Raw genomic sequence first — 55,975 nt, 5'->3', positions numbered from 1 at the left:
CAGCATCGCCGTGAGCCGCGTACGGGAGTCGACGCCCAGCTTGGGGAAGATCCGGCCGAGGTGGTACTCGACGGTCTTGACGCTGATGACGAGTTCGCGTGCCACCTGCCGGTTGGTGAGCCCGGACGTGACGAGGCGGGCGACCGCCAGTTCCTGGGGCGTGAGCAGCGCCGCTCCGCGTGTCCGTGGCTCCCGCTCGGCGGCGGACCCGGCGGGACCGAGTCCGCAGGCCGCCAACTCCCGTTCGCAGCGCCCGAGATCGGGCGGTGCGTCGAGGCGTACGAGGAGGTCGCGGGCGGTGCGCAGCTGCTCGCCCGCGCGGGTGCGGCGGCCCGCTCGGCGCAGGAAGCCGCCGTACGCGAGGTGCAGCAGCGCGCGGTCGAAGGGTGCCTCGACGTGTGCGGCGTGCTTGAGGCCGGAGCGGAAGGCGCGCTCGGCGGCCACGGTGTCGCCGCGAGCGGCTTCCAGGGTGCCGCGGGCCCGGGCCGCGACGAGCAGCGCCCCGTGGTGGCCGCGCTGGGTGGCGAGGACCTCGTACGGGGCGAGGGCCTGGACGGCGCGCTTCTCGTCGCCGAGGGCGGCCCAGGCCTCGGCGAGCAGGTCCGCCCAGGCGACCGTGCCGGGCTCCTCCAGGTCGCCGCGCGGGGCGAGCGCGAGCAGGGGTCCCAGGGCCGCGAGGACCTCCTCGGGCCGGCCCTGGGCGCGGGCGAGGTGGGCCTCTGCGAGAGCGGCCCACAGGGTGGGGTTCACATGGCCGCCGGCCGCGTAGACGCGGGCCACGCGCGCGTGTGCCTGTGCCTTGGCGAACGCGCCCCGCACCGCGTGCACCTGGGCGGCGAGCATCCTGCAGTACAGGGCGATGTGCGGCTGGTCGGTGTCGGCGGCCAGGGACAGCGCGAGGTCGGTGTGGACGATCGCGTCGTCCCAGCGGCCCGCGCGGTACTCGGCGGAGGCGAGCGCGGTCGCGGCGACCACCCGGAAGGAGGCGGCGCGCCCGTGGCAGGCTCCGAAGACCCCGCCCAGGTCCCGTACGGCGCCGGTGAGGTCGCCGGTCCACTCGCGCAGGGTGCCGCGGCCGAGGAGTTCCTCCAGCTGGGCGGGGGTGGCGAGCGCCGGGTCGGGCAGCGGGGCGAGTGCGGCGAGCGTCTGCGGAGCCCGGCCGCTCATGGCGAGGCCGTTGAGGCGCAGGACCCGGATCATGTCGGTGGCCGTGTCGTCGGGTGCGAGGCGGATCGCGAGGTCGGCCCACTCGGCCATCTCGGCACCGTGCGACATGCTGCCGTGCAGCGCGGCGAACTGGCCCGCGATACGTGCCCCGAGGACGGGTTCGGCCGCCGGGTCGCACCGGTGCCACGCGTCCGTGAGCAACGCCTCGGCCCGGTCCAGGTCGTACAGGCTGAGCCTGCCCAGGAGATAGCTGCGCCAGCCGCCGGGGGTGAACTGCGCGATCCGCTGGGCGACTTCACCCATGTCCGGTACGTCTCCGGCGAGCAGCGAGCACTCGACGGCTTCGAGGGTGTACTGCTCGTACACCGCCGGGTCCGGGCAGAGCCGCGCGGCGGCCGTCAGCTGTCCGGCCGCGTTCGCCCAGGCGCCTTCGGCGGCGAACTTCCGTCCCAGGGCGGCGAGTTCGGCGGCCAGTTCCGGATCCGGGCCGACCGCGGCGAGCGCCCGGTGGCGCAGCCGGTGCGCCTGGTCCCGGACGGTGCGGGCGGCGCTCAGGTGCAGGGCGGCGCGGCGGGAGGGGCCGAGCTGGTGGTAGACGGCGGCGTGTACGAGGGGGTGCGGGAAGCGGATCAGCGGATCGCCCGGGGCCTCGGTCAACAGGCCCGTGTGGACGGCCTCTTCGAGTGCGGTGAGGACGTCGGTGGCCCGGCGTTCCTCGTCGAGCAGGTCCGCGCCCGCGACCTCCCAGGCGTCGGCCGGCGCGCAGTGTGCGCCGAGTACCGCGGCCGCGCAGACCAGGGCGTCGGCGGCCGGCGAGCAGGCGGCGAGCTTCGCCAGCACGAGGGCGGTGAACGACTTGGGGGCGGGCGGTGTCACATCGGGCTCGCCGAGCGCCTCCAGGAGTCCGGTTCCTTCCTGTTCCAGGAGGGCCTTCGCATGGAGGGGGTTGCCCGCGGTGTGCGCGTGCAGCCGTGCGGCGACCCGCGCGGTGAGTCCCTGCACGCCCAGTCCTCCGCCGAGTTCGGCCAGTTCGGCGGGCCCGAGGCCGTCGAGCCGTACGCGCACGGCGTCGTCCGCCGTGAACAGCCTCCGCAGCCCCTCTGCCAGCCGCGTGTCCTCGGCGTCCCGCACGACGACGAGAACGAGCACGCGATCGGCCCGCAGTCGGCGCACGGCGAAGGCGAGGGCCTGGAGGGAGAGATGATCCACCCATTGGGCGTCGTCGAGGACGAGGGCGATGGGAGTGTCCGGGGTGTTGGGGACGGGAGTGCCGGGGGTGGGGGTGCCCGAGGCAGGGGCGCTCGGGGCGTCGGGGCCACGCGCGGGCCGGTCGTCGGAACCCGGGCCGGCGCCCGCTCCCTGTGCCTCGTCCAGTGCCTCCAGCAGAGCCGCCCCGGCCGCGTGCGCGTCCGCCCAGCGCCCGCCGCCGGCCGCACCACCGGCCCCGCCTCCGGCCCCGTCTCCGCCCCCGGGGCCACTGCCGTCACCGGTGCCGTCCCGGCCCAGCAGTTGATCCAGTACTCCGAAGGCCAGCTCCGACTCGGCCTCCTCCCCCGCCCCGTACAGCACATGTGTGCCGCCGCGCAGGAAGCGGCGTACGAGGGCGGTCTTGCCGATGCCGGCCGGGCCCTCGACGAGTACGCGTTGAGGGTGCCCCGCGCGGGCGCGCTCGCGGGCCGCCTCGAGGAGCGCGAGGCTGTCCGCTCGCCCGACGAACTCCACCTGAGCCACCTCCGCCCGCCGCGCCCTGCTGGGCATCCTCGCGAGCACGGGGTGCGGGGTCAAAGGGTTCCCCGCGCGTCGTCCTCCTAGGTGTCGTACGCCGATCGCACTACTGCGCTCCGTAGACCGGTTGCGGTGCCTGCGCCTCCGCGAGCAGTTCGAGCGCCGTGTCCCCGGCCTCGGCGGGGGTCCACCGCGCCCCCTTGTCGATGCTCGGGCCGGGCCGCCAGCCCTCCATGACCGTGATGCGGCCACCCTCGGTCTCGAAGACCCGGCCGGTGACACCGGCGCTCGCCGCGGAGCCGAGCCAGACGACGAGCGGCGACACGTTCCCGGGCGCCATCGCGTCGAAGCCGCTGTCGGGTGCCGCCATCGTCTCGGCGAAGGTGCCTTCGGTCATCCGGGTCCGCGCGGCGGGCGCGACGGCGTTGACCTGCACCCCGTAGCGCCCCATCTCGGCGGCGGCCACCAGCGTGAGCCCCACGATCCCGGCCTTGGCGGCGCTGTAGTTCCCCTGCCCGACGGACCCCAACAGCCCGGCTCCGGAACTGGTGTTGACGATCCGCGCCTGCGGCAGGCGCCCCGCCTTCGCCTCCGCCCGCCAGTGCGCGGCGGCGTGCTTCAGCGGCAGGAAGTGGCCCTTCAGGTGGACGCGCATGACGGCGTCCCAGTCGTCCTCGTCGAGGTTCACGAGCATCCGGTCGCGCAGGAACCCGGCGTTGTTGACGAGCGTGTCGAGCCGCCCGAAGGCGTCCACGGCCGTGCGTACGAGGGATGCGGCGCCCTCGGTCGTGGCGATGTCCCCGCCGTGCGCCACCGCCTCGCCGCCCGCCGCCGTGATCTCCTCGACGACCTGACGGGCCGGGCTGTCGGGGCCGGGCGCGCCGTCGAGCCCGACGCCCAGGTCGTTGACGACGACGCGCGCGCCCTCCGCCGCGAAGGCGAGTGCGTGTGCCCGCCCGAGCCCGCGACCCGCGCCCGTGACGATCACGACCCGCCCGTCGCAGATTCCGGTGCCTGCAGTCATCCCGCTTCTCCTCTCACTCGTCCTTGAAGGCGGTTCTCACTTCTCCTTGTTGGCGGTCGCCGCGTCCAGGAAGGCGGGCCGCTCGCCCCCGCCGTGCACGAGGAGGCCGGCCCCGGTGATGTACGCGGCGGCGTCCGACGCGAGGAAGACGGCGGCCCTGCCGACGTCCAGGGGCTCGGCGAGCCGCCCCATGGGGACGGTGCGGGAGACGGCCGCGATGCCGTCCTCGTCCCCGTAGTGGAGGTGGGACAGCTCGGTGCGGACCATCCCTACGACGAGGGTGTTCACCCGTACGTCCGGCGCCCACTCCACGGCCATCGAGCGCGCGAGGTTCTCCAGGCCCGCCTTGGCCGCCCCGTAGGCCGCCGTGCCGGGCGAGGGCCGGGTCCCGCTGACGCTGCCGATCATCACGACGGAGCCACGCGCGCGCCTGAGCTGCTCGTACGCCGCCAGGGACGCCGTCAGCGGGGCGGTGAGGTTGAGTTCGATCACGCGCGCGTGCCGCTCGGCGTCCGTCTCCGCGAGCAGCCGGTGGGGGGCGCCGCCCGCGTTGTTGACCAGGACGTCGACGCGGGGCAGCCCGTCGAAGAAGACGCGCACGGCCGGTGGGTCCCGCAGATCGAGGGGGACGAACTCGACGCCGTCGACCGGCACTTCGGGCGGTCTGCGCGCACAGACCACGACGTCGTCACCCGCCTCGACGAACGCGCGGGCGATGCCGGCGCCCACGCCCCGGGTGCCGCCCGTGACCACCACGAGCCGTTTGTCCACAGGGCCTCCCACTCGTCGGTGTTCGCTGTTACCTTCACAACTGGCGCACCTAACAAATGTTTGGTCGAAAGGTAGCTGATGAGCTGATGGGTGTCTCCACCTCGTCCCCGGAAAAGGGGATTTCCGTCGTCACGGTCGACTTCCCGCCCGTGAACGCGCTGCCGGTGCGCGGCTGGTTCGAGCTGGCCGACGCCCTGCGCGCGGCGGGCCGCGACGCCGAGGTCCGCTGTGTGGTGCTGGCCGCCGAGGGGCGGGGGTTCAACGCGGGCGTGGACATCAAGGAGATACAGGCGCAGGGCGGTGGCGGGCTGCTCGGTGCCAACCGCGGCTGCGCCGACGCCTTCGCCGCGGTGTACGAGTGCGAGGTGCCCGTGGTGGCGGAGGTGCACGGCTTCTGTCTGGGCGGCGGCATAGGCCTGGTGGGCAACGCGGACGCGATCGTGGCGAGCGAGGACGCGACCTTCGGCCTGCCCGAGCTGGACCGGGGCGCCCTGGGCGCGGCCACCCACCTCGCCCGGCTGGTGCCGCAGCATCTGATGCGTGCGCTGTACTACACCTCGCGCACGGCGACCGCGGCCGAGCTGCACCGGCACGGGTCGGTGTGGCGGGTCGTGCCGCGCGGCGAACTGCGTGCCGCCGTCCTGGAGTTGGCCCGTTCGATCGCGAGCAAGGACGGGCAGCTGATCCGGCTCGCCAAGGCCGCGATCAACGGCATCGATCCCGTGGACGTCCGCCGCAGCTACCGCTTCGAGCAGGGCTTCACGTTCGAGGCGAACCTCGCGGGGGTGGGCGACCGGGTCAGGGACACGTTCGGGAAGGACCGGGAAGGAGGGGGTACGGAATGAGCGACAAGACGATGACGGCCGACGAGGCCGTCTCCCGGCTCCGCAGCGGGATGACCCTCGGCATCGGCGGCTGGGGCTCGCGCCGCAAACCGATGGCCCTGGTGAGAGCACTGCTCCGCTCCCAGGTCACCGACCTCACGATCGTGTCGTACGGCGGCCCGGACGTCGGGATGCTCGCTGCGGCGGGCAGGATCCGCAAGCTCGTCGCGGCCTTCGTGACGCTCGACTCGATCCCCCTGGAGCCGCACTACCGCGCCGCCCGGCAGAGCGGGGCCTTCGAGTTGACGGAGGTCGACGAGGCGATGTTCATGTGGGGGCTGCACGCGGCCGCGAACCGGCTGCCGTTCATGCCCGTCCGGGCGGGCATCGGCTCGGACGTCATGCGGGTCAACCCCGGCCTGCGGACGGTCACTTCGCCGTACGAGGACCCGTCGACCGGGATCCGGGAGACCTTCGTCGCCATGCCGGCCCTGCGCATGGACGCGGCCCTCGTCCACGTCAACCGCGCGGACCGCTCGGGCAACGGCCAGTATCTGGGCCCGGACCCGTACTTCGACGACCTGTTCTGCGAGGCCGCGGACGACGCGTACGTCTCCTGCGAGCGGCTCGTGGACCGCTTCGACGACGCGGTGCCGCAGACCCTCCTCGTCAACCGGAACTCGGTCACGGGAGTCGTCGAGACGCCCGGTGGCGCCCACCCCACCTCCTGCGTCCCCGACCACGACCGCGACGAGCCCTTCCAGAAGCTGTACTCGACGACGCCGTGGCCCGAGTTCACCGAGCGGTTCCTGTACGGGGACGAGAAGGCCTACCAGTCGGCCGCACAGGCCTGGCACGAGGAGCGGCGATGACGGACGCGACCCGGCCCTCTCCTGTCCCGCCCACCGGGGCCCCGCTCCCGGACACCCGCACGTCTCCTCTTCTCCCGCCCACCCGCGCCGAGTACTGCGTGATCGCCTGCGCCGAGGCGTGGCGGGACAACGGCGAGGTGCTCGCGAGCCCGATGGGGGCCGTCCCCTCCGTCGGTGCCCGGCTCGCCCGGCGGACCTTCGCCCCGGAGCTCCTGCTCACCGACGGCGAGGCGATGCTCGTCGGCCCGGACGGCACCCCCGAAGGGTGGCTGCCCTACCGCAGGCATCTCACGATGGTCACCGGCGGGCGTCGGCACGTGATGATGGGCGCGAGTCAGATCGACCGCTTCGGCAACCAGAACATCTCCTGCATCGGCGACTGGGAGCGGCCCGCCCGGCAGTTGCTCGGGGTGCGGGGCGCGCCCGTCAACACCCTCAACAACCCGGTCAGTTACTGGGTGCCCAAGCACTCGACGCGGGTCTTCGTGGAGAAGGTCGACATGATCAGCGGGGTGGGGTACGACAGCGCGGCGGCGGCCGGCCCCACGGCGACCCGCTTCCACCGCATCCCCAGGGTCGTGTCGAACCTGGGAGTGTTCGACTTCGCGACCCCGGACCACTCGATGCGGCTCGCCTCGCTGCATCCGGGGGTGACGGTCGAGGAGGTCCTGGCGGCGACCGGGTTCGAGCCGACGGTTCCCGACGAGGTCCCGTACACCCGCGAACCGACCCCGGCGGAGCTGGAGTTGATCCGCGGGGTCATCGACCCGCGGGGGCTGCGCGACCGTGAGGTCCCGGGCTGATGGAGACCGCGCTCACGAAACTGGTCGGCGTCCGGCACCCGATCGTGCAGACCGGGATGGGCTGGGTGGCGGGCCCGCGGCTGGTCTCCGCCTCGGCGAACGCGGGAGCACTGGGCATCCTGGCCTCCGCGACCATGACCCTCGACCACCTGCGGGCAGCGGTCCGGGAGGTCAAGTCCCGTACGGACGCGCCGTTCGGTGTGAACCTGCGCGCGGACGCGGGGGACGCCCGCGACCGCGTCCGGCTGATCGTCGAGGAGGAGGTGAAGGTCGCCTCCTTCGCGCTCGCGCCCTCCCGTGAGCTGATCGCCGAGCTCAAGGACGCGGGCGTCGTCGTCATCCCGTCGATCGGGGCCCGCCGTCACGCCGAGAAGGTCGCGGCCTGGGGTGCGGACGCGGTGATCGTGCAGGGCGGCGAGGGCGGCGGCCACACCGGCGAGGTGGCGACCACCGTCCTCCTCCCCCAGGTCGTGGACGCCGTCGACATACCGGTGATCGCGGCGGGCGGCTTCTTCGACGGCCGGGGCCTGGTCGCGGCGCTGGCGTACGGCGCGGCGGGCATCGCCATGGGCACCCGCTTCCTGCTCACCTCCGACTCCACGGTCCCGGACGCGGTGAAGGCCCAGTACCTCGCGGCCACGGTGAAGGACGTGACGGTGACGACAGCCGTGGACGGCCTCCCCCACCGCATGCTCCGCACGGACCTGGTCAACTCCCTTGAGGAGGCGGGCCGTATGAGAACGCTGACCCGGGCGATAGGCCGGGCCGCCCGCTTCCGAAAGCTCTCGGGCCTCACCTGGCCCCAGCTGATCCGCGACGGCCTCGCGATGAAGCACGGCAAGGCCCTGACCTGGAGCCAGGTCCTCCTCGCCGCCAACACCCCGATGCTGCTGCGCGCCTCGATGGTCGAGGGCCGCACGGATCTGGGGGTGATGGCCTCGGGCCAGGTGGCGGGCCTGATCGAGGATCTGCCGTCGTGCGCGGAGCTGGTGGAACGGGTGATGGCGGAGGCGGGGGCGATTCTGCGCGGGCTCCCGGCACAGGCATCGTGTACACAGGAGCGTGTACACTCGCGATATGTCCGAGACGCTGAGCATTCGTGAGGCCCGTGCACGGCTGGCCGAGATCCTGAGCAATGCCGAGGCCGGCGAGGTCACGGTGATCACCCGCAAAGGCGAGCGCGTCGGGGCCGTCGTCCCGATAGAGATTCTGGATGCGGTCGAGGAAGCGGCCGACGAAATGCTCGCCCGGGAAGCAGCCGCGCATCTCGATGAGCCCACGGTCTCCATGGCAGAGCTGCTCGCCGACCTGTTCAGCGATGACATGGGCGCCGCATGAAGTATGCATTCAGGTTCACCGCCACCGCCCAGCGACAGCTCCGCACGATCGACCGGACCAGCGCCATGCGCATCCTCACCGCCCTGACGCGGCTGGGCGACGATCCGTACCGTGAGGACGCGGACGTCAAAAAGCTCGCAGGGCAGGAAGGTCTGTACCGACTGCGCGTCGGGGATTTCCGCATCGCCTACCAGATCGACAACGGCCAGCTGATCATCCTTGTCGTCAAGATGGGCAATCGTCGAGACGTGTACCGCACCCTGTAGAGTGGAGCGCCCTGTCAGGAGGCGCCCCTTCTTTTAGGTCTTTCAAGAGCGCGGGGAACTGCGCGACAAGCCATGACGGACCCGCACCCGACCGAACAACCTAAAGCCGCTCAACAATCGTCACGTTCGCCTGACCCCCGCCCTCGCACATCGTCTGCAACCCGAAGCGCCCACCCGTCCGCTCCAGTTCATGCAGCAACGTGGTCATCAGCTTCACACCGGTCGCTCCCAACGGATGCCCCAGGGCAATGGCGCCCCCATTGACATTGACCTTGTCGGGATCCGCCCCGGTCTCCTTCAGCCAGGCAAGCACCACGGGCGCGAACGCCTCATTGATCTCGACGAGGTCGATGTCACCGATGGCCATCCCGGCCTTCTTCAGGGCGTACGCGGTGGCCGGAATCGGCGCCGACAGCATCCGTATCGGATCCTCCCCCCGCACCGACAGATGGTGAACCCGCGCCCGGGGCGTGAGCCCGTGTTCTCGCACGGCCCGTTCGGAGGCGAGCAGCATCGCGGCCGCGCCGTCGGACACCTGGGAGGAGCAGGCGGCGGTGATGGTGCCGCCCTCGACCACCGGCTTCAGCCCGGCCATCTTCTCCAGCGAGGTGTCCCGGCGCGGCCCCTCGTCCACGGCGACGTCCCCGAACGGCACGACCTCCCGCTCGAAACGCCCCTCGTCGATCGCCCGGACCGCCCGCTGATGCGACCGCAGGGCGAACTCCTCCTGGTCCCGCCGGCTGATCCCCCACTTCTCGGCGATCAGCTCCGCGCCGTAGAACTGGTTGACGGGCCGGTCGCCGTACCGCGCCCGCCACCCCTCGCTCCCCGCGAACGGCCCCTCCGTGAGCCCCAGCGGCTCCGCGGCCAGGCGGGAGGCGAAGGCGATGGGGATCTGCGTCATGTTCTGGACGCCGCCCGCGACCACCAGGTCCTGGGTGCCGGACAGGACACCCTGCGCGGCGAAGTGCACGGCCTGCTGCGAGGACCCGCACTGCCGGTCGATCGTCACCCCGGGCACCTCCTCGGGCAGCCCGGCGGCCAGCCAGGCCGTCCGCGCGATGTCCCCGGCCTGCGGCCCGACGGTGTCCAGGCACCCGAAGACGACGTCCTCGACGGCGAGCGGATCGACACCGGACCGCTCGACCAGGGCCTTCAGCACATGCGCGCCCAGATCGGCGGGATGGACCCCGCCGAGGCCACCCTTCCGGCGCCCCACGGGCGTACGGACCGCTTCGACTATGTAGGCCTCGGCCATGACAACTCCTCGGGCTCCTCAGTGGGTCCAATGGGTTCAGTGGGTCCAGTGGTTGAGCAGGTTCAGTGGGTTGAGCAGGTTCAGTGGGTTACGTCCGTACGGCGATCCCGTCGAGGACCATCGACAGGTACTGCCGGGCGATCTCCTCCGGGCTGTGCTGTCCGCCGGGCCGGTACCAGGACGCGGCGACCCACACCGTGTCGCGCACGAACCGGTAGGTGAGCCGGATGTCGAGGTCGTCCCGGAAGACCTCTCCGGCCACGCCCCGCTCCAGCGTGGCCAGCCACGTCTTCTCGAACTTGCGCTGCGACTCGGCGAGGAACGCGAACCGCTCCTGCGCGACGAGATGCTTGGACTCCCGCTGGTAGATCGCGACGGCCGCGCGGTGCCGGTCGATCTCCCGGAAGGACTCGGTGACCAGGGCCTCCAGCGTCTCGCGCGGGCCGAGCTCGGCCTCCAGGACGGTGTCGTACCCGTCCCACAGCTCGTCCATGAAGGTCCGCAGAATCTCCTCCAGCATCGATTCCTTGGAGTCGAAGTGGTAGTAGAGGCTGCCCGCGAGCATGCCCGCGTGGTCCGCGATCTTGCGGACGGTGGTGGCGTTGTAACCCTGCTCGGCGAAGACCTCGGCGGCGGTGTCGAGAAGTTCGCGGCGGCGGGCGGGCGCGGCGGTCACCTGGGGCTTCTTCTTGGTAGGCACGGTTCCATTGTGGTCCTGGTCCCGGTCCCGGGAGCGCCGGCCACCGACCGCCTACGCATGCTGGCTGCTCACGGAGACGATCTCGCCGGTCATGTACGAGGAGTAGCCGGACGCCAGGAACACGATCACGTTGGCGACCTCCCACGGCTCGGCGTACCGCCCGAAGGCCTCGCGGGCCGTCAGCTCCTCCAGCAGCTCGGGGGTCGTCACCTTCACCAGATGCGGGTGCATGGCGAGGCTCGGCGAGACCGCGTTGACGCGCACGCCGTGCTCCGCCGCCTCGATCGCCGCACACCGGGTGAGCGCCATGACCCCGGCCTTCGCCGCCGCGTAGTGCGCCTGCCCGGCCTGCGCACGCCAGCCGACGACCGAGGCGTTGTTGACGATCACGCCGCCGTGTCTGCCCTCGTGTCCGCCGCCCTGCCCGCCCTCCCGGAAGGCGCGCAGGGCCGCGCGCGTGCACCGGAAGGTGCCGTTCAGCGTCACGTCGAGCACCTTCGACCACTGCTCGTCGCTCATGTCGGCGAGGGCCGAAGTCCCGCCGAGACCGGCGTTGTTGACGACGATGTCGAGCCGCCCGTGCTGCCGCACGGCCGTATCGAAGAGCGCCTGCACCTGGGCCTCGTCGGTGACGTCGCACGCGAGCGCCGAGACGCCCTCGAACTCCCCGGCCAGCTCGGCCTCGTACTCCTTGAGTCGTCGTGCGTGCGCGTCGCTGATCAGCACGCGCGCGCCCTCCTCCAGGAAGCGGCGCGCGGTGGCCCCGCCGATGCCCGCGCCCGCGGCGGCGGTCACCACCGCGGTGCGTCCCTTCAGCAGCCCGTGCCCGGGCACGTATGCCGGACTCTCGACGCCTGTCATGACGCCACGCTAACCTACCAAACACTTGTTAGGGAAGGATCGCCGCTGATGGACCTCGACTTCACGGCCGACCAGGACGCCTTCCGCGCCGAGGCGCGCGCCTGGCTGCACGCGCACGTCCCGTCGCCGCCGCTGCCCTCCCTGGAGACAGAGGAGGGCTTCGCCGCACACCGCGCGTGGGAGGCCGAGCTCGCCGCGGACCGCTGGTCGGTGGTGTCCTGGCCGGCCGCGTACGGCGGACGGGACGCGGGGCTCGTACGGTGGCTGATCTTCGAGGAGGAGTACTACGCGGCGGGCGCACCGGGCCGGGTCGGCCAGAACGGCATCAACCTCCTCGCGCCGACCCTCTTCGACCACGGCACGGAGGAACAGCGGGCCCGGATCCTGCCGCCGATGGCCTCCGGCGAGGTCGTCTGGGCGCAGGCCTGGTCCGAGCCCGAGGCCGGGTCCGACCTGGCCTCCCTCCGGTCCAGGGCGGTGCGCACGGACGGCGGCTGGCGCTTGAGCGGACAGAAGACGTGGTCGTCGCGGGCCGCGTTCGCCGACCGCGCGTTCGGCCTGTTCCGCAGCGAGCCCGACACCCCGAAGCCCCACCAGGGCCTCACCTACCTGATGTTCGACCTGCGCGCGCCGGGCGTGACCGTCCGCCCGATCGGCCGCCTGGACGGCAAGCCGGCCTTCGCCGAACTCTTCCTGGACGACGTGTTCGTGCCGGACGAGGACGTGATCGGCGAGCCCGGCCGGGGCTGGCGGGTCGCCATGTCGACGGCGGGCAACGAGCGCGGCCTGACGCTCCGCTCCCCCGGCCGCTTCCTGGCCTCGGCCGACCGCCTGGCCGCGCTCTGGCGGGCGCACGGCCGGGACCCGTTCACCCGCGACCGGGTGGCCGACGCGGTGATCGGCGCCCGCGCCTACCAGCTCTTCACGTACGCGGGCGCCTCCCGTTTCCTCGACGGAGAGCCCATCGGCCCGGAGTCCAGCCTGAACAAGGTCTTCTGGTCCGAGTACGACATAGCGCTCCACGAGACGGCCCTCGATCTCCTGGGCGGGGAGGGGGAGTTGACGGACGGCACCGACGACGAGGGCGGCGGCTGGACCGAGGGGTACGTCTTCTCCCTCGCAGGCCCCATCTACGCGGGCACGAACGAGATCCAGCGCGACATCATCGCCGAACGCCTCCTGGGCCTGCCGAAGGGACGCCGCTGATGCGTTTCCTCCTGGACGACGAACAACGCGCCTTCGCCCACTCGCTGGACGCCCTGCTGACGGCGGCGGACACCCCGTCGGTCGTACGGTCGTGGGGCGCCGGTGACCACACGGCCGGGCGGGCCCTGTGGTCCCGTATCGCCGACGCGGGAGTGTTCGCGCTGGCGGTCCCCGAGGCGTACGAGGGTGTCGGGCCGCTCCCCGTCGAACTGGCCGTCGCCTTCGTGGAGTTGGGGCGGCACGCGGTACCGGGCCCGCTGGTGGAGACGGTGGCGGCGGCCGCGCTGCTGACGGAACCGGGCCTGGCGAAGAGGTTCCTGCCGGGGCTGGCCTCCGGGGAGACGATCACGACGGTGGCCGCCACGGACGGCTTGTACGCGCTGGACGACTCGTACGCGCTGTACGACTCGTACGCGTTGTACGACTCGTACGCGTTGGACGGGGACGCGGCGACGACCCTGCTCGCTCTCGACGGCGGCGGACTCCGGCTGGCCCCTGGGCACGGCCCGGTCCGTACGTCCATCGACCCGGCCCGGCGCCTCACCCGCCCGGAGCCGGGCGGCGAACTCCTCGCCACCGGCCCCCAGGTCGCCGCGGCCGCCGCCCACGCCCTGACCTGGGCCCGGCTCGCGACCGCCGCGCAGGCGCTCGGTGTGGGACTGACCCTGCTCGACAGGACCGTGGCGTACGTCAAGCAGCGCAGCCAGTTCGGTGTCCCCATCGGCTCGTTCCAGGCGGTGAAGCACCGACTGGCGGACGCCAAGGTCGCGTTGGAGTTCGCGCGCCCGCTCCTCTTCGGCGCGGCGCTGACCATGGACCCGGCCGACGTGGCCGCCGCCAAGGTCACGGCCTGCGAGGCGGCGTACACGACCGCCCGTACCGCCCTGCAACTGCACGGCGCGATCGGCTACACCGCGGAGTACGACCTGTCCCTGTGGCTGACCAAGGCCCGCGTGCTGCGCACGGCTTGGGGTACCCCCGGTGAATGCCGCGAGCTGGTCCTCAAGTAGCTGAGCCCTTCAGCAGCTCAGCCCCTCAGCATCTGCGGGCTCAGTGGTGGTGGTCGTCGCTGCTCGTGAGCTCGCGGTACTCCTCGACGGTCGGCTTGGGGATCTGCGCGTTCTGTCCGTACATGGCCCGGGCGAGCCGCGTCCGCAGCCGCTGGGAGGGCTTGACCTTCCGCTCGACGCCGTTCGCGTCGACGAGCGGACCCACGTCGTAGGGCACGTCCTGCTCGTGCTGGGTGAGAGTGAACCGCTGGGCCGGGGTGAGGGGTTCGTGCACCTCGACGAACTCTCCGTGCGGCAGCCGCCTGATGACGCCGGACTCCCTGCCGTGCAACACCTTGTCGCGGTCGCTGCGCTGGAGCCCCATGCAGACGCGTCTGGTGATGATGAAGGCGATCACCGGGACAACGAAGAAGGCGATCCGTACGAACCAGGTGATCGAATTGATGGACAGATGCAGATGCATGGCCACGATGTCGTTGCCGCCGCCGATCAGCAGGACGCCGTACAGACTCAGCCAGGCGACGCCGAGCCCGGTGCGCGTGGGGACGTTGCGGGGCCGGTCCAGGATGTGGTGCTCGCGTTTGTCCCCGGTGATCCACGCCTCGATGAACGGGTAGACACCGATCGCCACCATGATCAGCGGGAAGAGGGAGAAGGGGATGAAGACGCCCAGCTGCAGGGTGTGGCCCCAGGCGTTGATCTCCCATCCCGGCATCACCCGGATCAGTCCCTCGGAGAAGCCGAGATACCAGTCGGGCTGGGCTCCTGTGGTGACCAGATCGGCTCGGTAGGGCCCGAAGGCCCACACGGGATTGATCGTCGCGATCGCGCCCATCATCGACAGCACGCCGAAGACCAGGAAGAAGAAGCCGCCGGCCTTGGCCATGTAGACCGGCATGAACGGCATGCCCACGACGGACTTCTGCTCGTGGCCGGGCCCGGGGTACTGGGTGTGCTTGTGGTAGAAGACCAGGATCAGGTGGGCGACGACCAGGCCGAGCATGATCCCGGGCAGCAGGAGGACATGGATCGGGTACAGCCTGGAGATGATGTCGTGTCCCGGGAACTCCCCTCCGAAGAGGAAGAACGCGAGATACGTGCCCACGATCGGCACGGACAGGATCGCGCCCTGTGCGAAGCGGAGGCCGGTGCCGGAGAGCAGGTCGTCGGGGAGCGAGTAGCCGGTCAGGCCGGTGATGATCCCGAGGAACAGCAGGGTCCAGCCGAACAGCCAGTTCAGCTCGCGCGGCTTGCGGAAGGCGCCCGTGAAGAACACGCGCATCATGTGCACGAGCATTCCGGCGACGAAGACGATTGCCGCCCAGTGGTGGATCTGCCGGATCAGCAGTCCACCGCGCACGTCGAAGCTGATGTCGAGGGTGGACTCGTACGCCCTGGTCATGATGATGCCGTTGAGGCGTTCGTACGAGCCGTTGTAGACGACCTCGGCGGCGCTGGGCTCGAAGAAGAGGGTGAGGTAGACGCCGCTGAGGATCAGGATGAGGAAGCTGTAGAGGCAGACCTCGCCCAGCATGAAGGACCAGTGGTCCGGGAACACCTTGCGCATCTGGGTCTTGGCCAGGGAGTAGATCCCGAGCCGTCCGTCGGCCCAGTCCGCCACCTTCTCGCCCTTGCCCGTCTGTGCCGCTCGCCCGTTGCTCCGCGCGTCCATTCGTGGCCCTCCCCATAGGCTCAGTTCAGAGTGTCACGGGGTTCTGCGAAGCCAAAGGGGTTGTGCGGGTCCACGATTCGGCTGCGGGCCGGTGGGGGTTGTTCGCGCAGATCCCCGCGCCCCCAGGAAGGACGTGGCTGAGGCCGTATGTCAACCGCGCCCCGTCAGGGGCGCGGGGAACTGCGCGAGCAACCCCCACCGGTCCGCAGCGAATCCACCGGCTCAGGCACTCCGTGTCACTCGACGATCCCCGCGGCCCGCGCCGCGGACAGCCATCGTGGGAATTCGCCCAGCAACCGGTCGTACAGCTCCCCGTCGGAGACACCCCGGCGGGGATCCGAACCCGCGTGGAAGAACCCGGCGTTGTCCACGACCCGCTTCCCCGGAACGGCCAGGTCGTCAAGCCGGCGCAGGAAGTCGAACTGCTTGCTGGACGGGTCCCCGAAGCCGATGAACTGCCAGAACAACGGCAGCTTCGCAGCCTTGCACAGGTACCGCTCCGCGGCGAGCTTGTTGATCGGGCCGCCGTCGGTCTGGAAGACGACCAGGGCGGGGTCCTTGGAGCCACTGTCGAGGTAGTGGTCGATGACGGCGTCCATCGCGAGGTGGTAGCTCGTCTTGCCCATGTGCCCCAGCCCGGCCACGATCCGCTCCACACGCCCCGCGTGACTGTCGAGCGCGATGTCGGTCACGGCGTCGACGTCCGTGGAGAAGAAGACGACCGGCACGGTCCCGTCGTCGTCGAAGTGCGCGCTCAGACCGAGCACACGGTCGGCGAGCGCCTGCACGCTGCCGTCGGAGTAGTACGGCTTCATCGATCCCGAGTAGTCGACGACGAGATAGACGGCGGCCCGCTGCCCGCTCAGTCCGTGCTTGGTGAGGGAGACCCCCGCGCTCTTGTAGAGGCTGACCAGCGCGGGCGCGGTCTCCTCGACCTTGGTGAGGCTGATCCCGGCCATGCGGGCTCCTTCCGGCCATGATCCGACCGGGTGAGCCTAACCGGCCGCCCGCTCCCGGAACGCCGGCAGCTCGAAGAGCCGCCGCCGGGCCCCGTCACCCATCAACTCGACCAGCGGGAAAACCAGTTCCCACAGATCCTCCTTCTCCACGCCCACGGCCAGCGCGTCGAGGTCGGAATCGGACAGCGCCCCCGCGGCCTTCGCGACGATCCGCCGGGCGGTCGGCGGCAGCGCCGCGACCATCGGGAGGAACTCCGCCCACAGCCCGGTCGCCACGACCCCGCGGACGAGCCCGTCGAGCACCGCGCGGTCCCGCAGCGCGGGCAGCGCGGCGACGGCCCGCAGCTCGTCCTCGTCGAGCGCGGCCACGATCGGCAGGAGCGACTCCCACAGGTTCTGCTCGGCGGTGGTGCGGACGAGGGAGTCGAGCCGGGCCTCGGGCTGGGCGGCGGTGAGGGAGGCGATGCGGGCCCGCTGTTCGCCGGAGGCCATGCTCGCGACGGCCATGGCCTCCGGCCACAGCCCGCCGTCGGCGGCGGACGCGATGACCGACGACACCCGCTCCTCGCCCAGCAGCTCGACGATGCGGCCGAGCCGTTCGGGATGGTCGATGACGAAGCCGGTGAGCAGCAGGGTCGCGTCGTCGAGCCGCGGCAGGATCCGCAGCAGCGCGGAGTCCCGCAGATGCCCGACGAACCGGCCCATCGTGAGGTGGTCGCGGCGGTCGGCGAGGACGAGGGCGATCCGTACGACGATGTCGTCGTCCAGTCTGCCCATGATCCCGGCGATCCGGCGCGGGTCGACGTGGTGGCAGCAGCGGGCCGTGAACTCGGGAGGGAGCCGCTCGATGATGTCGGCGGCGCGGCCCGGTTCGAGGCGTCCGGCGAGGGCGGCGGCGAGCTGGGGCCCGAGTGCCTTCTGCGAGATGCCGACGGCGATACCCGCGGGCAGCAGCCTGGTCTTCGCGGCGATGCGGTCGAGGATCCGGGGGGGGCATCGTCGAAGAGCGCGGCGACGGATCTCTCGCGGAAGGCGCGCACGTCCTCGACGGGCAGCTCTTCGAGGAACGCCAGCTGCCGGGGTTCGACGTCCAGCAGGCGGGCGAGTTTGAGGATCTCGGCCCTGCTGCGCAGTGTGTCCATGCGGGAGGGGTCTCCTGGCTAACGGAAGAGCATCCGGCGGAGGGGTTCCCTGGTCAGGGCCGGTACGAGGGTCAGGGCGTCCTCGACGGCCTCGTTCAGCCCGGATGCCCGGCGCTCCCGTGCCCGGCGCAGTGCCAGCGTGAGGGTCTGGGCCTGTGTGTCGTCCAGTGATCCGAAGCTCTCCGGTGGTGGGGCGCCCAACTCGGCCCGCAGCAGCGCCAGTTCTTCCGCGCTCACAGGTCCTCCCCCGATGCTCACTGGTTTCTCCACCCGATGCGGCACGGCACTCCGGGCCGATCGTACTCTTTGCCCATGAAACGCGCTGGCCGTCTGATGTTCGTCGCCGTCCCTCTCGTCGCGGTGACGGTGTACGTCGCCGTGCCCGGCGAGAAGGGTGACGACGGCCCCTCCGACACCCGGAGCTCCTCCCCGTCGACCTCCTCCGGGTCGGCCGCGGACCTGGACTCCCCGAAGATGAAGGAGCTGGCCCAGCGGATCGTGTCGAGTGCCGAGAACTCCAGCCTCGACTGGCGCGCCCAGTACGACTACGTCGAGGACATAGGCGACGGCCGTGGCTACACCGCCGGGATCATCGGCTTCACGACCGGCACGCACGATCTGCTCAAACTGGTCGAGCTGTACACCGAGTCCCATCCGGACAACGCCCTGGCCCGCTACCTGCCCGCTCTGCGCGCGGTGGACGGCTCCGACTCCCACGAGGGCCTGGACCCGGGCTTCACCGAGGCCTGGAAGGAGGAGGCGCAGAAGGACGCCTTCCAGCGCGTCCAGGACTCCCAACGCGACCGCGTCTACTTCGGCCCGGCGGTCCGCCTCGCCAAGAGTGACGGCCTGGGCGCCCTCGGCCAGTTCATCTACTACGACGCCATGGTCATGCACGGCCCCGGCGACCCCGGCTTCCACGGCATCCGCGAGCGCGCCATGGCCGAGGCCGACACCCCGGCGGAGGGCGGCGACGAGCAGAGCTACCTCGACATCTTCCTGGACACCCGCCGCGAGACCATGAAGTCCGAAAAACGCGACACGACCCGCGTGGACACGGCTCAGCGAAGGTTCCTGTACGACGGCAACCTGGACCTCCGCACCCCGCTGGAGTGGAAGGTGTACGGCGTGACGTACCGCGTGCGCTGACCGACATCAACCCAACGCGGAAACGGGCCACTTCTGGAATCATGTCGCTGTTCGGCGCCGGTCGGCGAGGGGGTACCGAGTGAGGTCCGGGGGACACGATGCACGGTGAGTTCCAAGGACGGCGCCGAGCGCTGCTGATCGGCGTGACGGCGACTCCGTTCCTGGCCGACGATCCGTTGCTCGGCGAGGAGTTCGACACGCTGGACTGTGCGGAGCGCGATGTCGCGCTCGTATCGGAGGCTCTGGATCTGTCCGGCTACACGGTCACCGAGCACCACGCGGGCCGCGTCTCCGAACTCAAACTGGGCAAGAACGGACTCAAAGGCGAACTGCACCGTTTCTTCGTCTCGTGCGAACCGGGCGACACGGCGTTCGTCTATATCTCCTGCCACGGGGTGACGCTGGGCGGCCGTGATTTCCTGCTGGCGGCGGACGCACAACCGGGTGATCCACGCGCCGACGGGACCCCCATGCTTCTCATGGACTCGCTGCTCGGGGCCGACCCGGTGGGACTGCAACTGAGCGGTCTGAAGAAGGGGGTCACCGCAGTCATCTGCCTGGACACGTGCCGGACGGCGGACCTCCTGCCGGACGAGGAGGTCTCGACAGGAGTGCGGGCACCCGCTCAGGACGTGGTGTGGTTCTACAGTTGTGGTCCCGGACAGCGTGCGTACGCCGACCGGGAGAACGGCAGCTGGTTCGCCCAGGGGCTGGCGCAGGCGCTGTCGCCCGACAGTCCGCCGACGACGTTCGGTGACGTCATGCGGCACACCGAGCAGGAGATGCGCCGGCTGGCCGGTGACGAACCGGTCGATCCGCCCACCGTCAAGCATCTCGCCCCGCACGGGCGGATCGTGGACACCCTCGAACTGTGCAAGGGGTTCAAGGAGCCGCTCCCCTGGGCCGAGATGGTCACGAAGTCCGCGCTGTGGGAGCACACTTCGGGCGGCGAGGCGGTGCACGCCCGCGTCAAGGCCGGTCTCACGGAACTGGTGGAACGCGTCGGGCGGAACCTGCGAGGTGCGGGCGCGCACAAGAACGATCCGTGGCGGGATCCGACGTATCCGGCCCGCTTCGAGCGCAGGCTCGTCGGTCTCGTCGAGCGTGCCCGGCTCAAGGAACTGCGGGCACCCCTGTCTCCGGCCGAGACGGCGGTGCTGCTCGCCGCACCCCTGGTGTACGAGGACATCACCGCCGTCGCTCTGGAGGATCTGCGGCAGGTCCTGGACCGGCGCCGACCGGACGGAGCCGAGCCCGACGAGCACCTAGACGCACACGCACAGCTGGTCGCCGCCGCCGTCGAAGACGTGCGCCGGGCCCACAAACAGGTGCAGGGCACCCTGGAGACCCTGCGGGGACGCGGTCTCGTCGCACAGGCCGATGCCGCCGAGCACTGGCTGCGCCATCGCTTCATCGCGGACTGGGACCCCCTGTGGGAGCGCACCGGGGGGTACGAGTCCGTCAACACCCTCCTGTCCGGGCTGGCCGGCGTGATCGCCGACTCCGCCGAACCGCTGCCGCCCGGGCGGGCGTCGGAGCAGTCGCTGCGACTCATCGACCGCCAGATCCGCCAGGTGTTGGGCCACTTGACCGTGGAACCGGCCGACCGCCCCCGTATCAACGACTCCGACAGCGACAGCTGGAGCAGATACGACCCGGTTCCGGGCGGGAAGTGGCGCGGCCAGGAACTCGCTCAGCTGCTGTGGACGGCGGGGCTGCTGTCGGCCGATCCGCGCCGGATGTCCAGCGTGCTCGTCAACCACCTCGGAGCGCACGAACGGCTCGATCCGCAGACGGTGGTCGAGGCGCTGTCCGAGGAGTTCGACTTCGCGGTCGTCGGTGACCTCAGCGCTGACGCGTACGGCCTGGATGTCCGCTTCCACTGCCCGCATCCCGCGCTGCACGCGGCCGTCGAGGAACTCGCGGGCAGGGCCAACGCGGCGGTGGCCGCGATCCGCAGCCGCTGGCGGGAGCAGCGTTCCAGTCCGCCGTCGCTGCTGCGCGGTCTGCCCGAGCGCGTCACCGCCGGCCAGCTGGTGCCCGAGTCGGGGCAGTACACGGTCCCGCTGGAACGCTTCCGGCTCGCCGAGGACGAGATCCGCCCCCTGCTGATGGGCGCGCAGTTGTACGGCGACAAGATGCTCGCCGTCCGCGAGCTGTACCAGAACGCGCTGGACGCCTGTCGGCTGAGGGACATGCGCGACCAGTACGGCCGGTCCCAGGGCGAGGCTGCCACGGAACGCTGGGAGGGTGAGATCGCCTTCACGCAGGGCTGGGACGAGAAGGGGCGGCTCTACATCCAGTGCGAGGACAACGGCACGGGGATGAGCCGCACCAAGCTCACCTCGATGTTCGCCCGTGCGGGAAAACGCTATGAGCAGGACCCCGAGTTCATGCAGGAACGACGCGAGTGGCGGCGCGCGGGCCTCAAGCCGATCGCGCTCAACTCCCGTTTCGGCATCGGCGTGTTCAGCTACTTCATGCTCGCCGAGGAGGTCGTGGTCCTCACCGCCCCGGTCAACCGCTACGGTCTGCGGGAGTCCCTCGACCAGGCCTCGCGTGCCGACATCCAGTCCGGCTCGGGCCTGTTGAGCATCACCCCGGGCAAGGGCGCACCCGCCCACGGCGGCACCCGGGTCCGGCTCTACCTCGCCCTGGCCAAGGATGAGCAGCCACCGTCCCTCGTGGAGACCCTCCAGTCACAGTTGTGGGTGAGCGACTACGCGGTGACAGCGGTGGAGTACGCGCAGGACGACTCGGCACGGGAGGTCCGGAGCCGGTCCTGGAAACCTGGCAGGCTGAAGGCCGCAGCCGACTGGCGCGGCCCGGCGGTCCAGGCGGACGGCACCGACGTATGGCTCGTCCAGGGCGAAGGTCAGCTGCTCCTCGACGGAGTGGTGATCGAGGACGCTCCCCGCGCATACGGATGCGTCGTCAATCTCCGGGAACGACACCGGCCGGTACCGAGTGTGGACCGCAACGACCTCCTGTCGTTCGACGAAGACGCCGTGCAGGAGGAGGTGCTCGCCGCGGCGCCCAAGGCCGCGGCCCAGTGGAAAGAAGTGTCGCTGCGGCGGCTGTGGCGGCTCGCCGAAGAGGCGCCGCCCCTGGCGGTGGCGGTGCTCGACGCCCTCCCCCAGGAAGTGATGGCGACCCTGGAACCGGCCGGCAACGACGTCCGTCTTCTGCGCGGGCGACTGCGGTTGACGACGACGGGCTGTCTGCCGGTGGACCACCGGCTTGTGTCCTCGACACACGATCTGGAGTTGCTGGGAACGGACCGTCCGTACGAGAACGACCTGCTCCGTCAGTGGCGGATGACGAGGCTGGAACATGCCCCACTCGCTGATCACGAGTTCTCACCGCCCGGGTATCCCGTCGCCACGGGGCTTGACGCCCTGCTCTTCGTGGGCATCCCGTCCCCGGACTGGGGATGGGCTCCGGCGGTGAAAGCCGCGGCTCTGGCGAGGATGCCCCTGCGAGCCGCGGTCAAGGCACTGCGCCGGTATGCCATCACGGGTGTGTACGTCCCCGCGGCCACCGACATCCGGTCCCAGCTCGCTGTCGAACTCACGCCCGCCACAGCCGATCTCTACATCGCATATCGCGATGTTCTGGGGTCTCCTCACGAGAGTGCCGCGGTGCATGCACCACTGTTGATCATCTCCGAAAAGTACGACCTCCCTTTGGGTGACTGCCTGCCTCTGCTGGGCCGGCTCCAAGGGCTCGACCCCGGCCTTCCTCCGCTCCCGGAGCTGGAGGGATCCCTCGCCGCGGAGCGCTTCACCTTCGACGAAACGCGAGTGCTGGCCGGCGATGCGGCTTCCGACTGGCTTCCGTCGAGGAGATGGAGTCCCGGCGCGGTTTCCATCACCCATCTCAAGGACCGCGTAGAAACACTCTTCGCCAACTCTTCGCCGGACGCCGCGGCGCTCCTGGCCCGCGTTCGTCGTCTGGCCCCCCTTGGCTTCTCCATATGGGGAGAACATGAGGAGTCATCAAGTGACGACGGCTCTCTGACAGCGGCCGAACATATGCTCCTGGCGGTCAGGACCTCGACGGGGAATCCGTGGGTGGACGGGTGCCTGACCCTCCCGCAGGTGCTGCTCGCCTCCTCACGACTCAGGATTTCGCTGGGCGAGGCGGCAAGACTTCTCGCCGAGTCATCCGCCACCGCCGCCATGCGCGTTCCCACCGTTCCCGCGGAAGCCGCCGCCTGGACCCCGCCGTACTGGGTCATCTGAGGGGCCACGAAGTTTCCGGACAGGTACCCAATAGGGTTGTCCTGAACAAGGAAACGAGGAAGAAGTGGCGCCACCCAGTAAGTACTCGCCGGAGTTCCGCGAGGAAGCCGTCCAGATCGCGTTGAGGTCGAGCAAGACGATCTCTGAAGTCGCCCGGGAGCTTGAGCTGAACTCGGAGACGCTACGCGGCTGGGTGAAGAAGCACCAGAAGCAGCAGGAACCGGCCCCCGATGCGGAACTGACGGTGAACGAGCGGGCGCGCCTGAAGGAACTCGAACGACGCAACCGCGAGCTGGAGATGGAAGTTACCTTCCTGAAAAAAGCCGCAGCGTACTTCGCGAAGGATCCCCGGTAGCAAGCAAGTACGAGTTCATCGACGAGATGCGGCTCGACACCGAGGAGTACGCCTACAGCGTCGAGTTCATGTGCGGCCGACTCGGCGTGTCCAGGTCCGGCTACTACGACTGGCGATCCCGCCCGGAATCCGCAACGGCCCAGCGGCGCGAAGAATTGAAACTGCTCATCAAGAAAGCCTTCGACATATCCGACAGCACCTACGGGCACCGGCGCATCCAGGCTCAACTGGATCGCTGGGGCGTCGCCGCGGGCATGGAGCTGGTCCGCTGCCTCATGCGTGAACTGGGCCTGGTGCCCTGCCAGCCAAGGCCGAAGAGGTTCGGCCTCACCCAGGCCGCAGCCGGCCAGGTACCGGATCTGGTGGGCCGTGACTTCACCGCAGATGCGCCTGGCGAAAAGCTCGTCGGTGACATCACCTACATCACGACCGGGGAAGGCTGGCTGTACCTCGCGACGGTCATCGACTGCTGCACGAAGGAAGTTATCGGTTACGCGATGGACGACCACTACCAAACCTCGCTGATATCCAGGGCGATCCGCAACGCGGCACGGAACAGAAGCCTCTCGGCGGGAGCGATATTTCACTCGGACCGCGGAAGCAACTACATGTCAGCCGAGTTCGGGAAGACGCTCAACCGGTTCGGACTGCGCAGGTCTTCCGGCCGTACCGGGATCTGTTTCGACAATGCCATGGCCGAATCGTTCTTCGGCGTGTTGAAGAACGAGCGCGTATCTCGGGTCACTTACCTGACCCGAGAGGCTGCCCGGCAGGACATCACTCGGTACATTGAATTCTGGTACAATCGCAAACGCCTCCACTCGGCGGTGGGTTACCGCCCTCCACGTGAAGTCCACGCCGAGTACGAAAAGTTGCGAATCGCCGCGTGAAATAGACAGTCAGACGCCTGTCCGGAAAGCACGTGGCCCCTCACATCCGTGTCATGGAGGAATGGCCAGAACCGCACCAGGCATTCGGGCCCTGGGAACTGATCGACGCCTATCTCCACGAACACCGGAACCAGACACCCCGGGGTACCGCGGAATTCAGGGAAGCCGTGACAGCGCTTGACGCCTGCGGTCTCCTCACAGCCTCCCCGTCCTGGAATCACGACGCACTGATACGGCAAGCGACGGCGCCACCTCTCGACGGCCTCCCCCCGTACGGATACACGGGTTCCGCGCTGGATGCGGCTCCTGTGTCCCTCGCCTACTGCCTGTCGCTCGTCAACAACAGGACCGGCAGAGTGGGCGAGGCCCTGGACCGGTTGAAGGCCGCGAGAAAACATCTGCCCCTCCACCTTCCCGACATGACGGCAGAGGCCCGTTCGCTGCAATGCAGCGCCTACGACCGGCATACGCTTCTCGACCGATCATCCGGCATCATGGGAATCCCCGCATTCCGCAGCCTGACGATCCGGGACCTCCTCGAACACGCCCACTCCGACGGCGGCACGCTCTCCCAATCGGTCCACCACCTCTCCCGCTTCACCGCCATCGGCGCCCCGCCCCTGCCCGGCGACTTCACAGGCCCCGACGCCGAGACCCTCGCCGACTTCGAGCCCGACCGCTTCGACCTCGCTGCCTTCGATCCCGGGCTGCTGGGCCCCGGCACACTCGGCCCTCTCGAACTGGTCCTGGTGGCAGGCCGTTTCGGGTGGACGCTGAAGCGGACGTACGACCGATACGCCCCCTTCCGCTGTCTCGGCCTGAACGTCGAGGTCGGCGAACCCACGCGGCACGAAGCCGAGATGACTCCCACGTGGTATGACGTGGTCATCCTCAGCGAGCAGTTGACCGGGCGCACTCCAGCCCTGTCCGGAGCCGTCACGGCGGACCACATCGCCCTCTGCTCGGAGGAGACGGACCTGTCGGAGGCCGAGGTACGCGAGCGCCTGCGACGGTATGCCACTCTCTTCCAGCTCCAGCCCGAGGAAGGCCAGAAAGCCAGTTGAGCCCACTCAACCCGTACAACACGGGCCCGCATCACACCGCTCCGGCCGCCTTCCAGTGGACGCACGGTGTCTCGAACGGCAAGGAGCTGCACGAAGCGACCGGTGCCTGCCCGGAATGCGGCTGTGTGATGACCAAGCGCTACACGACCGGCCAATACACCCAGCCCAAAGGTGGTTTCCTCGGCCGTCGCAAGGGTCCCGGCCCTCAGCCCTTCAGCACCCTGTGCCAGTGCACCTCCCTGCATACGGACCGTCCTGAAGGCGTTCAGGTCGGCTGCGGCGCTCGTATCACCATCGCCTCCTGGCTGGACGGTGCCTCGCAATGACGTACACACGTGCTCAGCTGGACGATGCCGACCGCCGCATCGAGGAGATGTTCGGCTCCGGACAACAACTGGCAGCCGCACTCCACCAGGCCGAGGGTTACCGCAACTTCGTGGCCTCGCTCACCGGGCTGCTCACAGCCGTGTTCGTGCTCAAGGGGCAGGAGGATCTGAACAAGCTGGATGCCGGCCCGCGCTGGGCGGTCGTATCGCTCCTCATCACCGGATTCCTGGCGCTCATCGTCGCTTCGTGGCTCGGTGTGGTCGCCGTGCACGGGCGCCCTGGCGAGGAGTTCTACGGCGAGCCGAACCGTCTCCTGGACTACGAAGCCGGGCGCACCCGGCGCATCTGGGTGCTCGTCGAGTGGTCGCGGTGGCTCGCCCTCATCGGTGTCCTCGCGGTGGCGGCCGCCGTGATCGTCACCTGGGCAGCGCCCGGCAAGTAGCCAAGGCAAGTGGGCCCGCGGAACCCCGGACGCACCACGGCGCCCGCCATCGTCCGGTCGGGGACAAAGAGCAGGCGCCGCGTTCAGTTCCGTACGCCTTTGTACGGGACGTCTTTGGGGTGGAGCGTCAGACCATGAGGGAGCGGTCCGTGGGGCGGATCGGGGCCGGCAGTTCGCTCTCCCCGGTCAGGAAGCGGTCGACCCCGCGGGCGGCCGAGCGGCCCTCCGCGATGGCCCAGACAATGAGGGACTGACCGCGGCCGGCGTCACCGGCGACGTACACGCCGGGGACGTTGGTCGCGAAGTCGGCGTCGCGGGCGATGTTGCCGCGCTCGTCCAGGTCGAGGCCGAACTGGGAGACGAGGCCGTTCTCCTGATCGGTGCCCGTGAAGCCCATCGCGAGGGTGACGAGCTGGGCCGGGATCTTGCGCTCCGTGCCCGCCTTCTGCGTCAGCTTGCCGTCCACGAACTCGACCTCGACGAGGTGCAGCCACTGCACGTTGCCGTCCTCGTCGCCCTCGAAGTGGGTGGTGGAGACGGAGTAGACCCGCTCGCCGCCCTCCTCGTGCGCGGAGGTGACCTTGTAGAGCATGGGGAACGTCGGCCAGGGCTGGTGCGGAGCACGGTCCTCGCCCGGCTGGGGCATGATCTCCAGCTGCGTGACGGAGGCCGCGCCCTGACGGTGGGCGGTGCCCACGCAGTCCGCGCCCGTGTCGCCGCCGCCGATGACGACGACGTGCTTGCCCTCGGCGGTGATCGGGGGCGCCACGTAGTCGCCCTCCTGCACCTTGTTGGCGAGCGGCAGGTACTCCATCGCGAAGTGGATGCCGTTGAGCTCGCGCCCGGGGGCGGGCAGGTCGCGGGAGACGGTCGCGCCGGCCGCGATGACCACGGCGTCGTACCGCTTGCGCAGGTCCGTCGCCTTGAGGTCGCGGCCGATCTCGATGCCCGTACGGAAGCGGGTGCCCTCCGCGCGCATCTGCTCGATGCGGCGGTTGATGTGCCGCTTCTCCATCTTGAACTCGGGGATGCCGTAGCGCAGGAGGCCGCCGACGCGGTCCGCGCGCTCGTAGACCGCCACGGTGTGGCCCGCCCGGGTGAGCTGCTGCGCGGCGGCCAGACCGGCCGGGCCGGAGCCGATGACCGCGACCGTCTTGCCGGAGAGGCGCTCGGGGGCCTGGGGCGCGACGTCGCCGCTGTCCCACGCCTTGTCGATGATCGAGACCTCGACGTTCTTGATGGTCACGGCGGGCTGGTTGATGCCGAGGACGCACGCCGACTCGCACGGGGCGGGGCACAGCCGGCCCGTGAACTCCGGGAAGTTGTTCGTGGCGTGCAGGCGCTCGGAGGCGGCGGACCAGTCCTCGCGGTACGCGTAGTCGTTCCACTCGGGGATGAGGTTCCCGAGCGGACAGCCGTTGTGGCAGAACGGGATGCCGCAGTCCATGCAGCGCGAGGCCTGCGTGGGGATGATGGGGAGCAGCGAGCCCGGAACGTAGACCTCGTTCCAGTCCTTGAGACGCACGTCCACCGGACGGGTCCTGGCGACCTCGCGGCCGTGGTTGAGAAAGCCCTTGGGATCAGCCATTGGTCGCCGCCTCCATCATCTTCTCGGTGATCTCGGTCTCGGTGAGACCGGCTCGCTCGGCGGCGTCCTTGGCGGCGAGCACTGCCTTGTACGTGCTGGGGATGATCCTGCTGAAGCGCTCCACCGACACGGCCCACTCGGCGAGGAGCTTCTCGGCGACCGTGGAGCCGGTCTCCTCGGCGTGGCGGCGCACGACGTCGTGCAGCCACTGCTTGTCGGTGTCGTCGAGCTCCTCGACCGCGCCGAGGTTGCCGACGTTGACGTTGTCGCGGTTCAGGTCGATGACGTACGCGATACCGCCCGACATACCGGCCGCGAAGTTGCGGCCCGTCTCGCCGAGCACGACCGCGTGACCGCCGGTCATGTACTCGCAGCCGTGGTCGCCCACGCCCTCGGAGACCACCGTCGCGCCGGAGTTGCGGACGCAGAAGCGCTCGCCGGTACGGCCCCGGAGGAACAGCTCGCCGCCGGTCGCGCCGTACGCGATGGTGTTGCCCGCGATCGTCGAGAACTCGGCGAGGTGGTCGGCGCCCCGGTCGGGACGGACGATCACCCGGCCGCCGGAGAGGCCCTTGCCGACGTAGTCGTTGGCGTCGCCCTCCAGGCGCAGCGTCACACCGCGCGGCAGGAAGGCGCCGAAGGACTGGCCGGCCGACCCGGTGAAGGTGATGTCGATGGTGTCGTCGGGCAGGCCCGCGCCGCCGAACTTCTTCGTCACCTCGTGGCCGAGCATGGTGCCGACCGTGCGGTTGATGTTGCGGATCGCGACCTGGGCGCGCACCGGCTGGGCACCGGTCGCGGAGTCCGCGGCCAGCGCGTCGGCGGCGAGCTTGATCAGCTCGTTGTCGAGCGCCTTCTCCAGACCGTGGTCCTGCTCGATGACCTGGTGGAGCGGGGTGCCCTCGGGCAGCTCCGGCACGTAGAAGAGCGGGGAGAGGTCCAGCCCCTGTGCCTTCCAGTGGGTGACCGCCCGCTCCACGTCGAGGAGCTCGGCGTGGCCGACGGCCTCCTCGATCGTGCGGAAGCCCAGCTCGGCGAGGATCTCGCGGACCTCCTCGGCGATGAACTCGAAGAAGTTCACCACGTACTCGGCCTTGCCGGCGTACCGGTCGCGCAGCACCGGGTTCTGCGTGGCGATGCCGACCGGGCAGGTGTCCAGGTGGCAGACGCGCATCATGACGCAGCCGGAGACGACGAGCGGCGCGGTCGCGAAACCGAACTCCTCGGCGCCGAGCATCGCGGCGATGACGACGTCACGGCCGGTCTTCAGCTGGCCGTCGGTCTGTACGACGATGCGGTCGCGCAGGCCGTTGAGCAGGAGCGTCTGCTGGGTCTCGGCGAGGCCGAGCTCCCAGGGGCCGCCCGCGTGCTTCAGCGAGGTGAGCGGGGAGGCGCCCGTACCGCCGTCGTGGCCGGAGATGAGGACGACGTCCGCGTGCGCCTTGGACACACCTGCGGCGACCGTGCCGACGCCGACCTCGGAGACCAGCTTCACGTGGATCCGCGCCTGCGGGTTCGCGTTCTTCAGGTCGTGGATCAGCTGGGCGAGGTCTTCGATGGAGTAGATGTCGTGGTGCGGCGGCGGGGATATCAGACCGACGCCCGGGGTGGAGTGCCGGGTCTTGGCGACCCACGGGTAGACCTTGTGGCCGGGCAGCTGGCCGCCCTCGCCGGGCTTGGCGCCCTGGGCCATCTTGATCTGGATGTCGTCCGCGTTGACCAGGTACTCGGAGGTCACACCGAAGCGGCCGGAGGCGACCTGCTTGATGGACGAGCGGCGCGCCGGGTCGTACAGACGGTCCGCGTCCTCGCCGCCCTCGCCGGTGTTGGACTTGCCGCCCAGCTGGTTCATGGCGATGGCGAGCGTCTCGTGGGCTTCCTTGGAGATGGAGCCGTAGGACATGGCGCCGGTGGAGAAGCGCTTGACGATCTCGCTCGCCGGCTCGACCTCGTCGATGGAGATCGGCTCGCGGCCGGACTTGAACCCGAACAGGCCGCGGAGCGTCATCAGGCGCTCGGACTGCTCGTTCACGCGGTCCGTGTACTTCTTGAAGATGTCGTAGCGGCGGGTGCGCGTGGAGTGCTGGAGGCGGAAGACCGTCTCCGGGTCGAACAGGTGCGGCTCGCCCTCGCGGCGCCACTGGTACTCGCCGCCTATGTCGAGGGCGCGGTGCGCGGGCGCGATGCCGCTGGCCGGGTACGCCTTCGCGTGGCGGGCGGCGACCTCCTTGGCGATGACGTCGATGCCGACGCCGCCGATCTTGGTGGCCGTACCGATGAAGTACTTCTGGACGAAGGCCGTGTCGAGACCGACGGCCTCGAAGACCTGGGCGCCGCGGTAGGAGGCGACGGTCGAGATGCCCATCTTGGACATGACCTTGAGGACGCCCTTGCCGAGCGCGTAGATCAGGTTGCGGATGGCCTGCTCGGACTCCATGCCGGGGAGGAACGTTCCCGCCCGGACGAGGTCCTCGACTGACTCCATCGCGAGGTACGGGTTGACGGCCGCGGCGCCGAAGCCGATGAGGAGGGCCACGTGGTGGACCTCGCGGACGTCGCCGGCCTCGACCAGCAGGCCCACCTGGGTGCGCTGCTTGGTGCGGATGAGGTGGTGGTGGACGGCCGCGGTGAGCAGCAGCGAGGGGATCGGCGCGTGCTCGGCGTCGGAGTGACGGTCCGAGAGGACGATCAGCCGGGCGCCGTTCTCTATGGCGGCGTCGGCCTCGGTGCAGATCTCCTCGATGCGGGCGGCGAGCGAGTCGCCGCCGCCGGAGACCCGGTACAGGCCGGACAACGTCGCGGCCTTCATGCCAGGCATGTCGCCGTCGGCGTTGATGTGGATGAGCTTGGCCAGCTCGTCGTTGTCGATCACCGGGAAGGGCAGTGTGACGCTGCGACAGGACGCGGCGGTCGGCTCCAGGAGGTTGCTCGCGGGGCCGAGGGAGGAGCGCAGCGAGGTGACGAGCTCCTCGCGGATGGCGTCCAGCGGCGGGTTGGTGACCTGCGCGAACAGCTGGGTGAAGTAGTCGAAGAGCAGGCGGGGGCGCTCGGACAGGGCCGCGATCGGCGAGTCCGTGCCCATGGAGCCGAGGGGCTCGCCGCCGGACTTGGCCATCGGCGCGAGGATGACGCGCAGCTCTTCCTCGGTGTAGCCGAAGGTCTGCTGACGACGGGTGACGGAGGCGTGCGTGTGCACGATGTGCTCACGCTCCGGGAGGTCCTCCAGCTCGATCTCGCCGGCCTCCAGCCACTCCGCGTACGGGTTCTCGGCGGCGAGGCCTGCCTTGATCTCGTCGTCCTCGATGATGCGGTGCTCGACGGTGTCGACGAGGAACATGCGGCCGGGCTGCAGGCGGCCCTTGCGGACGACCTTCGCGGGGTCGATGTCGAGGACGCCGACCTCGGAGCCGAGGACGACGAGGCCTTCGTCGGTGACCCAGTAGCGGCCGGGGCGCAGACCGTTGCGGTCCAGTACGGCGCCGACCTGCTTGCCGTCGGTGAAGGTGACACAGGCCGGGCCGTCCCAGGGCTCCATCATCGTGGCGTGGAACTGGTAGAAGGCGCGGCGGGCCGGGTCCATGGAGTCGTGGTTCTCCCACGCCTCCGGGATCATCATCAGCACGGAGTGCGGGAGCGAACGGCCGCCCAGGTGCAGGAGTTCGAGCACCTCGTCGAAGGACGCGGAGTCGGAGGCGTCGGGCGTGCAGATCGGGAAGACGCGGTCGAGGCCCTTGTCGCCGAACAGGTCGGAGACGAGCTGGGACTCGCGGGCCACCATCCAGTTGCGGTTGCCCTTGACCGTGTTGATCTCGCCGTTGTGCGCGACGAAGCGGTACGGGTGGGCGAGCGGCCAGCTCGGGAAGGTGTTCGTGGAGAACCGGGAGTGCACGAGCGCGATCGCGGAGGCGAAGCGGCGGTCGGACAGGTCCGGGAAGAAGGGCTCAAGCTGGCCGGTGGTCAGCATGCCCTTGTAGACGATGGTCCGGGCGGAGAGCGACGGGAAGTACACGTCGGCCTCGCGCTCGGCACGCTTGCGCAGCACGAACGCCCTGCGGTCGAGATCGATGCCCTGGCTGGATCCGTCCGTCACGAAGAGCTGACGGAAGAGGGGCATCGTCGAGCGGGCGGTGGCGCCGAGGAGTTCGGGGGCGGTCGGGACCTCGCGCCAGCCGAGGACCGTCAGACCCTCGTCGGCGGCGATCGTCTCGATCCGTGAGACGGCCTCGTCGGCGGTGTCCTCCGGAAGGAAGGCGATACCGACCGCGTACGAGCCCGCCTCGGGCAGCTCGAATTCGGCCACCTCGCGGAAGAAGGTGTCGGGCACCTGGGAGAGGATCCCGGCCCCGTCGCCGGAGTCGGGCTCCGAGCCGGTCGCGCCGCGGTGCTCCAGATTGCGGAGCACGGTCAGCGCCTGCTCGACCAGCGCATGGCTCGCCTCACCGGTGAGGGTGGCCACAAAGCCGACGCCACAGGCGTCGTGCTCGTTGCGCGGGTCGTACATCCCCTGCGCGGCAGGGCGAGCATCCATGAAGGACCAGTTCTGGCCATTCGCGGAGTGCTGGGACGGCTGGCGCGGCGTACGCATCGGCTCTCCCGTCGTCGTCGTGGCATATGCAAGTGCCGAGGGACGACGTTGGCCCTCTGCGAAAGGTGCAAAATTTCGTGCAGGTTACATGATGGAGCCGTTCTCGGGAACCGGATACGGCGTTCCAGCATGCGGACGCCGCGGGTCGCGGCGGAGGCCGCTCGTGGCGGCTGAACAAGGGGACCTTTTCGGACAGATCAATGACCGTCGGCCCGATCGCGGCAGGCAACGTCACCCAACGCTTCAATTGCTGTGCAGGCGTCATTGCCCGCAGCGCTTACGGCTCATGCCCAGTGGTTAAGGATTCGAAACCGCCGAGTAACGACTACTTATGCAGTCCCTTGCATAGCTGCTCGACTCAGCGGCGCGCGGGTCATCCTACGGCCGTACCGAACAGCGTGCCCAGGGCGTACGTCACACCGGCCGCGGCACCGCCCAGCGCGAGCTGCCGCAGTCCGCTGTACCACCAGGACTTCGCGGTCACCCTGGACACGATCGCACCGCACGCGAAGAGCCCGAGGAACGCGAGCAGCAGAGCGGGCCACAGGGCGGTCGCGCCCAGCAGGTAGGGGAGTACGGGGAGCAGGGCGCCCAGGGCGAACGAGCCGAAGCTCGACACGGCGGCGACGGACGGCGAGGGCAGGTCACCGGGATCGATGCCCAGCTCCTCGCGGGCGTGTATCTCCAGGGCCTGCTCGGGATCCGTCGACAGCTGCCGGGCGACCTCACGGGCGAGATCGGGCTCGACACCCCGCGCCTGGTACAGCTCGGCGAGCTCACGCTCCTCGTCCTTCGGGTGCTTCCTCAACTCCCGCCGCTCGACGTCGAGTTCGGCCTCGACGAGCTCGCGCTGCGAGGCGACGGAGGTGTACTCGCCGGCCGCCATGGAGAAGGCGCCGGCGGCCAGCCCCGCGAGCCCGGTGATGACGATCGTCCGATGGGACACGGCACCGCCCGCCACGCCCGTCATCAACGCCAGGTTGGAGACCAGACCGTCCATCGCACCGAAGACGGCGGGGCGCAGCCAGCCGCCGCTGACGTCCCGGTGCGTGTGGTTGTCGCGGTGCGCCTCGTGAAGCGTCGCCTCGGTCTCGACGATGGCCATGCCTGGGTCTCCCAAAGTGCTGCTCGGACTGTGCTACTTGGACTGTTTCTACTCTTGGACAACACCCAAGCTACGCTCGAAATTTCGCTCCCGCCAGCAAGGAAGGCCGTACTTACCTGGGCTTTCACCACCCTTCGCTCATCCGTAGAGACCTGCGCACAAATGTCGACCGGGTGACGCTGAGCCGCGCGAGGCTCCGCCGAACCACTTGGTGGGGACAGATCCGCAAAGGGTCCCTCAGACCTTCCGGGACCCCGCGATGGAGAGGCACCGTCATGGCTTCGATTGCCTGCGTTCCCTCGGTCCCGGCCCCCGGGGACGCCACCGGCCTCCGCGATCGGGCGCGCGGCGCACTGCTGGGACTTGCCGTCGGGGACGCGCTGGGGGCGCCCGCCGAGAACATGAAGCCGTCCGAGATCCGCGCACGCTGGGGCCGCATCACCGGGTACGTGACCGAGACTCCGGCCGGCACGGACGACACGGAGTACGCGATCTTCTCGGGGCTGCTCCTGGCCCGGCACGGTTCGGCCCTCACGCCCCGGCATGTGGAGGCGGCCTGGCACCACTGGATCGCCGACCTGGACGAGGGGCCCTTCAGGGGCGCGGGCTTCAGCGAGCGGGGCACGCTGGAGAACCTGCGGCGGGGCCTGGCCGCCCCGATCTCCGCCCAGCACCGGCACGCCTGGAGCGACGGCCTCGCCATGCGCGCGGCCCCCTTCGGCGTCTTCGCGGCGGGCCGCCCCGCGGAGGCCGCCCGCCTGGTGGCCATCGACGGTTCGGTGAGCCACGACGGCGAGGGCATCTACGGCGGCCAGGCGGTCGCGGCGGGCGTGGCCGCGGCGATGGCGGGCGCCCCGACGATGGTGGTGGTCGCCTCGGCCCTGGCGGTGATCCCCGACGACTCCTGGACGGCCCGTTCCCTGCGCCGCGCCGTCGCCTGCGCCCACCGCGGCGAACGCGCCGTCCGCTCCGCCGTCGTCATCGGCGGCTACCCCTGGACCGACCTCGCCCCCGAGGCCGTCGCCCTGGCCTTCGGCGCGTACGCGGCCGCCGACGGCGACTTCACGGAAGCGGTCCTGACCGCCGTGAACATGGGCCGCGACGCCGACACCACGGCAGCGGTGGCAGGCGCCCTGGCCGGCGCGACGAAGGGCGCCTCGTCGATCCCTCCCACCTGGTCAGCAGCAATCGGCCCGGCAAAGGGCAGCTGCCTCCCATCCATGCGGGGCCACCACATCCTCGACGTGGCGGACCTCCTGACCCCGGACGAGGACGAGGTAATCCAGTGAAACCAGAACTACTCAACGACCCGAACGAGGGCGCCCCCTCAGGGGCAAAAGGAACGGCGCACCCAGCGCCTTCAGGGGCGCGGGGAACTGCGCGACAAGCCACAACGCACCCGCACATCGCACACCGGACCGACGCCCCACGGCGAATCGAGGGCCTCCTCCTCGGCCTGGCGGCGGGCGACGCCGCAGGCTGGCCCGCCGCCAGGCACAGAGCCGCCCGCATGCCCGAATGGACAAGACGCCTCACCCGAGAACTGGACACCTTCGCCGAACAGAACGCGACCACCACCCTCCCCGTCCCCATCGCCCTCAACCAACCCCCGGAACCTCTGCGCCTCGGCCCCTCGGACGACGCCGAATGGGCGGCATTCGCCGCGGAGGCAGTCCTGCGCGCCACCGACCCCGGCGCCCTCGGCGACCTGAGCCGAGAACGCCGTATGCGCGCGGCCATCGACCTGTCCTGGAACGCCATCGCCAGCGAAGTCGCCGCGGCAGCGGACCGCGCCCCCGAGGTCGAGTCGGCCGTACTCCCCCTGCGCGCCCGCATCTCCGTACGGGCAGGTCTCGGCAACCTCGCCACCGGCCTGCGCCCGCCCGCCACCGGCCACGACAACCCCCACTACTTCGACGACGCGGCCTGCGTACGGGCCTGCGTGCTGGCCGTGGCCCACGCCGGGGACCCCCGGCTCGCCGCGGAACTGGCCGAGTTCGACGCCCGCTACACCCAGGACGGCGACGGCGTGCACGGCGCCCGAGCGATGGCGGCGGCGCTGGCGCTCGCCCTGGCCGGCGCGGACGCCGAGACCTGCGTGGCAGCCGCGCTCGCCGAACTCCCGGAGTCCACGGAGATCGGCCGCAACGCCCGCCACGCGCTGGCGCTCGCCCACGAGGCCGACAGCGCCTTCAGCCTCGTACCCCTGCTGGAGCACCAGATCGTCGACCACGTCTACAGCTACGGCATCGCCGCCGCCGAGACCGTCCCGGTGGCCCTCGCCCTCGCCACCGCCTCGCACGGCCGGATCGCCGAGGCGGTACCCGCGGCCGCGTGTCTGTCCCGGGTGGCGGACTCGGCCCCCGCTCTCGTCGGCGCGCTGACCGGCGCGATCGGCGGCGGCACGGCGATCCCGGCGTCCTGGCGTGACGCGTGCCGCACGCTCTCGGGCTGTGCGCTCCCCCGCCTGACCGGCACGGACCTGGTGGAACTCGCCGAACTGCTGGCAGCCACGGAACTGGCCCTCTCAGGGGGATGATTCGGACATGACGCCCACCGCACCCGCAACTCTGGAAGAACGGATCACCCGCAGCCTCGTGGGAGCCGCCGTCGGCGACGCGCTCGGCGGCCCTGTCGAGGGCTACTCCCCCGAGCAGATCGCCGAACGCCACGGCGACCGAGTCCACGGCATCGTCGGTCCCTGGAACGGCGGCGACTGGCGCACGGCCCGCCCCATCGCCCCGTACCACAAGGGCGACGGCCACGTCACCGACGACACCTTGATGACCCACGCGCTGGTACGGGTGTACGCGAAGGTCCGCGACCACCTGGACGCGTACGCCGTCGCCGACCACCTGGTCCCCGACCTGATGACGACGCCGCGCTGGATCCCGGAGCTGGAGGCCGAGGCACTCCCCCTCCACCGGATCTTCCTGGCGGAGAAATGGCTGGTGACAAGGATCCACTACGGCCACGTGGACCCCCGCGAGGCCGGCGCCGGCAACATCGTCAACTGCGGTGCGGCGATGTACATGGCCCCGGTCGGCCTGGTCAACGCGGCCAACCCGGCGGGCGCGTACGCCGAGGCCCTCGATGTCGCGGGCGCCCATCAGTCGTCGTACGGACGCGAGGCGGCGGGCGTGTTCGCGGCGGCGGTGGCGGCGGCCTGCACGCCGGGCGCAACCCCGGACTCAGTCGTCGACGCCTGCCTGTCCCTGGCGAAGGACGGCACACGGGCGGCCATCGAGACGGTCTGCGACACGGCATCGCGCTACTCGGACTTCGAGTCGGCACTCCGCCCCCTGCGCGAGGCGGTGGCGCCCTACGACACGGTCGGCCCCGACTACCGCGCCCCGTCCCTGGGTGCCCGTCGCCCCTCCCGCATCCACTCCATCGAGGAACTCCCGGTCGCCCTCGCCATGTTGCTGGTCTCCCGCGGCGACTACCGGCACGCGGTCCTGGGCTCGGTGAACTACGGCCGCGACTGCGACTCGATCGCCACGATGTCCGGCGCTCTCGCGGGCGCCCTCGGTGCGGAGATCCCGCCCGACTGGGCCAAGACGGTCGCGGAGTCCAGCCGCCTGGACCTCCAGGCCCCCGCGACGACGCTCACAGAGGTGACCCGCGAGATCTTCACCCGCGACACCGCCCGCCGCCGCACCCACGAGACGGCCTACGCGGAGCTGTCATGACCCCCCTCCGCCTGACCTGGGTCCAGCCGGAGGACCTCCTGGGCCACGAACTCCACCAGGCAAGACAGGACGGCCGCGAACCATCGGCCATCGCCGCCCGCTGGCACAGGGCGGGCGGCCCCCAGCCCCCCCGACGAGCAGGCGCCTCCCCCCAACCGGCCACCACCTACCTGAGAGCCCTGGCCAAGGACCTCCTGGACGAACTGGCGGACCTACCAAGCAGCTTGAAGGACAGAGAGCCAACAGCCCTGCCCAAGATCAGAGCTCTCTGCCCCGACTGGTCCACAACAGCTGACGGCCCCGCGCTTACCGTTGTGGGCAATCGTTCCGCTGGGGCGATGGGGGTCCCCCCGCTCGAGCGAAGCCGAGAGTGGGGGAGGGTGGGCACAGCGGACCTCAGCAGCACAGCCGGGGGTCTGGGGGCAGCGCCCCCAGTTACGGGAAGGGGTGGGTCTGGGGAAGAAAAAGCGCCCCTGACCCCCGCCACACTCCACCCCCGCCTGGAGGCCGCCTGGCTGGGCAGAGCCGCAGGCTGCCTCCTCGGCAAGCCAGTGGAAAAACTCCCCCTGGACGGCATCAGAGCGCTGGCCAGAGCCACCGGCAACTGGCCCCTGACCACCTGGTTCACAGAACGAGGCCTTCCACCGGACCTAAAAGCCACCCACCCCTGGAACCGCCGCTCCGCGACCACCTCCCTCGCCGAGAACATCGACGGCATGCCGGAGGACGACGACCTCAACTACCCCCTCCTGAACCTCCTGCTCCTCCAACGTCACGGCAAGCACTTCACCACCACGGACGTGGCCCGCCTCTGGCTGGACGAACTCCCAGCGGGCCGCACGTTCACCGCGGAACGCGTCGCCTACCGCAACCTCCTCGACGGCATCGAACCCCCGCACACGGCTCGACACCGCAACCCGTTCCGCGAATGGATCGGCGCCCTGATCCGCGCGGACGCCCACGGCTGGACCAACCCGGGCGCCCCGGCGACCGCCGCGGAACAGGCCCACGGGGACGCCATCCTCACCCACACCGCCAACGGCGTCTACGCGGCGATGTTCACGGCGGCAGCCATCGCAGAGGCAGCCACCGGCACGAGCGACATCCACGCCTGCCTCCGTACGGGCCTCACCGTCGTACCCCCCGAGTCCCGCCTCGCCGAAGCAGTCCGCCACGCGATCCAACTGGCTGCGGAACACCGGGATTTCGACACGGTCGTCGACGAACTGCACGCCACCCATGCCGCCTACCACTGGGTCCACACCATCCCCAACACGGCCCTGCTCGCCGCCGCCCTCACCCACGCGGACGGCGACTTCACGGCCTCCATCTGCCGTGTCGTGTCGGGCGGCTGGGACACGGACTCGAACGGCGCGACGGCCGGCTCGATCACGGGCCTGCTCGCGGGCGCCCCCGAAGCGATCCCGTCCCGCTGGACGACCCCCCTCAAGAACCGACTGGCCACGTCCGTCGGCGACTTCAACGGCACGGGCTTCGACACCCTCGCCGACCTGACAGCGCAGCTGGCGACCCGGCCGACCACCTGACCGAACGCCTGACCCCTCCCCCGGCGCAGCCAACTCCCCCACCCCACCCCCATCTCCATCCCCACCAGGAGTCCCCCACCCATGACCCACACCGCCGTGACCGCACCGGCACCCCTCACCGGCCTCCGCGTCCTCGACCTCGCCACCCTCTTCGCCGGCCCTCTCGCAGCCACGATGCTCGGCGACTTCGGCGCGGAGGTCATCAAGGTCGAGCACCCCCGCAGACCGGACCCGTCCCGCGGCCACGGCCCGTCGAAGAACGGCATCGGCCTGTGGTGGAAACTCCTCGGCCGCAACAAACGCACGATGACGCTGGACCTCTCCACCAAGGGCGGCCGAACCACCCTCCTCCGCCTGGCCGCCTCCACCGACGTGATCATCGAGAACTTCCGCCCCGGGACCCTGGAGAAGTGGAACCTCGGCTGGGAGGAGCTGTCTGCCGCGAACCCCCGCCTGGTCCTGGCCCGCGTCACCGGCTTCGGCCAGTTCGGCCCGTACGCGCACCGCCCCGGCTTCGGCACACTCGCCGAGGCGATGAGCGGTTTCGCCGCGATCACCGGCGAACCGGACGCCCCGCCGACCCTCCCGCCCTTCGGCCTCGCCGACTCGATCGCGGGCCTGGCCACGGCGTACGCGGTGATGACGGCCCTCACCGCCCGCGACCATACGGGCCGCGGGCAGGTCGTCGACATGGCGATCATCGAGCCGATCCTCACGGTCCTCGGCCCGCAACCGCTCTGGTACGACCAGTTGGGCCACGTCCAGCCCCGCACGGGCAACCGCTCCCAGAACAACGCGCCCCGCAACACCTACCGCACCGCGGACGGCAGTTGGGTCGCCGTCTCGGCCTCGGCCCAGTCGGTCGCCGAACGCGTGATGCGCCTGGTCGGCCGCCCGGACCTGACCGCCGAACCCTGGTTCACCACAGGCGCGGAACGGGCCCGCCACACCGACGTCCTCGACGAGGCGGTCGGATCATGGATCGCCCTCCACACCCGCGATGAGGTCATCGCGGAGTTCGAGAAGGCGGAGGCGGCGGTGGCTCCCATCCAGGACGTACGCGATGTCATGACGGACCCTCAGTACGCCGCCCTCGACACGGTCACCACCGTCGACGACCCCGAACTGGGCCCACTGCGCATGCAGAACGTCCTCTTCCGCCTCACCGACACCCCCGGGGGAATCCGCTGGGCGGGCCGCCCGCACGGTGCCGACACGGACACCGTCCTCGCCGAACTCGGCCTGACGGAGGCCGAGATCACCACGCTCAGATCGGAGGGCGCACTGTGACCGCGGAAGCCACCGGCGTCCCAGGAGCAACCGACGCCTTCGCTCTCACCTGGCTGTACGTCCCCGGCGACCGCCCCGAAGTGGTGGCGAAGGCCCTGGTCGCGGGCGCCAACGTGGTCGTCGTCGACCTGGAGGACGCGGTCGCCCCCGACCGTAAGGAGTACGCCCGCGCCGCCACCGCCGACCTCCTGTCCGAGCCGTCCCCGCTCCCGGTCCCGGTGCACGTCCGCGTCAACGCACTGGACAGCCCGGAGTCCGTCGCCGACCTCCGGACCCTCGCCGCGCTCCCGGCCCTGTCGAACCTCGCCGGCATCCGCCTGCCCAAGGTCACGGCCCCCACCCAGGTCGTGCGTACGGCGGACAGGGCCCCGCACATCCCCCTGTACGCCCTCCTGGAATCGGCCCTCGCCATCGAGAACGCCTACGCGATCGCCACGGCCCACCCCGCCCTGCGCGGCATCTCGCTCGGTGAGGCCGACCTCCGGGCCGACCTCGGCGTACGCGACGACGCGGGCCTCGACTGGCCCCGCTCCCGAGTGGTCCTGGCCGCCCGGGCGGCGGACCTGGCCCCGCCGCCCCAGTCCGTCCATCCCGACGTGCGCGACCTGGCCGGTCTGGCCGCGTCCTGCGCCCACGGCCGCGCGCTGGGCTTCCTCGGCCGCGCGGCCATCCATCCCCGTCAGCTACCGGTGATCGAGACGGCCTACCTCCCGACCCCGGAGGACATCGAATCGGCCGAGTCGGTCGTCAAGGCCGCGGCCACCCGCCCCGGCGCCCAGGCCCTCCCGGACGGCCGCTTCATCGACGCGGCGGTCGTGGCGGCGGCCCATCGCACCCTGGCACTGGCCCGCCGCCGCTAGTCGTGCACGCACACGTGGAGGGGGCGCCCCAACTGCTCGGGGCGCCCCCTCCACGTACGAACTGGGGTCAGGCCTTCTTCGCCGACCCGGCTTCGTCCTTCGCCTCGGCGGAACTCGACGAATCGTCGGTCTCCGACTCGGAGGAGCTGGAGCCGGAGCCGGAGCCGGAGTCGGCCGTCTCCTTCTCGTCCTCGGACTTCGCGGCCTCGGACGTCTTGGCCTCGGACGTCTTGGCCTCAGACGTCTTTGTCTCGGACGTCTTTGTCTCGGACTTCTCAGCGTCGGACTTCTTGCCCTCGGAAGCCTTGTCGTCGGACGTCTCGTCCTCGGACTTCTTGTCCAGCTTCACCGCTGCGCCGTCGTCGTCGGTGTCCCCGTCGGAGGCATTCGGTTCGACGACCTCTTCGCGTCCCGGACGGCGCCGGGCCGACAGCACGATGTAGAGGACGGCGAGGAGGAAGACGACGATCGAGGTCCACTCGTTGAGGCGCATCCCCAGGAAGTGGTGGGCCTCGTCGACGCGCATGGCCTCGATCCAGAAGCGGCCCGCGCAGTACGCGGCCACGTACAGGGCGAAGGCGCGGCCGTGGCCGAGCTTGAAGCGGCGGTCGGCCCAGATGACGAGGACCGCGACACCGATGCACCACAACGACTCGTACAGGAAGGTCGGGTGGTAGTAGCCCGGCACCCGGCCGTCCGTCGAGGACGTGATGTGCAGCGCCCAGGGGAGGTCCGTCTCCCGCCCGTACAGCTCCTGGTTGAACCAGTTGCCCCAGCGGCCGATGGCCTGCGCGAGGGCGATGCCGGGCGCGAGGGCGTCGGCCCACGCGGGCAGCGGGATCCCGCGGCTGCGGCAGCCGATCCAGGCACCCACCGCGCCGAACGCGATGGCGCCCCAGATACCGAGGCCGCCCTCCCAGATCTTGAAGGCGTCGACCCAGTCCTGACCCTCGCTGAAGTACAGCTGGTAGTCGGTGATGACGTGGTAGAGCCGTCCGCCGACGAGACCGAACGGCACGGCCCACACGGCGATGTCCGCCACGGTGCCTGGTCGGCCCCCGCGCGCGATCCATCGCCTGTTGCCGAGCCAGACGGCTACGAAGACGCCGATGATGATGCAGAACGCGTAGCCGCGCAGCGGAATGGGGCCGAGGTGCAGCACACCGCGCGACGGGCTGGGGATATAGGCAAATTCCATGGCAGGGTTGACGCTACCCTGCCGGGCGGCACGTACGGCAACCCGCCCGGGCTACGGCTCCATAACAAGACCGACGGGACCCACGGGGCCTTCGGTGCGGAAGTGACACCCGCGAAGCGCCGCGCGGCCCACCGGCCTCCCGCTCGACCTCCCGTCACAGCCCGTCACAGCCCGCCATCCCGGCGCCCGGCGCCCCGCACCCCGCACCCCGCACCCCGCACCCCAGGCTCCGCGGCTCACGCCTTGTCGGCCTGCTGCACCATCTGCTTCAGCTTCGCCGGGGTCATCGACTGGTCCTGGTAGATGTTCTTGCCGTTCAGCAGCACCGTCGGCGTGCCACTGAAGCCACCGCCCTGGAAGGCCTTGTGGGACTTGGCGACCCAGCTGTCGTGCGCGCCGTCGTCGACGCACTTCTTGAACGTGCCGGTGTCCAGCCCGTCGACCTTGCCGGCCAGCTCGATCAGTTCGCTGTTCTTCGCGTACGCGTCGTCCGTCTCGGCGGGCTGGTTCTCGAACAGCACGTCGTGGTACGCGGTGAACTTCCCGGCGTCCTGGGCGCAGGCCGCGGCATTGGCCGCGCGCAGGGAGCCGCTGCCGCCCATGTTCCCGTCGATCAGGGTCGCGAGGTGGTACTCGACCTTGAGCTGTCCGGCGTCCGTCAGCTCGTGGATCGTCGAGCGATAGGCATCCTCGAAGCTCTTGCAGGCCGGGCAGCGGAAGTCCTCCCACACGGTGAGGGTGGACTTGGCGCTCTCCTTGCCGACGGGGATGGCGAGACTGTCGTCGCCGTTCGCCCCCGAGGGCGCCGTCACCGGGCCCGCCGTGTCGGTCTTGTCCTTGCCCGCGTTCGCGGCCAGGACACCGCCGACCGCGGCCAGTGCCAGTACGCAGACGACGGCACCGCCCACGATCAGCACGCGCCGGCGCTTCTCCGCCGTCTTCTGCTTCGCTCGCTCTTCCGCCAGCCGCTCGCGGGCGGTGCGCTTTCCCTCACGGTTCTTCTCGCTCACATCCCGCAGAACGAACCGGGGAGGCGCACCGCGCCTCCCCGGCCCCAGGTTCACCCGTTCGAGTGAGCGGATTGTCCGTTACGTGCTCGAACGGACATGGGTCACGCCGTGCCGCGCACGCCCTTCGCGAGGTCGGCGGCAAGGGCGCGTACGGCGTCCAGGCCCGCGGCCTCGTCCGGGGCGTCCAGCATCCGCTTCACGAAGGCCGAGCCGACGATGACGCCGTCGGCGAAGCCCGCGACCTCGGAGGCCTGCTCGGCGTTCGAGACGCCGAGGCCGACACAGACCGGGATGTCGGTGGTGGCCTTGGTGCGCCGCACGAGGTCCTGGGCCTGCGCGCCCACGGACTCACGCGTCCCGGTGACGCCCATCAGCGAGGCCGCGTAGACGAAGCCGGAGCCCGCCTTCGTGATCTCGGCGAGCCGGGCGTCCTTGCTGCTGGGCGCGACGACGAAGACGGTCGCGAGGCCGTGCTTCTCGGCGTGCTCCCTCCACAGCGCGGACTCCTGCACGGGCAGGTCGGGCAGGATGCAGCCCGCCCCGCCCGCCTCGGCCAGCTCGGCGGTGAAGCGCTCGACGCCATAGCGGTCGATCGGGTTCCAGTACGTCATCACGAGGACGGGCTTGCCGGTCGCCCCGTACGCCTCGCGGACCGTGCGCATCACGTCCGCGATCTTGACGCCGCCGCGCAGGGCGATGTCGTCGGCGGTCTGGATGACCGGTCCGTCGAGGACGGGGTCGCTGTGCGGCAGGCCGACCTCGACGACGTCCGCGCCGCCCTCGAAGACGGCCTTGACGGCCGCGATCCCGCCGTCGACGGTCGGGAAGCCGGCCGGCAGGTACGCGATGAGCGCGGACCGTCCCTCCGCCTTCGCACCGGCGAGGGTGTCGCTCAACAGCTGGATGTTGCCGCTCACTTGGCGTCCCCCTCGATCTCCGCGCTGTCGCTGTCGGCGTCCGCCTCGACGACGGCGTCGGCACCCTCGTCGTACAGGCCGAAGTAACGGGCGGCCGTGTCCATGTCCTTGTCGCCGCGCCCGGACAGGTTGACGACGATCAGCCCGTCGGGCCCCAGTTCCTTGCCGACCTCCAGGGCGCCCGCGAGCGCGTGCGCGCTCTCGATGGCCGGGATGATGCCCTCGGTACGGGAGAGCAGGCGCAGGGCCCGCATCGCCGCGTCGTCGGTGACGGCACGGTACTCACCGCGGCCGCTGTCCTTGAGGTACGCGTGCTCGGGGCCGATGCCCGGGTAGTCGAGTCCGGCCGAGATCGAGTACGGCTCGGTGATCTGGCCCTCCTCGTCCTGGAGGACGTACGACCGCGAGCCGTGCAGGATGCCGGGCTCGCCCGCGGTGAGGGTGGCCGCGTGCTCGCCGGTCTCGATGCCGTGTCCGGCGGGCTCGCAGCCGATGAGGCGTACGTCCGCGTCCGGGATGAAGGCGTGGAAGAGGCCGATGGCGTTCGAGCCGCCGCCGACACAGGCGATGGCCGCGTCGGGGAGACGGCCGGCGCGCTCCAGGATCTGCCGCCTGGCCTCGACGCCGATGACGCGGTGGAAGTCGCGGACCATGGCCGGGAAGGGGTGGGGTCCGGCGACAGTCCCGAAGAGGTAGTGGGTGCGGTCGACGTTGGCGACCCAGTCGCGGAAGGCCTCGTTGATGGCGTCCTTCAGCGTCCGGCTGCCGGACTTCACGGAGATGACCTCGGCGCCGAGCATGCGCATCCGGGCCACGTTCAGGGCCTGGCGCTGGGTGTCGATCTCGCCCATGTAGATGGTGCATTCGAGGCCGAACAGCGCGCAGGCGGTGGCCGTCGCGACCCCGTGCTGGCCCGCGCCGGTCTCGGCGATGACCCGGGTCTTGCCCATGCGCCTGGTGAGCAGGGCCTGCCCGAGCACGTTGTTGATCTTGTGGGATCCGGTGTGGTTCAGGTCCTCGCGCTTGAGGAACACCCGGGCGCCACCGGCGTGTTCAGCGAAGCGCCGCACCTCGGTGAGGGAGCTGGGACGGCCGGTGTAGTGGACGAGCAGGTCGTCCAGTTCCCGGGCGAACTCGGGGTCGGACTTCGCCTTGTCGTACTCCACGGCGACCTCGTCCACGGCGGCGACCAGCGCCTCCGGGATGAACTTTCCGCCGAACGCGCCGAAGTACCCCTCGGCGCTGGGAACCTGACCCTCGGGGTCGGGAATGAAGAACTCGCTGGACATGCGGTTACCTCGCAGGGGCGACAGCCCCGGGATTGGTCGGAAGGGGGTCACATGGATCGCATGTCACCTGCGGTTCGGCAGCGCCCCGAAGGGGCGCGGGGAACTGCGCGACCAGCCCCCACCGGCCCGCGGGTTCATCACGGGACTTCCAGCGGAACGCCTGGACGCGGCTCAGCTCACCGCAGGTGACACGCGCCGGCGCCATCGCATCCCGTTGACCTGGCCGGGCTCGTCACCGATGACGTACCGCACGCGGCGACCGTGCACACGCCGCGCGGGCGCCCGGCAGCCGCGCGGACGGCAGCCGCGGGCGAGCCGTGCGTAGGGGCCACGGGCCACCGAAGGGCCCGCGGCGGCCGACCGTACGCTCGCCGGACCACCGTCGGGGCCTGGGCCCGGACGGGTGGTCGTGGCGGCGAGGGAACGGTCGGCGTACATCCGGAGTGTCAGCCCCGTCCGTGCCGCAGCGCGGGATGGGCTCCCGCGGCGACCAGGTCGGAGACGGCCGTCTTCGGGTCCCGGCCGGTGACCAGGGACTCGCCCACCAGTACGGCGTCGGCGCCCGCGTTGGCGTACGCGATGAGGTCGTGCGGGCCGCGGACACCGGACTCCGCGATCTTCACGATGTGCGCCGGGATCTCTGGTGCGACGCGGTCGAAGGTGCCGCGGTCGACCTTGAGGTCCTTGAGGTTGCGCGCGTTGACGCCGATGACCTTCGCGCCGGCGTCCACCGCCCGCTCGACCTCGTCCTCGTCGTGCACCTCGACGAGCGGCGTGAGCCCGATGGACTCGGCGCGCTCGATGAGGGACTCCAGGGCGGGCTGGTCGAGGGCGGCCACGATGAGCAGCGCGAGGTCCGCGCCGTACGCCCGGGCCTCCCACAGCTGGTAGGAGGTGACGATGAAGTCCTTGCGCAGCACCGGAATGTCGACCCGGGCGCGGACGGCCTCCAGGTCGGCCAGCGATCCGCCGAAGCGGCGCTGCTCCGTGAGGACGGAGATGACGGCCGCGCCGCCCGCCTCGTAGTCGGCGGCGAGTGCGGCGGGGTCGGCGATCGCGGCGAGCGCGCCCTTGGACGGGCTGGAGCGCTTGACCTCGCAGATGACCTTGACGCCGTCGCCGCGCAGGGCCGCGACACCGTCCTTGGCAGCCGGAGCCTTCGCGGCGCGCTCCTTGAGCTCGTCGAGGCTGACGCGCGCCTGCCGCTCCGCGAGGTCGGCACGGACTCCGTCGATGATCTCGTCGAGCACACTCACGCGAGCGGCCCCCTTCCCAGACGGTTGACAGTTGTAGCGCTTCTGCGGTTGACCCGGGTCCGTCTCGCTTCGGACGAAACCGATGGTCACTGCGATGGTATCCGGAGGAGGGCTTAGGCCTCGCATCCGGTTGACGCCGGTCCCACTACCTGGACGTTCACCGATTGATCAAGGATGCAGCCAGCCACCGAACGGCAGGTTCCGGACAACCGTGAAGACCAGCAGCAACGCACCCAGGCCCCACAGGACGGACGGCCGGGGATCGATGCGCAGCGGCCGCCCCTGGACGGTACGGATCACCCAGACGGTCCACACGACGGCGAACACCAGATATCCCACGACGGCGACCGCGTTGGCCCCGAGCGCCGCCACGAGGTCCCCGTGCGCGACGGCGTGCGCGCTGCGCAGTCCGCCGCAGCCGGGGCAGTACACGCCGGCGTACTGGAGCAGCGGACAGGCGGGGTAGTGCCCCGGCTCGTTCGGGTCGACGGCCCCCACGTACACGAAGGCGCCGGCCACGGCCGCGAGGATCCCGCCGGGCACGAGGAGCCGCCGCGCCACGGACCCCTGCGGTACGGGTCCTGGAGCGGGCGTCACCCTCTGGGTCTCGGCGTTCACCCCACGCATTCTGCCGCGCCGGGGCGCACACCGCACACATGCGCGTACGCGAGGAGTCACGTCCGTACGCGAAAGAGGCGGGCCCGGCAGTCGAAACCGGTTCCGCCTCTCAGCACGCCGTGAAGGATCAGCTCTCGGCGGACGCGGACGCCACCTGGTGGGTCCGGGGGGCGGCCTTCTGCTTGCCCAGGCCCGCCGCGCTCATCGCCATGCCGACCACGCCACCGAGGGCCACGACGACCATGCCGGCCCAGAAGCCCAGCGGGCTGGCCATCACCATGAAGGCACCGGAGATGCAGAACCCGATGATCGCGATGGTGACACCGGTCCAGGCGGCCGGAGTGTGACCGTGGTTGCTGCCCGCCATGACTTAGCTCCTCATGATCTGTGTTGCTGTGCGTGTGTGAGTCGAACGCTCGCCGCCCATTGTCCCGCACGCGCGAGTGCGGCCTGCGCGGGGGTATCGAGCCCCGTCAGGGGCGGGGGCTGCGCCCCGTCAGGTACGCGGGGGCCTGTGTCCCGTAAGGGGCGCGGGGAACTGCGCGACCAGCCCCCACCGGCCCGCAGCCAAAGTACGGCATCCCCACGGAGTGCTAGGCGCCGGTCGGGTCCTCACCCCGGTCCAGCGCCTTCCAGATCTCCTCGGGCCGGTCCGGGTCCGCCGGGACCCGGGGCTTGCGCACCCGCGGAGCGCCGTCGCGCTCGTACCGCCCCGACATGGCCGGCCACAGCCGCCCGTACCGCAGGGCGAGGAGCCCGGCGAGAAGCAGCAGCACACCCCCCGCCGCGGCCACGTAGGGCCAGGCGGTGTGGGTCATGGCGTCCACGGTCGCCCCGCTGTCGCCGGAGGCCTGCGCCGCCTTCTCGTCGAGCGCGGAGCTGTCGGAGGCGCCGAGGAGCGCCGAGACGACGGTGCCCGCGCCGGAGAGCGCGAGGAGCCCGGCGACCAGGAAGCGGCCGGCACGGCGGACGGCGAAGACGGCGACGAGAGCGGCGAGGCCCACTATGGCGAGGGACGCGGGCACGCCCGTCACATCGCCGCCCTTGGCGCTCAGCGGGAAGTCGCCGCCGGCCACCGTCGCGGTGCCCTCCGACCAGCCCTGCCGCGAGGCGAGCAGCGCGACGACCGCGCCGAGCGCGCCGAACAGCAGGGCGAGGGCGAGGCTTCGGCGGCCGGACCGGGCGGGTCCGGGGGCTTCGGATCGGGGGTGCGGAACAGCAGTCACGTACTCCACTATCGCCTGAACACCGGGCGAACCGTCACCCGGGGTTCACGTGACTCGCGTCCCACTGTCCGCGTACGTCCGGCTGTACGGCCGTTTCCCGCGGTCCGGGCCGATGTGCGGCCTACGGTCGTCCCAGCCGGTTCGCCGTGTGGACCGCGCGCAGGACGGCCGCCGCCTTGTTGCGGCACTCGGTGTCCTCGGCGACGGGGTCCGAGTCGGCGACGACTCCGGCGCCGGCCTGCACGTACGCCGTGCCGCCCCGGAGCAGGGCCGTCCGGATCGCGATGGCGGTGTCGGAGTCGCCCGCGAAGTCGAGGTAGCCGACGCAGCCGCCGTACAGCCCGCGCCGCGAGGGCTCCAGTTCGTCGATGATCTGCATCGCGCGGGGCTTGGGGGCTCCGGAGAGGGTGCCCGCGGGGAAGCAGGCGGTCAGTACGTCGAAGGCCGTACGCCCCTCGGCCACCCTGCCTGTCACCGTGGACACGATGTGCATGACGTGCGAGTACCGCTCGATGGACATGAAGTCGACGACCTCGACGGAGCCGGGCTCGCAGACCCGCCCCAGGTCGTTGCGCCCCAGGTCGACGAGCATGAGGTGCTCGGCGCGCTCCTTGGGGTCGGCGATCAGCTCGTCGGCGAGGGCCTGGTCCTCCTGGACCGTGGCGCCGCGCGGCCGGGTGCCCGCGATGGGGTGCACCATCGCCTGTCCGTCCTCGACCTTGACCAGGGCCTCCGGGGAGGAGCCCACGACGTCGAAGCCGTCGAAGCGGAAGAGGTACATGTACGGGGACGGGTTGGTGGCCCGCAGGACCCGGTACACGTCCAGCGCGCTTGCCGTGCAGGGCGTTTCGAAGCGCTGGGAGGGGACGACCTGGAAGGCCTCGCCGGCCCGGATGCGCTCCTTGATGTCCTCGACGGCGACCTGGTAGTCGGGGCCGCCCCACAGCGCGGTGTACTCGGGGAGCTCGGACGGCGGGAGCGCGGCCGGGGGCTGCGAGACGGACCGCGAGAGGTCGGCCTCCATGGCGTCGAGGCGGGCCACCGCGTCCGCGTACGCCTCGTCGACTCCCGTGTCGAGGTCGTTGTGGTTGATCGCGTTGGCGATCAGCAGGACCGAGCCGTCCCAGTGGTCCATGACCGCGAGATCGCTGGTGAGCAGCATGGTGAGCTCGGGCAGCTTCAGGTCGTCGCGCTCGCCGGGGCCGATCTTCTCCAGTCGGCGGACGATGTCGTAGCCGAGGTAGCCGACCATGCCGCCGGTGAAGGGCGGCAGGCCAGACGAGCCACGGCCGTACACGAGGTCGTGGGGCGTGTGCAGGGCCTCGATGGTGGCGCGCAGGGCGGCGAGGGGGTCGCCGTCGGCCGGGACGCCGACGGGCGGGGTGCCCAGCCAGTGGGCCTGGCCGTCGCGCTCGGTGAGGGTGGCGGCGGAGCGGACGCCCACGAACGAGTAGCGGGACCAGGAACGGCCGTTCTCCGCGGACTCCAGGAGGAAGGTGCCGGGGCGCTCGGCGGCGAGCTTGCGGTAGAGCGCGACGGGCGTGTCGCCGTCCGCGAGGAGCTTGCGGCTGACGGGGATGACACGCCGGTCGGTGGCCAGCTTGCGGAAGGTCTCGAGGTCCATGGCGGCTGACCTTACTGATCCACGGCCGGTACGCCGGAATCGGCGTCCTTGGTGTCGGCGGGGCCCTCGGCGCCCCCGGCGTCCTTGAGGAGCACGTCGGCGTCGAAGCAGGTGCGGTCGCCGGTGTGGCAGGCGGCGCCCACCTGGTCGACCTTGACCAGCACGGTGTCCGCGTCACAGTCGAGGGCGACGGACCTGACCCACTGGAAGTGACCGGAGGTGTCGCCCTTGACCCAGTACTCCTGGCGGCTGCGCGACCAGTAGGTGCACCGGCCGGTCGTCAGCGTGCGATGCAGCGCCTCGTCGTCCATCCAGCCGAGCATCAGCACCTCTCCGGTGTCGTACTGCTGGGCGATGGCGGGGACGAGCCCGTCGGCGCTGCGCCTGAGGCGTGCGGCGATCTCGGGATCCAGGCTGCTGGGCGTGCCGGGCGGGGGCGTGCTGGTCATGACGACCATTGTGCCGCGCCGGTCGGACACCCCTGTGCCCTTGTCCACTGGGCGGACCGCGGAGGCAGTCGTAGGCTTGGTGACATGTCGACCCATGCCAAGCGTGAACGACTTCTCCTCGCCGATCTGTTGGAGACGGAGGGCCCGGACGCCCCCACTCTGTGCGAGGGCTGGAACACCCGTGATCTCGCCGCGCACGTGGTCGTGCGCGAGCGCCGCCCGGATGCCGCCGGCGGCATCCTGATCAAGCAGCTCGCCTCGCGCCTCGACCGGGTGATGGCCGAGTTCACCGAGAAGCCGTACGAGGAGCTGATCCAGCTCATCCGTACGGGGCCACCGCGCTTCTCGCCCTTCTCCCTCAAGCAGATCGACGAGGCGTCCAACGCGATCGAGTTCTACGTCCACACCGAGGACGTACGCCGCGCCCAGCCCGACTGGGTTCCCCGCGAGCTCGACTCCGTCTTCCAGGACGCCCTGTGGTCCCGTCTGGAGCGCGGGGCCCGCCTCATGGGCCGCAGCGCCCCCACCGGCCTGGTGCTCCGCCGCCCGGACGGCCAGACTGCGGTCGCCCACCGGGGCACACCGGTCGTCACGGTCACGGGCGAGCCGTCCGAACTCGTCATGTTCGTCCACGGCCGCCAGAACGCCGCGGACGTGGAGCTGGAGGGCGACAAGGAAGCGATCACGAAGCTTCACGAGGCGAAGCAGCTGGGCATCTGACAGCTACTCCGGGAGTTCGGCTACTTCGGAAGTTCGGCCCGGCGGAGGTCGCGTACGCACAGCGCCAGCACCCCGCCGAGGCCGCACACGGCCGCGCTGACGAGGAAGACCGGTCCCGTGCCCCACGCGCCGATCGCGGCGGCGGACACCGGCATGCTGAGCGGGGCGAGGCCGAGGCTGACGATGCCGGACACCGAGCTGACCCTGCCCAGGTAGGCGGGGTCGGACCGGGTCTGCAGCAGTGCGCCGCACAGGGCGCCGCTGAGGCCCGTGAGCAGGCCGACGAGGACGGCGACGCCCGCGGCCGCGACGACGTTCGGCACGTAGGCCAGGGCGCCGACCGCGGCCGAGCCCGCCAGGATCGTCACCGCCATGACGCGTCCGGCGTGCGGAAGGCCCCCGCGTACGGCGAGCAGCAGCGCGGCGGTGCCCGCGCCCACGCCGAACCCGGCGAGCACCCAGCCCACGCCTGAGGCGCCCCAGCCGCGCTCGTCGGCGAGCAGGGTCAGCCCCACGTTGAGCGGGCCGACGAAGCCGAGGTCCCCGAGGGCGATGGCGACGATCAGCGGGGCGAGGACGCGGTGGCCGCGGATGTAGCGCAGTCCGTCGCGGAGGTCGCTCCAGGCGGTGGGGCGTTCGGCGGCCCTGTCGTCCCCGGGGAGGTCGGCGACCCGCAGGGAGACCAGCAGGGGCACCGACACCGCGATCAGCAGCCCGGCCAGTCCGAAGGCCGCGGCGGGCCCGCCCAGCGCGATGCCCAGACCGCCGAGCGGCGCGCCCACGACGTTGGCGAAGCGGATGGCGAGGCCGCGCATGCCCTGGACCCGGGTGAGCTGGCCGCGGCCGGTGATGCGGGCCGGCAGGGCGCCCACGGCGGGCATGAACACGGCGTCGACCGTGCCGAAGACGAGGGCGAGCAGCGCCAGCGGCCACAGCCCGGGGGTCGTGGCGAAGAGCAGCGCGGCCACCGCGAGCACGGCCGCGCACCGCACGGCATCACTGCCGATGACGACCTTCCGGGGCCCGAACCGGTCGGCCAGCACTCCCCCGCCGAGCATCAGCAGGGCGCGCGGCACGGCGCTCACGGCCGCCACGATCCCCGCCTGCGCGGGCGTGCCGGCCTGGACGGCGGCCCAGGTCAGCGCGAGGTAGTAGATGTTGTCGCCGACCATGGAGGCGGTGTAGGCGCCGAGCCAGCGCAGGACGTTCGGGTCGCGGTGGGCCGGCCTGTCGGAGACGGCGACCGGGGGTATGGACGTCGTGGACATACGGGCGTGCCCTCCCAGGGCTGCGAACTCTCAGGTGCGGAACGGGAATCCGTACACGTGCAGCGCGACGTTCTCGCGCTCCTCGGTCGCGCCGGCCGCCTCGGCGGCGCGGCCCTTCTCGTCATACTTCCTGGCGAGGGCGAGCAACTCCTCGCCGAGTTCGGCCAGTTCGGCGGAGGTCAGCCGTAGCAGGGACTCGTTGTCCGGTGCGGCGGAGTTCCACTCGGCGCCCCAGGTGGGGCGTTCGTCGAGGTAACGGCGGTACATGTCGGCCCGCTGCTCGTGGAAGAGCCTGGTGGCGGCCAGATGCGCGGACGCCCTCTCGGGTGCGTCCCGGAAGTCCTTGTCCTTGATGCTCACGCCCTGCGAGGAGGGCTGCCACCAGCGCTCGCGGGCGTCCCCGCTCTGTGGCTCGGCCGCCTCGATCAGCCCGTGCTCGGCGAGCTTGCGCAGGTGGTAGCTGACCAGTGAGACCGCTTCGTCGACCTGCTCGGCGAGCTGGGACGCGGTGGCGGTGCGGGCCACGCACAGCCCTCGGTACAGCTGCATCCGCAGGGGGTGGGCCAGGGCCTTGAGGGTGCCCAGGTCCGTGATGGGGAGGTTCTCCGTGCCGCTCATGCACACCACCATAGATACGAAAGAAAAGTTGCGCAATATAAATTGCGCAACTTTTCTTTCCCTTCTCGCCACGAGTAAGCCCCGGCCACCAGGGTGGCCGGGGCTTACCGAAATCTCTCCTGTGCGTGAACGAGTCTCCGGAGCGTCACCGCACCGGATGCCCCGCCTCCCGCAACGCCTGCTTCACCTCGCCGATCCGCAGGTCGCCGAAGTGGAAGACGGACGCGGCGAGCACGGCGTCCGCGCCCGCGGCGACGGCGGGCGGGAAGTCGGCCAGCCGGCCCGCGCCGCCGGAGGCGATCACCGGCACCGTGACGTGCTTCCGTACGGCCTCGATCATCTCGATGTCGTAGCCGTCCTTCGTGCCGTCGGCGTCCATCGAGTTGAGCAGGATCTCGCCCGCGCCCAGCTCGGCGGCCCGGTGCGCCCACTCGACGGCGTCGATGCCGGTGCCCTTGCGGCCGCCGTGGGTGGTGACCTCGAAGGTGCCCTCGGCGGTCCGGCGCGCGTCCACCGACAGCACCAGCACCTGCCGCCCGAAGCGCTCGGCGATCTCCCGGATCAGGTCGGGGCGGGCGATGGCGGCCGTGTTGACGCCGACCTTGTCCGCGCCCGCCCGCAGCAGCTTGTCGACGTCCTCGGCGGTGCGGACGCCGCCGCCCACGGTGAGCGGGATGAAGACCTGCTCGGCGGTGCGGCGCACCACGTCGTACGTGGTCTCGCGGTTGCCCGAGGACGCGGTGATGTCCAGGAACGTCAGCTCGTCGGCGCCCTCGGCGTCGTACACCTTGGCCATCTCGACGGGGTCGCCCGCGTCGCGCAGGTTCTGGAAGTTGACGCCCTTGACGACCCGGCCGTTGTCGACGTCCAGGCAGGGGATGACTCGTACGGCCAGGGTCATGACTGGGGCGCCTCTCGGTACGCCTCCACCTCGACCTCGACCACCAGGCTGGGGTCCACGAAACCGGAGACGATGATCATGGATGCGGCGGGCCGGACGGAGTCGAACAGCTCCTTGTGGGCGCGTCCGACGTCCTCCACGTCCCGGGCGTGGGTGAGGTACATGCGCGTCCGTACGACGTCCTCGCGGCCGAGATCCAGCTGCTTCAGCGCCGCCAGCGCGACGTTGAACGCGTTGACCGCCTGCTCGTACGGGCCGCCTCCGGCGATCTCGCCGTCCACTATCGAGGTGCAGCCGGAGACCAGCACCAGCCCGTTCGGCAGCTCCACCGCGCGGGAGTACCCGAAGGCCTCCTCCCAGGGGGCTCCGGTCGAGACGCGTCGCAGCCCGCTCACTTGGCCACCGCCTCCAGGGCCTCTTCCAGGGTGAACGCCTTCGCGTACAGGGCCTTGCCGACGATCGAGCCCTCGACACCGAGGGGCACGAGCTCGGCGATGGCACGCAGGTCGTCGAGCGACGAGACCCCGCCGGACGCCACCACCGGGCGGTCCGTCGCCGCGCACACGTTCTTCAGCAGCTCCAGGTTCGGGCCCTGGAGCGTGCCGTCCTTCGCGATGTCCGTGACGACGTACCGCGCGCAGCCCTCCTTGTTGAGGCGCTCCAGGGTCTCGTAGAGGTCGCCGCCGTCGCGGGTCCAGCCGCGGCCGCGCAGGGTCGTGCCGCGTACGTCGAGACCGACCGCGATCTTGTCGCCGTGCTCGGCGATGACCTTGGCCACCCACTCGGGGGTCTCCAGGGCCGCCGTGCCGAGGTTCACCCGGGTGCAGCCGGTGGCGAGGGCCGCGGCGAGCGTGGCGTCGTCGCGGATGCCCCCGGACAGCTCCACCTTGATGTCCATCGCCTCGGTGACTTCGCCGATCAGCGCGCGATTGTCGCCCGTGCCGAACGCGGCGTCCAGGTCCACGAGGTGCAGCCACTCGGCACCCGCTCGCTGCCAGGCGAGGGCCGCCTCCAGAGGAGAGCCGTACGAGGTTTCCGTACCGGACTCGCCGTGGACGAGGCGGACCGCCTGGCCGTCACGGACGTCGACGGCGGGGAGGAGTTCGAGCTTGGCCATGGTCTACAGGGTTCCGATCCAGTTGGTGAGCAGCTGCGCTCCGGCGTCGCCGGACTTCTCGGGGTGGAACTGCGTGGCCCACAGAGCGCCGTTCTCGACGGCCGCCACGAAGGGCTTGCCGTGCGTCGACCAGGTGACGAGCGGTGCGCGCATCGCCGGGTTGGCGACTTCGAGGTTCCAGTCGTGGACGGCGTACGAGTGCACGAAGTAGAAGCGCGCGTCCGTGTCCAGGCCGGAGAAGAGCTGGGAGCCCACCGGTGCCTCGACGGTGTTCCAGCCCATGTGGGGGACGATGTCGGCCTGCAGCGGCTCGACCGAGCCGGGCCACTCGTCGAGGCCCTCGGTCTCGACGCCGTGCTCGATACCGCGCGCGAAGAGGATCTGCATACCGACGCAGATGCCCATGACCGGACGGCCACCGGCGAGACGACGGCCGACGATCCAGTCGCCGCGCGCCTCCTTGAGCCCCTTCATGCAGGCGGCGAAGGCGCCGACGCCCGGCACCAACAGGCCCTCCGCGTTCATGGCCTTGTCGAAGTCACGCGTTATCTCGACCTCGGCCCCCGCGCGTGCGAGGGCGCGTTCCGCCGAGCGCACGTTCCCGAAGCCGTAGTCAAAGACAACTACTCGTTTGGAAGGGGAGCTCAATTCCACACCTCCAGCCTCAGGACGCCCGCGACCAGACACATGCCGGCGCCGATCGACAGCAGCACGATGAGTCCCTTCGGCATCTGCTGCTTGATGAAGGAGTAGACGCCGCCGAGCAGGAAGAGCCCGACGACGATGAGGATGGTGTTGAGGCCTGTCATGGCTTTACAGCGCGCCCTTCGTGGAGGGAAGGATTCCGGCGGCGCGCGGGTCGCGCTCGGAGGCGTACCGCAACGCCCGGGCGAGCGCCTTGAACTGGCACTCCACGATGTGGTGCGCGTTGCGCCCGTACGGCACGTGGACGTGCAGCGCGATCTGGGCCTGCGCGACGAACGACTCGAAGATGTGCCGGGTCATCGTCGTGTCGTACTCGCCGATCA

General features: G+C 70.8%; 53 protein-coding genes (2 of these 53 cut by a window edge). 21 read left to right on the top strand and 32 right to left on the bottom strand.

Going from position 1 to position 55,975, the window contains the following annotated elements:
* From QF035_RS38160 to QF035_RS38150, 3 genes are all read right to left on the bottom strand, one after another.
* Nucleotides 1–2,925, bottom strand: the 5' portion of a protein-coding gene (locus QF035_RS38160; RefSeq protein ID WP_307525564.1) for an AAA family ATPase. Its footprint begins 42 nt before the window's first position; the window shows 2,925 of its 2,967 coding nt (coding positions 1–2,925); its start codon is at nt 2,923–2,925; its stop codon lies beyond the left edge, outside the window.
* Nucleotides 2,926–2,998: 73 nt separating this feature from the next.
* Nucleotides 2,999–3,916: an SDR family oxidoreductase gene (locus QF035_RS38155; RefSeq protein WP_307525562.1), complete on the bottom strand. Its 918-nt coding sequence runs from the start codon at nt 3,914–3,916 to the stop codon at nt 2,999–3,001.
* A 36-nt stretch (nt 3,917–3,952) separates the two neighbouring features.
* A complete protein-coding gene (locus QF035_RS38150) occupies nt 3,953–4,687 on the bottom strand; it encodes an SDR family oxidoreductase (protein WP_307525559.1) in 735 nt (244 codons plus the stop codon).
* Between the two features lie 86 nt (nt 4,688–4,773).
* Here QF035_RS38150 and QF035_RS38145 point away from each other — a divergent pair, with 86 nt between their 5' ends.
* From QF035_RS38145 to QF035_RS38120, 6 genes are read left to right on the top strand one after another with little or no spacing between them, the layout of a single operon-like run.
* Nucleotides 4,774–5,532: an enoyl-CoA hydratase family protein gene (locus QF035_RS38145; protein ID WP_307525557.1), complete on the top strand. Its 759-nt coding sequence runs from the start codon at nt 4,774–4,776 to the stop codon at nt 5,530–5,532.
* On the top strand, nt 5,529–6,383 hold the full coding sequence (locus QF035_RS38140) for a CoA transferase subunit A (protein ID WP_307525555.1): 855 nt from the start codon (nt 5,529–5,531) through the stop codon (nt 6,381–6,383). The genes QF035_RS38145 and QF035_RS38140 overlap by 4 nt, the downstream gene beginning before the upstream one ends.
* A complete protein-coding gene (locus tag QF035_RS38135; protein ID WP_307525554.1) occupies nt 6,380–7,186 on the top strand; it encodes a CoA-transferase subunit beta in 807 nt (268 codons plus the stop codon). The genes QF035_RS38140 and QF035_RS38135 overlap by 4 nt, the downstream gene beginning before the upstream one ends.
* The gene (locus QF035_RS38130) at nt 7,186–8,289 is read left to right on the top strand and encodes an NAD(P)H-dependent flavin oxidoreductase (protein ID WP_307525552.1); all 1,104 of its coding nucleotides are present in this window, start codon (nt 7,186–7,188) and stop codon (nt 8,287–8,289) included. The genes QF035_RS38135 and QF035_RS38130 overlap by 1 nt, the downstream gene beginning before the upstream one ends.
* Nucleotides 8,264–8,524 (top strand): type II toxin-antitoxin system Phd/YefM family antitoxin, encoded by a 261-nt coding sequence (locus tag QF035_RS38125; protein ID WP_307525550.1) that lies wholly within the window; start codon nt 8,264–8,266, stop codon nt 8,522–8,524. The genes QF035_RS38130 and QF035_RS38125 overlap by 26 nt, the downstream gene beginning before the upstream one ends.
* On the top strand, nt 8,521–8,790 hold the full coding sequence (locus QF035_RS38120) for a type II toxin-antitoxin system RelE family toxin (protein ID WP_307525548.1): 270 nt from the start codon (nt 8,521–8,523) through the stop codon (nt 8,788–8,790). The genes QF035_RS38125 and QF035_RS38120 overlap by 4 nt, the downstream gene beginning before the upstream one ends.
* Before the next feature lie 100 nt (nt 8,791–8,890).
* On the opposite strand, the gene QF035_RS38115 is transcribed toward QF035_RS38120, so the two are convergent.
* The 3 genes from QF035_RS38115 to QF035_RS38105 all read right to left on the bottom strand — a co-directional run bounded on the left by QF035_RS38115 (nt 8,891) and on the right by QF035_RS38105 (nt 11,609).
* The gene (locus QF035_RS38115; RefSeq protein WP_307525546.1) at nt 8,891–10,048 is read right to left on the bottom strand and encodes an acetyl-CoA C-acetyltransferase; all 1,158 of its coding nucleotides are present in this window, start codon (nt 10,046–10,048) and stop codon (nt 8,891–8,893) included.
* A gap of 88 nt (nt 10,049–10,136) precedes the next feature.
* Nucleotides 10,137–10,748, bottom strand: a complete 612-nt coding sequence (locus QF035_RS38110) for a TetR/AcrR family transcriptional regulator (RefSeq protein ID WP_269651263.1) — start codon at nt 10,746–10,748, stop codon at nt 10,137–10,139.
* Nucleotides 10,749–10,799: 51 nt separating this feature from the next.
* On the bottom strand, nt 10,800–11,609 hold the full coding sequence (locus QF035_RS38105; protein ID WP_307525544.1) for an SDR family oxidoreductase: 810 nt from the start codon (nt 11,607–11,609) through the stop codon (nt 10,800–10,802).
* A gap of 48 nt (nt 11,610–11,657) precedes the next feature.
* On the opposite strand from QF035_RS38105, the gene QF035_RS38100 reads away from it, so the two are divergent.
* Nucleotides 11,658–12,815 (top strand): acyl-CoA dehydrogenase family protein, encoded by a 1,158-nt coding sequence (locus QF035_RS38100; protein ID WP_307525542.1) that lies wholly within the window; start codon nt 11,658–11,660, stop codon nt 12,813–12,815.
* The gene (locus QF035_RS38095) at nt 12,815–13,825 is read left to right on the top strand and encodes an acyl-CoA dehydrogenase family protein (protein ID WP_307525540.1); all 1,011 of its coding nucleotides are present in this window, start codon (nt 12,815–12,817) and stop codon (nt 13,823–13,825) included. Before QF035_RS38100 ends, QF035_RS38095 begins: the two co-directional genes overlap by 1 nt.
* Before the next feature lie 40 nt (nt 13,826–13,865).
* On the opposite strand, the gene qcrB is transcribed toward QF035_RS38095, so the two are convergent.
* The 4 genes from qcrB to QF035_RS38075 form a co-directional block, all read right to left on the bottom strand.
* The gene (qcrB, locus tag QF035_RS38090; protein WP_307525539.1) at nt 13,866–15,497 is read right to left on the bottom strand and encodes a cytochrome bc1 complex cytochrome b subunit; all 1,632 of its coding nucleotides are present in this window, start codon (nt 15,495–15,497) and stop codon (nt 13,866–13,868) included.
* 236 nt (nt 15,498–15,733) lie between these two features.
* Complete coding sequence (locus QF035_RS38085; RefSeq protein ID WP_307525538.1) at nt 15,734–16,456, bottom strand: vWA domain-containing protein; 723 nt, start codon at nt 16,454–16,456, stop codon at nt 15,734–15,736.
* A 36-nt stretch (nt 16,457–16,492) separates the two neighbouring features.
* Nucleotides 16,493–17,233 carry a hypothetical protein gene (locus tag QF035_RS38080; protein ID WP_307525536.1) on the bottom strand — a complete coding sequence of 247 codons (741 nt, stop codon included), beginning with the start codon at nt 17,231–17,233 and terminating at the stop codon, nt 16,493–16,495.
* 383 nt (nt 17,234–17,616) lie between these two features.
* Nucleotides 17,617–17,835: a hypothetical protein gene (locus QF035_RS38075; RefSeq protein ID WP_307525535.1), complete on the bottom strand. Its 219-nt coding sequence runs from the start codon at nt 17,833–17,835 to the stop codon at nt 17,617–17,619.
* A 75-nt stretch (nt 17,836–17,910) separates the two neighbouring features.
* On the opposite strand from QF035_RS38075, the gene QF035_RS38070 reads away from it, so the two are divergent.
* The 6 genes from QF035_RS38070 (at nt 17,911) to QF035_RS38045 (ending at nt 26,069) form a co-directional block, all read left to right on the top strand.
* Nucleotides 17,911–18,747: a chitosanase gene (locus QF035_RS38070; RefSeq protein ID WP_307525534.1), complete on the top strand. Its 837-nt coding sequence runs from the start codon at nt 17,911–17,913 to the stop codon at nt 18,745–18,747.
* Nucleotides 18,748–18,845: 98 nt separating this feature from the next.
* Entirely contained in the window at nt 18,846–22,991 is a 4,146-nt protein-coding gene (locus tag QF035_RS38065) for an HD domain-containing protein (protein ID WP_307525532.1), read from the top strand.
* A gap of 64 nt (nt 22,992–23,055) precedes the next feature.
* Nucleotides 23,056–24,236 (top strand): IS3 family transposase gene (locus tag QF035_RS38060; protein ID WP_307517772.1). Its coding sequence is split into 2 segments (ribosomal slippage): nt 23,056–23,320 and nt 23,320–24,236, totalling 1,182 coding nucleotides; the frame shifts between segments, so codons are not numbered across the junction.
* Nucleotides 24,237–24,289: 53 nt separating this feature from the next.
* A complete protein-coding gene (locus tag QF035_RS38055; RefSeq protein WP_307525530.1) occupies nt 24,290–25,300 on the top strand; it encodes a wHTH domain-containing protein in 1,011 nt (336 codons plus the stop codon).
* Nucleotides 25,297–25,626 (top strand): hypothetical protein, encoded by a 330-nt coding sequence (locus tag QF035_RS38050; protein WP_307525528.1) that lies wholly within the window; start codon nt 25,297–25,299, stop codon nt 25,624–25,626. Before QF035_RS38055 ends, QF035_RS38050 begins: the two co-directional genes overlap by 4 nt.
* The gene (locus QF035_RS38045) at nt 25,623–26,069 is read left to right on the top strand and encodes a hypothetical protein (protein ID WP_307525527.1); all 447 of its coding nucleotides are present in this window, start codon (nt 25,623–25,625) and stop codon (nt 26,067–26,069) included. Before QF035_RS38050 ends, QF035_RS38045 begins: the two co-directional genes overlap by 4 nt.
* Before the next feature lie 127 nt (nt 26,070–26,196).
* Here the strand turns inward: QF035_RS38045 and QF035_RS38040 are convergent, their stop codons facing one another.
* The 3 genes from QF035_RS38040 to QF035_RS38030 all read right to left on the bottom strand — a co-directional run bounded on the left by QF035_RS38040 (nt 26,197) and on the right by QF035_RS38030 (nt 33,347).
* Entirely contained in the window at nt 26,197–27,657 is a 1,461-nt protein-coding gene (locus QF035_RS38040; RefSeq protein WP_307525525.1) for a glutamate synthase subunit beta, read from the bottom strand.
* On the bottom strand, nt 27,650–32,242 hold the full coding sequence (gene gltB, locus QF035_RS38035; RefSeq protein WP_307525523.1) for a glutamate synthase large subunit: 4,593 nt from the start codon (nt 32,240–32,242) through the stop codon (nt 27,650–27,652). The genes QF035_RS38040 and gltB overlap by 8 nt, the downstream gene beginning before the upstream one ends.
* 373 nt (nt 32,243–32,615) lie before the next feature.
* Nucleotides 32,616–33,347 (bottom strand): VIT1/CCC1 transporter family protein, encoded by a 732-nt coding sequence (locus QF035_RS38030; RefSeq protein WP_307525521.1) that lies wholly within the window; start codon nt 33,345–33,347, stop codon nt 32,616–32,618.
* Between the two features lie 275 nt (nt 33,348–33,622).
* On the opposite strand from QF035_RS38030, the gene QF035_RS38025 reads away from it, so the two are divergent.
* The 6 genes from QF035_RS38025 (at nt 33,623) to QF035_RS38000 (ending at nt 40,736) form a co-directional block, all read left to right on the top strand.
* On the top strand, nt 33,623–34,636 hold the full coding sequence (locus tag QF035_RS38025; protein WP_307525519.1) for an ADP-ribosylglycohydrolase family protein: 1,014 nt from the start codon (nt 33,623–33,625) through the stop codon (nt 34,634–34,636).
* Nucleotides 34,633–35,886 (top strand): ADP-ribosylglycohydrolase family protein, encoded by a 1,254-nt coding sequence (locus QF035_RS38020; RefSeq protein ID WP_444968440.1) that lies wholly within the window; start codon nt 34,633–34,635, stop codon nt 35,884–35,886. Before QF035_RS38025 ends, QF035_RS38020 begins: the two co-directional genes overlap by 4 nt.
* A gap of 7 nt (nt 35,887–35,893) precedes the next feature.
* Nucleotides 35,894–37,039, top strand: coding sequence for an ADP-ribosylglycohydrolase family protein (locus QF035_RS38015; RefSeq protein WP_307525517.1), 1,146 nt, complete (start codon nt 35,894–35,896; stop codon nt 37,037–37,039).
* Complete coding sequence (locus tag QF035_RS38010; protein ID WP_307525516.1) at nt 37,036–38,586, top strand: ADP-ribosylglycohydrolase family protein; 1,551 nt, start codon at nt 37,036–37,038, stop codon at nt 38,584–38,586. The genes QF035_RS38015 and QF035_RS38010 overlap by 4 nt, the downstream gene beginning before the upstream one ends.
* An 81-nt stretch (nt 38,587–38,667) precedes the next feature.
* Nucleotides 38,668–39,876, top strand: a complete 1,209-nt coding sequence (locus QF035_RS38005; RefSeq protein WP_307525514.1) for a CaiB/BaiF CoA transferase family protein — start codon at nt 38,668–38,670, stop codon at nt 39,874–39,876.
* Nucleotides 39,873–40,736 carry an HpcH/HpaI aldolase/citrate lyase family protein gene (locus QF035_RS38000; protein ID WP_307525512.1) on the top strand — a complete coding sequence of 288 codons (864 nt, stop codon included), beginning with the start codon at nt 39,873–39,875 and terminating at the stop codon, nt 40,734–40,736. The genes QF035_RS38005 and QF035_RS38000 overlap by 4 nt, the downstream gene beginning before the upstream one ends.
* A gap of 67 nt (nt 40,737–40,803) precedes the next feature.
* On the opposite strand, the gene lgt is transcribed toward QF035_RS38000, so the two are convergent.
* From lgt to hisI, 11 genes are all read right to left on the bottom strand, one after another.
* Nucleotides 40,804–41,934, bottom strand: coding sequence for a prolipoprotein diacylglyceryl transferase (lgt, locus tag QF035_RS37995; RefSeq protein WP_307525510.1), 1,131 nt, complete (start codon nt 41,932–41,934; stop codon nt 40,804–40,806).
* Between the two features lie 236 nt (nt 41,935–42,170).
* Nucleotides 42,171–42,944 carry a DsbA family protein gene (locus tag QF035_RS37990; protein ID WP_307525508.1) on the bottom strand — a complete coding sequence of 258 codons (774 nt, stop codon included), beginning with the start codon at nt 42,942–42,944 and terminating at the stop codon, nt 42,171–42,173.
* Between the two features lie 101 nt (nt 42,945–43,045).
* Nucleotides 43,046–43,861 carry a tryptophan synthase subunit alpha gene (trpA, locus tag QF035_RS37985; protein WP_307525506.1) on the bottom strand — a complete coding sequence of 272 codons (816 nt, stop codon included), beginning with the start codon at nt 43,859–43,861 and terminating at the stop codon, nt 43,046–43,048.
* Nucleotides 43,858–45,150 (bottom strand): tryptophan synthase subunit beta, encoded by a 1,293-nt coding sequence (trpB, locus tag QF035_RS37980; protein ID WP_307525504.1) that lies wholly within the window; start codon nt 45,148–45,150, stop codon nt 43,858–43,860. The genes trpA and trpB overlap by 4 nt, the downstream gene beginning before the upstream one ends.
* Nucleotides 45,151–45,321: 171 nt before the next feature.
* On the bottom strand, nt 45,322–45,588 hold the full coding sequence (gene trpM / locus QF035_RS37975; protein WP_307525503.1) for a tryptophan biosynthesis modulator TrpM: 267 nt from the start codon (nt 45,586–45,588) through the stop codon (nt 45,322–45,324).
* A gap of 8 nt (nt 45,589–45,596) precedes the next feature.
* Nucleotides 45,597–46,406: an indole-3-glycerol phosphate synthase TrpC gene (gene trpC, locus QF035_RS37970; RefSeq protein ID WP_189840339.1), complete on the bottom strand. Its 810-nt coding sequence runs from the start codon at nt 46,404–46,406 to the stop codon at nt 45,597–45,599.
* A gap of 168 nt (nt 46,407–46,574) precedes the next feature.
* Nucleotides 46,575–47,033 (bottom strand): DUF2752 domain-containing protein, encoded by a 459-nt coding sequence (locus tag QF035_RS37965; RefSeq protein WP_307525501.1) that lies wholly within the window; start codon nt 47,031–47,033, stop codon nt 46,575–46,577.
* Between the two features lie 118 nt (nt 47,034–47,151).
* Entirely contained in the window at nt 47,152–47,391 is a 240-nt protein-coding gene (locus QF035_RS37960; RefSeq protein ID WP_200398865.1) for an HGxxPAAW family protein, read from the bottom strand.
* Between the two features lie 226 nt (nt 47,392–47,617).
* Nucleotides 47,618–48,259, bottom strand: coding sequence for a TIGR02234 family membrane protein (locus QF035_RS37955; RefSeq protein WP_307525497.1), 642 nt, complete (start codon nt 48,257–48,259; stop codon nt 47,618–47,620).
* Between the two features lie 112 nt (nt 48,260–48,371).
* Nucleotides 48,372–49,874 (bottom strand): anthranilate synthase component I, encoded by a 1,503-nt coding sequence (locus QF035_RS37950; protein WP_307525496.1) that lies wholly within the window; start codon nt 49,872–49,874, stop codon nt 48,372–48,374.
* Nucleotides 49,875–49,885: 11 nt separating this feature from the next.
* Nucleotides 49,886–50,323, bottom strand: a complete 438-nt coding sequence (gene hisI / locus QF035_RS37945; protein WP_307525494.1) for a phosphoribosyl-AMP cyclohydrolase — start codon at nt 50,321–50,323, stop codon at nt 49,886–49,888.
* 84 nt (nt 50,324–50,407) lie between these two features.
* On the opposite strand from hisI, the gene QF035_RS37940 reads away from it, so the two are divergent.
* Nucleotides 50,408–51,043, top strand: a complete 636-nt coding sequence (locus QF035_RS37940) for a TIGR03085 family metal-binding protein (RefSeq protein ID WP_307525493.1) — start codon at nt 50,408–50,410, stop codon at nt 51,041–51,043.
* Between the two features lie 20 nt (nt 51,044–51,063).
* Here QF035_RS37940 and QF035_RS37935 read toward each other — a convergent pair whose 3' ends face one another.
* The 8 genes from QF035_RS37935 to hisB form a co-directional block, all read right to left on the bottom strand.
* Nucleotides 51,064–52,311 carry an MFS transporter gene (locus QF035_RS37935; protein WP_307525491.1) on the bottom strand — a complete coding sequence of 416 codons (1,248 nt, stop codon included), beginning with the start codon at nt 52,309–52,311 and terminating at the stop codon, nt 51,064–51,066.
* Nucleotides 52,312–52,341: 30 nt separating this feature from the next.
* Nucleotides 52,342–52,929, bottom strand: coding sequence for an ArsR/SmtB family transcription factor (locus tag QF035_RS37930; RefSeq protein ID WP_307525488.1), 588 nt, complete (start codon nt 52,927–52,929; stop codon nt 52,342–52,344).
* Between the two features lie 145 nt (nt 52,930–53,074).
* Complete coding sequence (hisF, locus tag QF035_RS37925; protein WP_055612130.1) at nt 53,075–53,830, bottom strand: imidazole glycerol phosphate synthase subunit HisF; 756 nt, start codon at nt 53,828–53,830, stop codon at nt 53,075–53,077.
* Nucleotides 53,827–54,225, bottom strand: a complete 399-nt coding sequence (locus QF035_RS37920) for a RidA family protein (RefSeq protein WP_307525486.1) — start codon at nt 54,223–54,225, stop codon at nt 53,827–53,829. The genes hisF and QF035_RS37920 overlap by 4 nt, the downstream gene beginning before the upstream one ends.
* Complete coding sequence (priA, locus tag QF035_RS37915) at nt 54,222–54,947, bottom strand: bifunctional 1-(5-phosphoribosyl)-5-((5-phosphoribosylamino)methylideneamino)imidazole-4-carboxamide isomerase/phosphoribosylanthranilate isomerase PriA (RefSeq protein WP_307525484.1); 726 nt, start codon at nt 54,945–54,947, stop codon at nt 54,222–54,224. Before priA ends, QF035_RS37920 begins: the two co-directional genes overlap by 4 nt.
* Nucleotides 54,948–54,950: 3 nt before the next feature.
* Nucleotides 54,951–55,601 (bottom strand): imidazole glycerol phosphate synthase subunit HisH, encoded by a 651-nt coding sequence (gene hisH / locus QF035_RS37910; protein ID WP_307525482.1) that lies wholly within the window; start codon nt 55,599–55,601, stop codon nt 54,951–54,953.
* Entirely contained in the window at nt 55,592–55,756 is a 165-nt protein-coding gene (locus QF035_RS37905) for a hypothetical protein (protein WP_200398857.1), read from the bottom strand. Before QF035_RS37905 ends, hisH begins: the two co-directional genes overlap by 10 nt.
* A 4-nt stretch (nt 55,757–55,760) precedes the next feature.
* Nucleotides 55,761–55,975 carry the end of an imidazoleglycerol-phosphate dehydratase HisB gene (hisB, locus tag QF035_RS37900; RefSeq protein ID WP_307525480.1) on the bottom strand. Its footprint extends 388 nt past the window's final position, so the window shows 215 of its 603 coding nt (coding positions 389–603); the start codon falls outside the window, past its right edge — the gene reads right to left on this strand; it ends in the stop codon at nt 55,761–55,763.

The sequence above is a fragment of the Streptomyces umbrinus genome (assembly GCF_030817415.1).
GTDB classification, from domain to species: Bacteria; Actinomycetota; Actinomycetes; order Streptomycetales; family Streptomycetaceae; genus Streptomyces; species Streptomyces umbrinus_A.
This window is presented reverse-complemented; position numbering and strand designations above follow the sequence as displayed.

What these genes read in the sequence shown, in the direction of transcription:
- QF035_RS38045 (WP_307525527.1), top strand. Translation starts at nt 25,623, where the DNA reads ATGACGTACACACGTGCTCAGCTGGACGATGCCGACCGCCGCATCGAG.
- QF035_RS38135 (WP_307525554.1), top strand. Translation starts at nt 6,380, where the DNA reads ATGACGGACGCGACCCGGCCCTCTCCTGTCCCGCCCACCGGGGCCCCG.
- QF035_RS38125 (WP_307525550.1), top strand. Translation starts at nt 8,264, where the DNA reads ATGTCCGAGACGCTGAGCATTCGTGAGGCCCGTGCACGGCTGGCCGAG.
- QF035_RS38015 (WP_307525517.1), top strand. Translation starts at nt 35,894, where the DNA reads ATGACGCCCACCGCACCCGCAACTCTGGAAGAACGGATCACCCGCAGC.
- QF035_RS38145 (WP_307525557.1), top strand. Translation starts at nt 4,774, where the DNA reads ATGGGTGTCTCCACCTCGTCCCCGGAAAAGGGGATTTCCGTCGTCACG.
- QF035_RS37905 (WP_200398857.1), bottom strand. Translation starts at nt 55,756, where the DNA reads ATGACAGGCCTCAACACCATCCTCATCGTCGTCGGGCTCTTCCTGCTC.
- QF035_RS38120 (WP_307525548.1), top strand. Translation starts at nt 8,521, where the DNA reads ATGAAGTATGCATTCAGGTTCACCGCCACCGCCCAGCGACAGCTCCGC.
- QF035_RS37965 (WP_307525501.1), bottom strand. Translation starts at nt 47,033, where the DNA reads ATGCGTGGGGTGAACGCCGAGACCCAGAGGGTGACGCCCGCTCCAGGA.
- QF035_RS38130 (WP_307525552.1), top strand. Translation starts at nt 7,186, where the DNA reads ATGGAGACCGCGCTCACGAAACTGGTCGGCGTCCGGCACCCGATCGTG.
- QF035_RS38115 (WP_307525546.1), bottom strand. Translation starts at nt 10,048, where the DNA reads ATGGCCGAGGCCTACATAGTCGAAGCGGTCCGTACGCCCGTGGGGCGC.
- trpB (WP_307525504.1), bottom strand. Translation starts at nt 45,150, where the DNA reads ATGTCCAGCGAGTTCTTCATTCCCGACCCCGAGGGTCAGGTTCCCAGC.
- gltB (WP_307525523.1), bottom strand. Translation starts at nt 32,242, where the DNA reads ATGCGTACGCCGCGCCAGCCGTCCCAGCACTCCGCGAATGGCCAGAAC.
- QF035_RS38070 (WP_307525534.1), top strand. Translation starts at nt 17,911, where the DNA reads ATGAAACGCGCTGGCCGTCTGATGTTCGTCGCCGTCCCTCTCGTCGCG.
- lgt (WP_307525510.1), bottom strand. Translation starts at nt 41,934, where the DNA reads ATGGAATTTGCCTATATCCCCAGCCCGTCGCGCGGTGTGCTGCACCTC.
- QF035_RS37930 (WP_307525488.1), bottom strand. Translation starts at nt 52,929, where the DNA reads ATGAGCGGCACGGAGAACCTCCCCATCACGGACCTGGGCACCCTCAAG.
- QF035_RS38140 (WP_307525555.1), top strand. Translation starts at nt 5,529, where the DNA reads ATGAGCGACAAGACGATGACGGCCGACGAGGCCGTCTCCCGGCTCCGC.
- QF035_RS37960 (WP_200398865.1), bottom strand. Translation starts at nt 47,391, where the DNA reads ATGGCGGGCAGCAACCACGGTCACACTCCGGCCGCCTGGACCGGTGTC.
- QF035_RS38055 (WP_307525530.1), top strand. Translation starts at nt 24,290, where the DNA reads ATGGAGGAATGGCCAGAACCGCACCAGGCATTCGGGCCCTGGGAACTG.
- QF035_RS38100 (WP_307525542.1), top strand. Translation starts at nt 11,658, where the DNA reads ATGGACCTCGACTTCACGGCCGACCAGGACGCCTTCCGCGCCGAGGCG.
- QF035_RS38065 (WP_307525532.1), top strand. Translation starts at nt 18,846, where the DNA reads ATGCACGGTGAGTTCCAAGGACGGCGCCGAGCGCTGCTGATCGGCGTG.
- qcrB (WP_307525539.1), bottom strand. Translation starts at nt 15,497, where the DNA reads ATGGACGCGCGGAGCAACGGGCGAGCGGCACAGACGGGCAAGGGCGAG.
- hisI (WP_307525494.1), bottom strand. Translation starts at nt 50,323, where the DNA reads ATGACCAGCACGCCCCCGCCCGGCACGCCCAGCAGCCTGGATCCCGAG.
- QF035_RS38005 (WP_307525514.1), top strand. Translation starts at nt 38,668, where the DNA reads ATGACCCACACCGCCGTGACCGCACCGGCACCCCTCACCGGCCTCCGC.
- QF035_RS38040 (WP_307525525.1), bottom strand. Translation starts at nt 27,657, where the DNA reads ATGGCTGATCCCAAGGGCTTTCTCAACCACGGCCGCGAGGTCGCCAGG.
- QF035_RS38095 (WP_307525540.1), top strand. Translation starts at nt 12,815, where the DNA reads ATGCGTTTCCTCCTGGACGACGAACAACGCGCCTTCGCCCACTCGCTG.
- QF035_RS38080 (WP_307525536.1), bottom strand. Translation starts at nt 17,233, where the DNA reads ATGGGCAGACTGGACGACGACATCGTCGTACGGATCGCCCTCGTCCTC.
- QF035_RS37950 (WP_307525496.1), bottom strand. Translation starts at nt 49,874, where the DNA reads ATGGACCTCGAGACCTTCCGCAAGCTGGCCACCGACCGGCGTGTCATC.
- QF035_RS37940 (WP_307525493.1), top strand. Translation starts at nt 50,408, where the DNA reads ATGTCGACCCATGCCAAGCGTGAACGACTTCTCCTCGCCGATCTGTTG.
- trpM (WP_307525503.1), bottom strand. Translation starts at nt 45,588, where the DNA reads ATGTACGCCGACCGTTCCCTCGCCGCCACGACCACCCGTCCGGGCCCA.
- QF035_RS38085 (WP_307525538.1), bottom strand. Translation starts at nt 16,456, where the DNA reads ATGGCCGGGATCAGCCTCACCAAGGTCGAGGAGACCGCGCCCGCGCTG.
- hisF (WP_055612130.1), bottom strand. Translation starts at nt 53,830, where the DNA reads ATGACCCTGGCCGTACGAGTCATCCCCTGCCTGGACGTCGACAACGGC.
- QF035_RS38155 (WP_307525562.1), bottom strand. Translation starts at nt 3,916, where the DNA reads ATGACTGCAGGCACCGGAATCTGCGACGGGCGGGTCGTGATCGTCACG.
- QF035_RS38030 (WP_307525521.1), bottom strand. Translation starts at nt 33,347, where the DNA reads ATGGCCATCGTCGAGACCGAGGCGACGCTTCACGAGGCGCACCGCGAC.
- QF035_RS37935 (WP_307525491.1), bottom strand. Translation starts at nt 52,311, where the DNA reads ATGTCCACGACGTCCATACCCCCGGTCGCCGTCTCCGACAGGCCGGCC.
- QF035_RS38025 (WP_307525519.1), top strand. Translation starts at nt 33,623, where the DNA reads ATGGCTTCGATTGCCTGCGTTCCCTCGGTCCCGGCCCCCGGGGACGCC.
- QF035_RS38105 (WP_307525544.1), bottom strand. Translation starts at nt 11,609, where the DNA reads ATGACAGGCGTCGAGAGTCCGGCATACGTGCCCGGGCACGGGCTGCTG.
- QF035_RS38010 (WP_307525516.1), top strand. Translation starts at nt 37,036, where the DNA reads ATGACCCCCCTCCGCCTGACCTGGGTCCAGCCGGAGGACCTCCTGGGC.
- priA (WP_307525484.1), bottom strand. Translation starts at nt 54,947, where the DNA reads ATGGCCAAGCTCGAACTCCTCCCCGCCGTCGACGTCCGTGACGGCCAG.